Origin of the sequence: Rhodonellum sp. (assembly GCF_030656585.1) — a bacterium.
Lineage (GTDB): Bacteria > Bacteroidota > Bacteroidia > Cytophagales > Cyclobacteriaceae > Rhodonellum > Rhodonellum psychrophilum.
The window spans coordinates 56,588-99,224 of record NZ_JAUSPP010000074.1 but is presented as its reverse complement, the minus strand read 5'-3'; the positions used below and the strand labels follow the sequence as shown (position 1 = coordinate 99,224).

Genomic DNA, 42,637 nt, shown 5'->3' with positions numbered 1-42,637 from the left:
TTGTTGTTTGAGATTACTGGGGGAACAAGCAAAAATCCCCAGAGAAAGACAGACAATACCGATATATTTTTTCATAGTGTTTGATTTTAAAGGAACCAATTTTTATACCTGACCAAAGCCTCGATAAAATAATAATCCGCATAGGTCAGGGGAGTATCGACTTCTGTCCCTGCTGGAAAATGGCCAACGGAATGCTTTAGGATAAAACCTCCATTTTCATCCTTTTTTGCCAAATAGGTCTCCGATGAAAGATTTTGCAGGATGGTTTTGGCTGCGTTCAAATACTTTTCAGATTGATTTTCCTCTACATATTTGCTCAGCTCCAACAAAGCGGAAGCGTTGATGGCAGCTGCGGAGGCATCTCTTAAGGTATTTTCATCCGCTTCAACATCATAATCCCAAATGGGAATCAAATCAGCTGGAAGTTTGGGGTGGTTCAAGGTAAACTCAGCGATTTTCACCGCCTGATCCAAATATTTCGGGTCCATAGTTTCTCGAAACATGACCGTATAGCCATATAAACCCCAAGCCTGACCCCTTGCCCATGCGGATTCATCGGCAAAACCCTGCGCTGTATTTCTGGCAATCACTTCTCCAGTCTCGGGATCATAATCGATCACATGGACAGAACTGTTGTCTTCCCTAAAATGATTTTTGAGGGTATTGTCAGCATGGGTGATGGCGATTTCCTTGAATTTTTCATTCCCGGATTCCTTTGCTGCCCAAAAAAGAAATTCCAGATTCATCATGTTGTCAATGATCACCGGGTATTTCCATTTTCCACTTCCCCATGACTGGATCAATCCGACCTCTGGTTTGAATCTGGTGGAAAGGGATTCCGCCCCTTGAAGCATGATCTTTTTATACGCCTCGTTTTCGTTTAGCCTGTTGGCATTTCCAAAACTACAAAACAACATAAATCCCAAATCATGGGTACCTGTGTTGAATTGCTCTTTTTCAAGAATGGCCAATTTTTGACTTGCCAAATCCAAGAGCTCTTGATCAGCAGTTTGCTCATACAGATAAAGTAATGTACCTGGATAAAAACCAGAAGTCCACCATCCTGTGTTGGAGGTTTCCATGGAGTCCTTTTCGGAATAGTAGGTTTTAGGCATTCGGTCTGCGGGCAACCGAGTGGCCATGTATTTGTATTGTTCTGTCGCCAAGGCAAGATTTTTCTCGATCATCTCGGCCATAGGATCCGCTTGGACTTCCTGCTCTTTTTGTTGGCACTGCGATAAAACCAATAAAAAACAACAAAAAATGAAAATGTGTAAGTTTCTTGATTTCATAGGGGCTGCTTGGTTTTGGGTAGAGAATAGTTTAAAGATAAGGGTTTAGGAAATTGAAGAGAGACCGTTGAGAAAAAAAATGCAGGATTGGGCAATTCTATATCGGTGAAAATGGTTTTGGAGAAATTTAATGCAACTGAATTACGAATTTATCCAATTGAACCAAAAATTCAGACGCCAATGTAAAATATTACAATTGATGAAAATTAAATTGTATTAAATCCATTTTATGCATTACCAATTCAATTCTAGCCTCAAAATGCTTCATAATCAGTTGGTTGATTATTGTTTTTGACTTCACCATATTGGTAATTGACCTTATTCTCTCAATAGTCTGATTTTCTTTCAGTTATAGCCCCAATAGGAAATCTAATGCCTATTTCAGGTAAGTATTTATTTAGCACAAATAGAGAGTTTTGAGATTTCATTATACCCTTTCAAGGAGTAGAATTACAGAATAAGTTTTACAACCACCACAATTGGAAAATGGTCGGAATAGTCCACTGGGATTACCCTTACCTCCACAATTTCCCATCTGCTGTTTTTCGAAAGCCAGACATAGTCAATCCTATCCTTTGGATCTTGAGAGGAATAGGTTGCGGATGGATTTCCAAATTTCTCTGCAGCATCGAGAAATTGATCTGAAAGAATAGAATAAGGTTTTTCGGAAGGATTGAAATTCAAATCTCCAGCCAAAATACTGGGATGAGGAAGATTTCCGAGCAATTCCCCGATCGCCAAAGTTTGTGCCGCGCGGTTTTCCTCAAACTCATGACAAAGATGGGTTCCGGCAAAACTGATTTTTTGTCCACCCGGCAATTCCACATGTGCCAAGGCTAAGCTTCTCCCCTCTCCTCCTTTGGGTGAAGGCAGCGCATGGGATTCAAAGACAGCCGGGAACATACTGAGCAGACCTTCGCCATATCCTCCATCGCTGAAATCAATCGCTTTGGCAAAATAAGCAGACATTCCTGTCAATTCGCCCAACTCCTTCATAAGGTCCTTTTTGATCCCGGCATTGAATCCCATGGTCCTGTTGGTCATGCTATCCACTTCCTGAAGCGCTACGAAATCCGGATTTACGGCATTGATCAATGCCGCAATCTTTTGGATATTGCTATTTCCGGGAGAATAGGCAGATTCTCCGTGATAGATATTGTAACTCATGACCGTAAGCAGGATTTCCTTTGAGGAATCCTGGGCGGAAGCTGCGAAGACAAGCGATAAGCTCATAAAAAAGACAAGAGATCGTTTCATCGGTTTGATTTATTCATCCTAAATATGGAGTCCAGAAGCTCCTCTTTTTTTCGACTCCAGCATCAAAGCTCCTCAGTCAGAATTGCCAAGATGGTTTTGATTCCCTCTTTGAAATTCCCCAATCGGATATTTTCATTGGGGCTGTGTTGGTTGTTGTCTGAATTTACGGTAACCACGGTTACGGCCGGGATTCCCAAAGCATCCACAAAAGGGGAGATTGGAATGGAACCGCCACCCATTCTGATTTTGATGGGTTCTTTTCCAAAAGCACGAAAATAGGCTTTCTCCAACCAAATCCCCGGCTCGGAATCAAAGGGGGTTCGAAAAGCTTGGTAAGAAATAGCACCCTTCCATTTCACGATTTTTGGATATTTCATCCTCTCCTCGGTGGTAGGATCTCTGTCCAAAATAAGATATCCCTGCTCTTCAATATGCTTTTTAATCAAGGAAAACAAACGGTCAGGATTGCACTCGGGAACCAAGCGCACATCAATTTCAGCAGTTGCTTCCGCTGGAACAATGGTCCTTGCCTCACTGCCGACATATCCGGATGACATCCCCCTGATATTCAACGAAGGATATTGAATGGATTCCTGGTAGGAATTCCCAACTTTATCGCTTTCACTGATCCCCAGCTTTTTTTTGATTTCATGCTCATCATCCGGAACCAAATCCAAAATCGATTTTTCTTCTGCGGTCAGATTGATGCCTTCATAAAACCCGGGGATGGTCACTCTTCCTGCATCATCCTTCATGGAAGCCAACAATTGAGACAATCTCAAGGCAGGATTTGGTGCATAGTTGCCATAATGCCCGCTGTGCTGGGCCGCTTTGGGACCAAAAACCGTCAAGGTGATTTCAGAAATCCCCCTTGCGCCAAAGCTCAAGGTCGGTTCATTGCTCAGGTGCCTTGGCCCATCCAAGATCAGCATCATGTCTGCTTGCAATTCCTCTTGGTAATCCAAAACAGCTTTGGGCAACTGAGGTGATCCGATTTCTTCCTCGAAATCCAAAATAATCTTGACATTGAAATCCGGAGTCTTTCCATTTTCCAACATCGCATCCCAGGCGGTCAGGAACATGACCAATGGCCCTTTGTCATCCGAACTCGAGCGTGCAAAAATCCTCCAATCGGCATCATATCCCTTCTCAAGGGTTTCCATCGGAATGATTTCCCAATCGCCTGCATCATTCATTTTCTTCAGTACCGGCATGTAAGGGTCTGGCTGATCCCATTTTTCTCGATCTACGGGTTGCCCATCCACATGGAAATAGAACAAGACTGTTTTGGAGGCATTCACGAATTTCTTTTCGACCAACAACAGTGGAAAACCGTCCGTCGTCAGGCGTTTGGATGACCAACCTCTTTCCAAAAAGTTCTCCTCACACCATTGGATATTGGGCTCCAATTGTGCTGGAAAGTTGGAATCATTGGGAATGGAAACCAGCTCATTGAGCATCGTAATCCCTTTCAGGAAATGCTTTTCAGTGATACTTTCCAAATCCAGGTTCTGTTGGCTTTGGGCGCTCAATGAGAGGATCCCTCCAAAAAACAATACAACACTAAGAATAGAATATGTTTTTCTCATGGGAAGAAATAAATGGGTGCTGACAAATCAAGTTTACCAAAAGTTAACGGTTTATATGGAATTAAAAAACAGACTTTGATGAAAGGATCCAAGAAGCAATGGAATTGCTTCAGCCCGAAATTTGCACTCGGTTTACAAGTAAGAGTTTAAACTACAAGGAAATCAGATTATTTGGAATAGGACACATCACCGAAATGGTAAGGTCAAAAAAAGTGATCAAAAACTGCCGATCAATAAATTTCAGGCTGGAATAGAATGGTGAATGCTTAACATGGGTTAAAACAAAAAAAGCCACTGTTCTTCGGGAAAAACCCAAGAACAGTGGCAAGCTTGAAAATTCAATACCGAATTCCTATGGCTTGATGACAAACGAAAATGCTACCAAGATCCTGTCTGTTAACTTCTGGGATTCCGGACTGAAAACCGGCTCTTCATACGCATCGGCTGATTTCATCATCATGGATTCGGATCGCATCATGATGGGCTGGAAAATATTTTGACCTGAGGTATAATTCACTTTCTGGACATTGATTTTGTCTATTCCAAGAGAAGCTGCAATAGTCTCTGCTTTGCTTTTTGCATCGGCAATGGCCAATTCCAAAAGCTGTTTTTCGTAAGTCTTTTTTTGTACCTCTGAAATAGTAAAAGAAACATTGAATCCCATATTGGCTGTTTGGTGAAGGGTTTCCACCACTTTCACCATATCCTTGTCAATACTTTTGACTACGATTTTCACATTTTGTGTGGCCACATAGCCGCTGTCCCTGCTTGTACCTTTGGTGTAGATCCGATTGACATTTACATAGTAATTGTCCACTGTAAATTCGTAATCCTTAATCCCTGTCTTCTCCATCGCATCTTTGATGGATTTGGTCTTTTTGTTGAGCGCATTCGTCACATCCTTGACATTCATCGCTTTCTCCATCAAATTGACATGGATAATGGCTTGGTCTGGCATTACGCTGATTTCGCTTTTGCCTTCCACTTCGATAAGTGGGGTTTCCTGCGCCATTGCTGTGAGAGCAAACAGGAAAACAGGAAGAATAAAGAGTATTTTTTTCATGATCTCGTTTTTAAGGTCAAAAACTAAATTGTCAAAACCCAGGCCAAACTGCTGTGGACACAATCTTTGGAGGCGTATTTTTATTTCTCCAAATTCAAAATATCACCGATCTTGTTGATCTTGAGCATTTCCTGATACAATCCCTCATAATCGTCTGCGATGATTTTGTCCCTGAATTTTGAAAGATTGGAAATATACAGGCTCATGGCTTCCAAGATGTTCTTTTTGTTTTCCTCCATAATCGGAGCCCACATCGCCGGAGAACTTTTGGCCAGTCTTACCGTGGAAGCAAAACCACTTCCTGCCATGTCAAATATGTTTTTCTCATCTTCCATTTTATCCAAAACTGTTTTGCCCAGCATAAAGGAAGAAATGTGAGACAAGTGCGAGACAAATGCCAAATGTTTGTCATGCTCATCCGGATTCATGAAGCGCAACTTCATGTTGAGGGCCTCCAATATTTCATAGGCCATGCCTTTGAGATGGATATTGGTTTTGTCCATTTCACAGATGATGAAAACTTTTTTGTCCAAAAGATCTTCTTTGGCTGCTTTTGGTCCTGAATATTCAGTTCCTGCGATCGGATGACCGGCGAGGTATTGTTCTCTTTTGGGATGGTCTGCGACGGCATTGCAAAGTGCTTCTTTGGTAGAACCGAAATCAATCACCAACGTATCTGGACCAATGGAATCAAGTGTTTTGATCAGGATTTCAGAAATGGCATTGGCCGGAACGGCCAAAATGATCACATCCGTATCGGCGTCTGGATTTTCTTTGATTTCCTCAACAATCCCCAATACCTTGGCATCATTTTGATTGTCAATATTGGAATCATATCCGGTGAACGTAATTTCCGGCTTCACTTTTTTGAGTGCCAAGGCGAAAGATCCGCCCAATAAACCCAATCCGATAATGTGTATCTTTTTCATTTTCTTTTATGCTGATCCCTCAGACTTTACTAAATGTTAAAAACAGATTTCGATAATACGATGTAATGCTATTTATCAATGGTTTAAACTCTTGACAAGGCTTCCTTGATTTTTTCTATCGGCACACAAAGGGAAAAACGGACATAGTCTTCCCCATTGCTGCCAAAGATTTTTCCGGGGGTGACAAATATGTTCTTGTCATAAAGCAAGGTATCCACCAAATTGCCCACTTCTATTCCAGCGGGAGCTTTTGCCCATACAAACAATCCGACGGTATCTCGGTCCACTTGCAAGTCCAAGCGTTCTGCCAATTCCCAAATCAATGCTCTTCTTTCTGCATAGATATTATTCAATCCCACAAACCACGATTTGTCCAATTCCAAAGCGGCAATGGCACCTTGTTGAATTCCCAGAAACATCCCGGAATCCATATTGCTTTTCACCCTCAATATGGCTTGAATCCACTCTTTTTTTCCTAAAACCATTCCAACTCGCCATCCTGGCATATTGGCGGTTTTACTGAGTGAATTCAGTTCCACTGCGATTTCCATGGCTCCCCCAACATTGAAAATACTCAAGGGATTTTCCTCTAGGATAAAACTGTAGGGATTGTCATGCGCGATGATAATATCATTTTCCTTCCCAAAGGCAATCAGCTTTTCGAAAAGTGACAGGCTTGCTTTTGCACCTGTCGGCATATGGGGGTAGTTTACCCACATGATCTTCACTTTCTTCAGATCCAATTCACCCAAAGCCTTAAAATCCGGTTGCCATTGATTTCCCGGAAGCAGATCGTAATAAATGGGGTTTACTTTCAGCATTTTGGTCACCGAAGTATAGGTGGGATAACCAGGATTTGGGATCAATACCTCATCTCCTTCATCCAAAAACGCCATGGATAGATGCATAATACCCTCCTTGGAGCCCATTAAGGGGAGAATTTCGCTTTCCGGAGACAAGTTTACCTGATAATGTCGCAAGTAAAAATCGGCAATGGCTTTTCTAAGCTCGGGATTGCCCTGGTAACTTTGGTAGCCATGGGCCTGCGGTTTTGAAGCGGCGGCTGTCAAAGCGGCAATCACATTGGGATGTGGGGGCAAGTCCGGGCTCCCGATACCCATGTTGATGACGGGCCTGCCTTCTGCGATCAGTTGGTTGACCTCTTTGAGTTTTTGGGAAAAATAATATTCCTGAACTTGTTCCAGCCTTGTTGAAAACCCCTTCATTATTTTCTGTTTAGATATTCCCCAAAGACCGTCACCTCGCCAAATCTCTTGTTGATTTCCGAAATGGCTTGTTGGTATTGCCCATAATCTTCAAATTGGGTATCGATAAAAAAAGAATATTCCCAAGGCTTTTCCATCACGGGGATAGACTGGATTTTACTCAAGTCCAGACCACGTTCACTCATCAGGGTGAGTAATTTGGCCAAAACCCCTTTTTCATTGTTAACCGTGATTTTCAGGGAAGCCTTGTTGGGTGTAAAATCGGACTTGCTCCGGGTATCTTGGAGAATGATGAACCGGGTAAAATTATTTTGTACCGTTTGGATATCGGATGCCAGGATTTCGAGGCCGTAGATTTCGGCGGCGGCTTTGCTTGCGATCGCCCCGACACCTGCCAACTGCTCCTCAGCGATTCTTTTTGCAACCGAAGCAGTGTCCACATCATCCATCATTTTGATGTTTGGAAACTGGCTGAAAAATTTTTTGCACTGCAGCAATGCCATTGGATGGGACCTGACTTCACTGAGTGCCTCGATTTTCTGCCCTTTCAAGGCCATCAGATTATGGGAGATCGGCAAATAGTATTCGTCTTTGACAAACAGTTCGTACCTGTCGATCAACTCATAATTGGGCAGAATTGCTCCGGCGATGGAGTTTTCGATGGCCATCACCCCAAAATCGGCATTACCGAGCCGAACACTTTTGGCCACTTCTTCGAAAATCCGATAACTGACGATTTCAGCATCAGGACCAAAGTAGTCCAATGCGACTTGATGGTGAAATGAGCCTGGGATTCCCTGTATTGCGATTTTCATTTCTTGAAAATAAAGTAAACTGCCAAAATCAAAAAGCCAAACCCGATAATATGGTTCAGCTTGATGGTTTCATTTTTGAAAAACAACAAAGTGAAAACCATAAATACAATCAAAGTGATCACTTCCTGCAAAACCTTCAACTCTACCAAAGAGAAAGGGCCTCCATTCTCATTGAAAACCATCCTGTTGGCAGGAACCTGAAAGAAATACTCAAACAGTGCAATCCCCCAACTGATCATCACGATCGAGATCAATCCCAAGTTTTCAAACCATTTCAATTCCTTGAATTTCAAATGACCATACCAAGCAAAGGTCATAAATGTATTGGACAAAATCAGCAGGATGATGGTGTAAAAGCTTTTCATGTTAAAACAGCTTGGTGGCCGAAGATGAGGTTGAATGCATTTTTATCCCAGAGGAATTAGACCAGACTCCTTCGTTGGAGATTTTGGATACCTCATTTGTAGAGCAAGGCAACATGTTTCCAAAAGCTTGGATAGGATTTATTCACCACCTCAGGGTCTTCGACGATGAGATTTGTCTTGGTGACCAAGGGCAAAAAGGCCATCGCCATCCGGTGGTCATCATAGGTTTTGATGGTCACTTCGTCAGGTATTTCGATGGATGGAATCAGGGTGAATACCCCATTTTCACCTTCCAGCAACTGGGCATTGAATTTTGCCAACTCCTGCTGAAGCGCCAATATCCGATCGGTTTCTTTGATCCTCAAGCTTTCCAATCCCGTGAAATCGACTTTTTGACCAATGATGGCACAAGTCACGGCAACTGTCTGTGCGAGATCGGGGCAGTTCGTGAAATCCCAGGATTTTAATCCTTTGACCTTTTGTTTGGTTAATTTGATGCCTCCGGTTTGAAATTCGCTTTTCACGCCCAATTGATCCATGATCTCGACGATTTTGGAATCTCCTTGGAGACTGTCTTCTTTTAAACCCTGGAGAAATAATTCTCCTTCATCTGCACAAGCCAAAAGGCTAAACCAGTAACTCGCTCCGGACCAATCGCTTTCCACGGAAAACTGAGTAGGGCTATAAGTTTGATGTGGAACTTTGATCACATTTTCTTCCCAGACATGCTTCACGCCAAATTGGGCCATCAGCTGAAGTGTCATTTGAATGTAAGAAATGGATCCAATTTTTCCCAACAATTCAATTTCAAGCCCTTTGGGCAACATCGGGGCGATCATCAGCATCGCCGATATATACTGACTGCTGACATCTCCCCGGATGCTTATTTTTTCAGTTTTTTGTTCCGCCAATCCGTGGACCGCCAAGGGTGGAAATCCCTCTGCGGCCATGTAATGAATCTCAGCACCAGTGTCCCGCAAGGCATCCACCAAGATTCCAATGGGCCTTTCGCACATTCTTGGGGTTCCGGTGATGATTTTGTACTGATTGGTGATCACCGCATAGGCTGTCAAAAAACGCATGGTCGTCCCAGCATCCAACACATCAAATACCGGCGGGTTTTTGGTCAAAAGCCGAATCATGGTTTGCGTATCCCTGGCTTCAGCCAAGTTGCTGATGGTGTTCTCCCCCTCTGTCAAAGCATCGATCACCAATACTCGGTTGCTTTCGCTTTTGGAAGAAGGCAAAGGAATTCTTGTCGGTGAAAAAGTGGATTTTTTTTCGTGACGTATATTTTTCATTTTATGGATGCTTTTCAATTGGATGATTTCCCAGTAAGGGGGAAAATAAATATGATTTTATGGAGGAGAATATTAATCAAAATTCAAGCGAAAAATCTTCTTCCTGAATTGACTATTCATGTTTCACCTCTTTGTAGAATAAAATGGCGTCTTGTATTTCGGATTCAGACACGGCAATGTTATAATCACATTCCCCGATTTTTTTCAACAAAGAAAAATTAATCGTTTCTCCCTCATTTTTTTTGTCTTGGCTACACAATGCAATGATATTGGGAACATCAGCATCTGGAAATTCTATTTTTCCGAAAACACGCAGCAAAGATTCGCTGATCAGATCCAGGTCGGCTGCTTCCATTCCCATTCGGGTTTGAGACAAATAAGCCTCACAAATCATTCCCACAGCGATGGCCTCTCCATGGAGCAAATGCTTGTCTGAATCCAAATAAAAGGACTCGAATGCATGTCCAATGGTATGACCAAAATTCAGGATTTTTCTGAGTCCAGACTCCTTGGGGTCTTTTTCGACCACTTCTTTCTTGATCGAAATGGATTTTTCAATGATGGTTTTCCAATCCTGTTGTCCCCAATCTTCGAACTTAAGATCATGGAAATAATTGGGGTCGGCAATAAGCCCATGTTTGATCACTTCAGCATAACCGGACCGAAGCTCCTCTGCAGGAAGGGTTTTGAGGAATTGATCGGAAATAATGACTGCTTCGGGATTGTTGAATACTCCGATATGGTTTTTGAAACCATTGAAATCTATTCCCAATTTTCCCCCTACACTGGCATCCACTTGAGAAAGCAAGGTGGTGGGTATATTGATGAATCTGATGCCACGCTTGTAGGTACTCGCACAAAATCCCCCCATATCACCCGTAACTCCGCCTCCAAGGTTGAGGATTAGTGCTTTCCTATCAAAACCCGAATCCGTCATCCACTTCCAGATTTCAATGCAAGTATTTAGGTTTTTGTTTGCTTCGCCAGCCTGAAATGAAAACAATCGGTGTTGTTCCGGAAGTATCTCTTTGATCAAGGGATAGCAGGCGATTGCGGTATTGGAATCCGTAATGACTCCCAACTGCGAAAATTGTTGTTGACCCAAATAGACCCGTAGGTCCTCGGCGATGGCACTGGAAAATAGGATGGATTCCAAGGTGGTATTTTGGTTTATGCGCAAAGATAAGAATGGATTTAATTTATAGCCAAAAATCAAATGACCGATGTTTTGTACATCGGTCATTTGACACTGAACCTGAATTATTTTTTGATTGCAGCGGCTTCTCTCAATTGTTTCTCCTGTCTTTTGACGGACTCTTCATGGATGCAATAGAGCAATTCCTTCATGAATTTCTCACTGAGATTTTTTGACACCCCTTTTTCAGTCCTTGACTCCATCACAAATTTCCATCTGTCGGCTTGGAATACGGTCAGGTGATGCTCTCTTTTGTACGCACCGATCTGATCGATCATGGAGAATCTTTCCTGCAAAAGATCCAACAGCTGATCGTCCATGTGATCTACCGCGGCCCTAAGATCATTTAATCTTTCACTTGGATTTTCACTTCCCAAAGTATCTTTGAAATCTATTTGTGAAAGCAATTGCTTCAGCTGGGCTGGTGTAACTTGTTGTTTGGCATCAGACCAGGCATTGTCTGGATCGTGGTGGGTTTCGATCATCAAACCATCCAATCCAAAATTGATGGCACGCTGGGCGGTTTCCAAAAGACCTTCTCTGTTCCCTACAATATGGCTTGGGTCGTTGATCACTTCCATTCCTTTCCATTCTCTTTTCAAGTGGATCGGCATGGACCAGTTTGGCTTGTTTCTGAACCTCTTGTCGTAAGAGTCAGAAAAACCTCTGTGGATCGCGGCCAACTTATGGATCCCCACATCGTGAAGTCTTTCCAAAGCACCAATCCAAAGCTGCAAATCCGGATTCATTGGGTTTTTCACCATTACCGGGATATCCACACCTCTCAAGGCATCGGCAATTTCCTGAACAGCAAACGGATTAACGGTAGTTCTTGCGCCAATCCAAAGCACATCTACTTTATGTTTCAAAGCCAATTCCACATGGGCAGCATTTCCAACTTCTGTGGTGATTGGGATATTCAAATGATTTCGGACGATTTCCATCCAGGTCAATCCTTCTTCTCCAATACCTTCAAAGCTTCCTGGACGGGTTCTTGGTTTCCAAATTCCGGCCCTGAATATGTCTGGAATCATGTTTTCTTTTTTCATGTCCAGGCAGACTTTCTCAATCTGCTCAGGAGTTTCTGCGCTGCAAGGACCGGCGATGATGACATGGCCTTTTAATCCTAATCCCCAGTCTTTGGTTTGTAAGTGATCTTTCATAGGTGTATTTGGTTTGAAATAAAAAAACCCGACTCTTTCGAATCGGGCTCTTTCTGTTTTATGATTGTTTATATTAGATACATTCAATAACCAGCTCCGATTCGTCCCGCGGGGCGAAAGTAAAAGTAATAAAATGTAAAATATGAAGGGGCTGCGAATAACATGTGTCAAATTTAAAGGCTGTTATTTTAAAATCAAATAAAATTCAGCTATTTTATTTGATTTTTCTTCAATAAAAATCAAAAGAATTGCTTAATCAGAAATTAAGCTAAGTTTGATAACCATTTTCAAAATAATATTTTGACAAGAAACCAATACTCCTCCTCAAGAAAGATGTCTTTCCATAACTTCTGTCTGTTTTTTGATGGATTCGGTATGAATCATTTTATATAATTCTTTTACAAACTCAGGATTTAGATTGAGTGCGGTCGCCCATTCGGGTCTGGTCTGGAAAACCTTTTTCCAACGTTCGATCTGGAAGACGGCTACATTGTTTATTTTCTTGTACTCCCCCACTTTTTCGACCAGCCCCATCCTTCTGCTCAAGAGTTCTAAAATTTCCCTGTCCGTATCATCGATTTGTTCACGAATGGATTGCAATTGGGAGGCAAATGCAAGATCATCCACAAAGACCTGCCTGGTTTTAAGGCTTGCCAGAAGCAAGCCCAAATCCTCAGGCCTGAGCTGCTGCTCGGCATCCGACCAGGCTGAGTCAGGATGGAAATGGGATTCAATCATCAATCCATCAAAATTCAGATCCAAGGCCATTTGTGCCACTTGAGGAATCAAGGCTCTTTTTCCACAGATGTGACTGGGATCATTGATCAAAGGAATATCGGGAAATCTCGTTTTGAATTCAATGGGGATTTGCCACATGGGGCTGTTGCGGAAATGCGTATCGTTGAAATTGGAAAAGCCACGGTGAATGGCCCCTATTTTTGTGATTCCCGCTTGATGGATTCTTTCCAATGCCCCGATCCAAAGGGCAAGGTCAGGATTGATGGGGTTCTTGATCAGCACAGGTATATCCACACCCTTCAAACTGTCGGCAATGTCTTGGACCGTAAATGGATTTGCCGTGGATCTCGCCCCGATCCACAAAAGGTCAATGTTGTTTTTCAAGGCCTCCTCTACATGCGCCGGGGAAGCGACCTCAACGGCAAATTTAACCTTGTATTTTTCCTTTGCTTCTTGGATCCAAGGAAATGCAATGCTACCCACACCCTCAAAGGTATTGGGGCGCGTTCTTGGTTTCCACACACCCGCCCGTATGATTTTGACACCTTGCTTGGCCAATCCCTCGACGGTTTTGTCAAGCTGTTCGGCAGTTTCAACACTACAGGGACCTGCAATGATCAAGGGGTTTTGAATATCATGCCCCCAGTCTTTCAATGGATAGGTTTTCAATTGGTTTGTCATTTAGATCATTCAACAATTTAGACAAAGGTTCTGTTTATTGGCCACGGTTTTTTTGAATTCAAACAAAGTCTTGGTTCATCCTTCGGTTTTATTTTCAAAAAGCATATTTTCCTTCCAAAAGCTTCTACAAATCAACGAACAAAATCCTGCCCATGCGGTTTTTTTGATATATTTGTCTCTTGATATGCGCTATATGCCCGTAAAACCCAATATTTCTTTTGAGAACTTAGAAGTCGCTTTCGCTTCTAAATCAGATGCTGAGCTGAGAAAAATGCACCTCATCTTTGGCACGATGAACAACAATACTCTAGTGAGCCTTGGCGTAAAACTGGCCAATCTTGCTTTTAAACTCCGATTGCCCATCAAAGGCATCATGAAGAAGACCATGTTCGGTCACTTCTGCGGAGGGGAAACCATCGCCGATTGTCAGCCCACATTGGACACCTTGGCAAAGTACCATATCCGAACCATATTGGATTATTCGGTGGAAGGCGAAGGAAACGAGGAAAGTTTCGATGCCACCAAAAGAGAAATTCTCAGAACCATTGAGCGATCTGCTGGTGATGGAAACATGCCTTTTGGTGTATTCAAGGTTACCGGTTTGGGAGATTTTGAGCTGATGACCAAAATTCAGGAAGGAAAAAAGCTTGACAAAAAAGAACAGGAAGCGTTTGAAAATATAAAATCGCGGGTGGATGAATTGTGCAAAAAAGGGTTCACCTCCAAGACAAAGGTTCTGGTCGATGCTGAGGAATCCTGGTTCCAGGATGTCATCGATCAAATGGCCTATTTCGCAATGGAAAAGTACAACCGTGAAAATTGCATCGTATACAACACCTACCAAATGTATCGACATGACATGTTGGACAGGCTGAAGGATGCCCACAAAACAGCCTTGGAAAAAGGATATCTCCTAGGAGCAAAACTGGTGCGGGGTGCCTACATGGAAAAAGAAAGGAAAAGAGCGCTGGAAATGTCTTATCCAAGCCCAATCCAGCCCAATAAAGCTGCATCTGACCGAGACTATGATGCCGCTTTGCGGTATTGCCTGGAAAACAAAGACAGTATCCATTTGGTCTGTGGCTCCCATAATGAACAAAGCAATAAACTGCTGACAGAATTGATTTCCCTTCACGGACTTCAACCTGCCGATGAGCGGATTTATTTTGCTCAGCTTTATGGAATGAGCGACAACATCTCCTTCAATTTGGCAAAAGCCGGATACAATGTCGCCAAATATGTCCCCTACGGGCCAGTCGAAAAAGTAATGCCCTATCTCGGAAGAAGGGCAGAAGAGAACACCTCAGTTTCCGGCCAAAGCAGCAGGGAATTTGATTTGATCAAAAGAGAAATTGCCAGAAGGAAGACGGCAAAAAGCTGATTTAATTTCATGCTATTTGCTTCAACTTCCCCTACCAGACTGAAATAATTTAAGAGAATATTTATTAGAATCGAAAAACATAAAGATGCAGTTATTAAGCGAACAGGAAATCGAACGCAGAAAAGACAGGGAAGACTTGATGAAACTGGGAATCAACCCCTACCCGGCAGAATCTTTCCCCATCAATGCCACTGCGGAAGAAATCCACAAGAATTACCCAAACAATACCGACCAATACCAAAATGTCTCCATCGCCGGAAGGCTGATGAGCAGAAGGATCATGGGCTCGGCATCCTTTGCCGAAATCCAAGATGCCACCGGAAGGCTTCAAGTATATGTCAAGAGGGACGATATCTGTCCTGATGAGGACAAGACTTTTTACAATACGGTTTTCAAAAAACTGTTGGGAATCGGTGATTTCATTGGGATCAATGGCTTTGTTTTCACCACCCAGACCGGTGAGATTTCACTTCATATCCGGGAAATCAAAATCCTATCCAAATCACTGAAACCATTGCCTGTGGTAAAACGCGATGAGGAAGGCAACGTATACGATGGTTTTACGGATCCGGAATTGCGTTACAGGCAACGTTATGTAGACCTTACGGTCAATCCGGAAGTAAAGGAGGTTTTTAAAATGCGTTCCAAAATCATTTCTGGAATGAGAAGGTATTTTGATGATCACGGCTGGTTGGAAGTGGAAACCCCCATCCTTCAGGCGGTACATGGCGGTGCCGCGGCAAAGCCCTTCAATACCCATCACAATACTTTGGACATGCCTTTGTTTTTGAGAATTGCCAATGAACTCTACCTGAAAAGGTTGATCGTCGGTGGATTTGACGGAGTATATGAGTTCGGGAAGATGTTTCGCAACGAGGGAATGGACCGTACCCACAACCCGGAATTTACTTCCGTGGAAATCTATGTCGCTTATAAGGACTATATCTGGATGATGGAAATGGTGGAAGATGTGATCCAAAAAATCACCGAGTCCATCCATGGAAAAACGGAGGTGCCGGTGGGAGACAAGATGATTGACTTCAAAGGCCCGTACAGGAGATTGACCATGTATGAATCCATCAAAGAATATTCCGGAGTGGACGTCAGCAAAATGGACGAGAATGGTCTAAGAGCAGTTTGTGGCGAAATGGGGATAGAAATCGAGGACAGCATGGGTCGAGGAAAATTGATCGATGAGATCTTCGGGGCCAAGGTGGAAGAACACCTCATCCAGCCTACTTATATCACGGATTACCCGATAGAGATGACGCCTTTGGCGAAGAAACACAGGACTGAACCAGGACTGGTAGAACGCTTTGAATTGTTTGTCAACGGAAAGGAAATCGCAAATGCCTATAGTGAGTTGAATGATCCGATCGATCAGCGGGAGCGTTTTGAAGACCAACTCAAATTGGCTGCAAGAGGAGATGACGAAGCGATGGCAATGGATGAAGATTTCTTAAGGGCATTGGAATACGGAATGCCACCAACTTCGGGACTTGGCATCGGCATCGACAGATTGACCATGATGCTGACCAACAAATCCACCATTCAAGAAGTCCTTTTCTTCCCTCAAATGAGGCCGGAGAAAAAAATCAACATTGCTTCCGATGAGGATTATGTAGCCTTGGGGATTCCATTGGGATTGATTCCAGCCTTGAGAGACCTAAATGTCCACACGATCGATCAATTGAAGGAACAGGATATCAACAAGCTTTTTAATGATATCTGCGGCAAAAGAAAAAAACTTAAACTGGATGTCCCCAACCCTACCAAAGAGGATGTGGAAAAATGGTTATCCTAAGTACAAAATCAAACTGGAAAAATAATTAGGAAATCAGGGCTAAATTTTGCCCTGACTTGACCTTCACCAAAAATGGAGAAGGCCCTTCAAAATCAGAAAAACTGGAGGATAACAGTGGCGTTTTGACTGAAATTTAGAATCACAGAATCCCTGAAAGAATCTTCAAATCCTCACCTTATTTTCATAAAAAGAAAAACCGGATAAAATCCGGTTTTTCTTTTTAAATTCAACTTGTTCTTCTTCGTACTCTTTATCGAATATTTCGGGTATTTCCCCAGCATGTTCCGAGAAACCAATTTTCTGTATTTTTTAAATAAACCTGATTATTATTGCTGAATTAATAAAAAAACAATATTATTGTTAAATATTATTTAATCAATCGGCCATAAATTATTAAAATGAATCTTCGCCTCAACTCTGAGTTTGGAACCTTAAAGGCCGTGCTGATGCACCGTCCAGGAAAAGAAATAGACAGATTGACACCCTATAACAAAAGCATGCTTCTTTTTGAGGATGTCCCCTATTTGGAGGCGATGCAAAGAGAACATGATGTTTTCACCGATCTTATCAAACACAGCACGGGAGCAACGGTATATCGTTTAAGAGAACTCTTGATGCAGGTAATTTCAGACAAGGTCATATTGGAAAATCTAATGAAGGATGCCCTTTCCAAATCAGGAATGTCTCATCTTTCAGATGAAATATTGGGGAGATTGTCGACCGCAGAATGTGCCACAGCGCTGACTGCTGGAGTCAAAGTGCATGAACTCAAAAAGAAAATCCCAAACTTGCAGCGAACGGAATTATTGGATTATGCCTTCATTATCCCTCCAAGTCCCAATCTTTATTTCCAAAGGGATCCGATTGCATTGACGCCGGGAGGAGTGGTCTTTTCGAGTATGAAAATGGAGGGCAGAAAACGCGAAGCAGATTTGCTCAGGACCATTTTTGAAAACCATCCGGAATTCAAGGACCATGTCAATCGGATTTTCCCTATCAACGGACATGAAAACCCCGCAAGTATCGAAGGTGGTGACATAATTGTCCTTTCCAAAAAAGCGGTTGCCATCGGGAATTCTGAGCGTACCGACGAGAAAGCGATTTACCATGTCGCAAAATCTCTTTTGGCGGAAGGAACAGTAGAAAGGGTTTACGAGGTTCATTTGCCAAAAAAACGGCAATACATGCACTTGGATACCGTTTTCACAATTCTAGATGAAAACTTGGTCCTCACTTATCCCGATGCTTTGAATGCGGTGTTGCAAACTTCGCTTTACACTTTGAAAGAGATTCAAGATGACAAAGTCCATATCAAAAGACAAGTCTTGAATGAATCCCTTCTGACGGTTTTGGAAAGGGAAATCCCGCATCTGGAAATCCTCCATACCGCTGACGGGAACCCGGATTATGCCATGCGGGAACAGTGGTTTGATGGGGCGAACGTATTTGCCATCGGACCAAGGCGTGTTATTTCCTACAACAGGAACATTTACACCAATCGAGCTCTTAGGGACATGGGGGTAGAGGTTTTGGAAATCCCCTCCTCCGAACTTTCACGGGGACTGGGTGGTCCAAGGTGCATGACCATGCCGCTAAGCCGATCTAAAATCTAATGAAATGGCATTGTTTTTCTTAAAGCAAAAAGACAAATAAAAAGAAAGCCAAATCCGCATTAACGATCAAAGAATGATCTTCTTCTGGACACCTTCAGATCCTGTAGAATAGCGGATTTTACACGAATGTCAACATTATACGAAGTGAACCTACCGAATGGAATCCAGTTCACGTTCATCTGCCAGCAATGGAGGTCACGCGCGATCCCGATCATGGTCTGCGTGATCTGAGCAGTCGAAAAATCAAATCCCGCATTGAAATTTATCTTCCATTTTTCAGAAAGACTCAAATCTCCGCTCATGTTGATGGCTTGGGTGATATTGGAAACACCTGTGGATTGCCTATTGTAACTGATATTGTACCCAAAACTCAGATTCCACGGGATATCCCAATCGATGTATTGGCTAGGATCTGCCACGATCCTGGAAATTTCATTTTCCACGAACTCATTCATCTGACCTCCTTGTTGGAGAAAATCATTGGTGATATCATCCCTAACCTCGCCTGGCCCTCTTGTGGAATTGCTAGGATTGATACTCCCGTTTAGGTTAAGGTTGGCATTCCGCAACCTCCCGATGCCCTGTCCATTTTTCCAAGCCAATTGATTTAACCTTCGCGTGGTAACCCTGCCTGTTTCTGGATTGGTGGTGGAAATCTCGGAATAAGGATCCAAGGTGGTGGAAAGGTTGACTGACAGTTTATTGTCGAAAAAGGAAGTTCTCGTGTTGAAGTTGATCGGAGCGAGTTGGAATGAATCCGCGGCGAAATTATAGTTTGTGGAAAAATTCAAGGTCTGCAACAAGGGGATTTTCTTGGTGCTCAGAGCAGCGGTATCGCTTTCTGTTTTTATTTTTGCCTCCAATACGTTTCTTACATTGATGCTCAGGGACCTTGATTCACCCAATGGCGCCCCACCGAAAATAAATCCTTGGTGTCTGGAAAAAACCTGAGACCTTCCTGAACTATCCACTTGAACCTGCTGATAATACCCAAAAGCTGGATTGGAAAAATCAGGTGTATAAGTAAATCCGAATGAAGGATTCATGTGGTGCCTGATCGCTTCTATTTTTTTATTCTTCTTGAAATTATAAAAACCATAAACGTTGGTATTCAGAGCAAAGGAAGAACTGTAAAAACCTACCCTATTGAAACCACTTTCAAGAATCCGATCAACCCTGTTTTCAGCTGGGTTAAAATAAAAATTGATCTTTTCTGTGTACCAAAGCTCGGTATAGTTCACCGAGGCCGTTCCGGTAAAATATTTGAAAAGGGTGAAATTAGAGGAAAGAGGAATCGTGTTTTTAGCGCCATTGTTGGCGTCCTTGAGCAGTTGAGGCAGATTGGCAAGCGTAAAAGGCAAAATATCCTGCTGGGTATTGATGTTCTGGCCGATCTGAAGCACCTCATTTTGGACACCAAAGGGTGCAGTAATCCTGTTGTTGATCGAATTTTGTAGGTTGAAATTCCAGGCAATGTTCAGGGTTTTCAGCGGCTCAAATTTGACATTTTGAAAAGGATTTTGCCTATTCATGTTGATCGCAATATCCGGCAATATCAAATTGACTTCATTGGTTTGCACATTTTGGGAATGCCTGAGATTGGCTGACATGCTAAAAGGCGTACCGGTAAAAGTTTTGCTGTAAGCGATGTTTGACGCGAATTCAGAACGAACGTTGTTCACAAAGCTGGTTGGGTTGATGACCACGTTGTTGTAATTGGTCGTTCCTGCATTGACAGATGCCGAGAATCTGGAATTCCCCCTACTTTCGGGAGTATGCTGCCAATTGACCCAGAAAGTATTGTAATCCAGGGGATTCAATTCAGTTTCGGGACTTTTGAATTTCTGGAAATCAACATTGAAGCCACCGTTGTACCGGTATCTCTTTTTATAGATCGTAGCGGCCTTGACACCGTAACCCCCTTTTGAATAAACATCTCCGGTCAATCGGGTGTGGACGAAATCATTGAAGGCAAAATAATATCCGAAATCCCTAAGCACCAATCCCCTTACCTGTTCCTGTCCATAAGATGGGAATACTATCCCAGAAGCTTTCTCATCCGGTGTATCCGGTATCATGCCAAAAGGAAGTCCAATCGGGGTTGGAATGTCGTTGAAATAAAGGTTGAATGGGCCGGTAACCACTTTTTTTCCTCTGATGGATTTTATTTTCGCTGCACTGATATGCCAATGGGGTTCTTCTAGATTACAGGTCGTATAATACCCATGATCCATATAAATACTCCCATCTTGCCCTTTTTTGATGGTTTCGCCTCTTAAAAGTCCATCTTGCTGTTCGGTAACCACATCCTTGATGATGGCTTTTTGGGTTTTAAAATTGTACCGCATCTCTTTGCGGATTTCATAAGTGGTATTTCCTTCCTTGAAAATCGGATTGCCCGTGATACTACCAAGAGAATCCGTCACTCCGGAGGCAAACAATTCACTTTTTTCCCAATCGATGATGATCAAATCCGCTTCCAAACGAATGTTTCCGTACTCAAACCAGGCCTCTTTGTGGAGATATACTTTGTTGACTGTGAAGTCCGTTATGATACTGTCTTCTCCATAATAATTAATTTCGGTTTGAATTTCCCCGCGCGGCACTACATTTGTAGTGTCGGAAAGAGGAATCGAATCTTGTCGAGACAAAAGGAGAGAATCCATCTCCGCAGAAAGCAAGGGCTTGGTGTTCAAAACAGTATCTGGAGCGACAATCTGTTTTTCCACCACTCTTTTGCTCCTTTGTTGGGAGAAAACTAAACTGGGCAGGGCCCAAAAGATGATAATGGAAAGAAAATGGAGCCCTTTATTCCGCACTGATTGATTTATATTTGTTTAAAAATTTATAATTTAGCTCGAGCAAAGTTAATCTTATTAACCTGTATGGAACGCACCAAAGTTAAAAATATTCTCCTTATTTCATTATTGACTACTTCACTATTATTTACTGGATTTGTCCCCACTGGATCAAGGGCGCCTGAGTTTCGGCTCAAACGGGTTGTCATCGATGCAGGACACGGCGGCAAGGATCCTGGCACCGTAGGGTACATTTCCAAGGAAAAAGACGTAGCGCTCAAAGTAGCCCTCCAAGTGGGAAAATATGTCGAAGAAATGCTGCCTGGAGTGGAAGTGATTTACACCAGAAAAACAGATGTCTTTTTGGAATTGAAAGAGCGGTCCAATATCGCCAACCGCAACAAAGCCGACCTATTTATTTCCATCCATTGCAACGCTGCAACAAACCGAACTGTTTTTGGGACAGAGACTTTTGTGATGGGAAACAAAAACATGGAAGCCAACTTTGATATCGTAAAACGAGAGAATGCTGTGATTCTATTGGAAGATGATTACAAAGAAAACTACGAGGGTTTTGACCCTTCCTCTCCTGAGTCTTATATGATGTTCAACTTGATGCAGAAGGCATATTTTGCAGGGAGCATTTCCTTGGCCTCAAAATTGGAAGATGATTTCACCAACCGTGTCAACAGACACAGCAGAGGTGTGAAACAAGCTCCTTTTTACGTTCTTTGGACCACCAGCATGCCGAGCGTACTTGTGGAAATCGGTTTTCTTTCCAATGCAGGAGAAGAGAAATACCTCAACAGCAGTGATGGACAAACCTATCTTTCTTCGGCGATCTTTCGCTCCATCAAAGCCTACAAGGAAGAAATTGAATCCATGTAAGTATGGAAACGTGAATCAACGGAGTAAAAAGCAGCCTCCATTTGACAAGTATTCAACTTGACAAATGGAGGCTGCTTTTTTTATGGATCACATGGTAAAACCAAGGCTTCTTCCAAGTGATCCGCTTTTCCCCGTGTGATGCCTTCTTAATTCCATTCCAGCCGCAAATTGCTTCACAATCAGTCTTTGTTATCTGTTTTTGACTTCACCTTATCGGCATCGGGTCTTGTCCCATCAATAGTCTGATTTCCTTCCGGTTGCAACAGCCAGCAGGAAACCAAATGTATGTTTCGGATTTAATTTTTGGGTCAAGGCGATGTTAAAAGGCCTCTTTTTTTTCTTACGGTTTAAATTAGTTTATTTTAGCGGACTGAAGAGAACTAAACCCAAATAAATCCAATGGATATTGAATTCAATAAAAACGAGGACCAAAACAAACAATTGCTTTTTCAACTCAACAAAAAATTCCAACAGGTCAAATTAGGCGGGGGCGAGAAACGAATCGCGAAAGAGCACGAAAAAGGCAAACTTACCGCTCGCGAAAGAATCGATTATCTCATCGATCCGAATTCTGATTTTATTGAAATCGGCGCATTTGCGGCAGATAAAATGTACCTGGAAGAAGGGGGATGCCCTTCTGCGGGCGTGATCACGGGCATAGGTCGGGTGAGTGGCAAGATGTGCATGATCGTGGCCAACGATGCGACCGTCAAGGCCGGAGCATGGTTTCCCATGACAGCCAAAAAAAACCTAAGGGCCCAGGAAATCGCCATGGAAAACCGCTTGCCTGTCATCTACCTGGTCGATAGTGCCGGTGTTTTTCTACCCATGCAAAACGAGATTTTCCCGGACAAAGAACACTTCGGGAGACAATTCCGAAACAATGCAAAAATGTCTGCGATGGGAATCGTCCAGGTATCCGCCATTATGGGAAGCTGTGTGGCAGGTGGGGCTTATCTTCCGATTATGTCTGATGAAGCCATGATCGTGGACAAGACTGGTTCCATATTTTTGGCGGGCTCCTATTTGGTAAAAGCAGCCATCGGGGAATCTGTAGACAACGAAACCTTGGGAGGAGCCACTACCCACTGTGAAATATCCGGCGTCACAGACAATAAATTCGATACGGATGAAGAATGTCTGGATGCCATCAAAAGGATTTTTGATAAAATCGGGGCAACGGAGGTTGCTGGATTTGACAGAAAAGAAAGCAAAGTACCAGAAAAAAACGAAAAGGAATTGTACGGTATTTTCCCCGTTGATCGGGTAAAACCATATGACATGCTTGAGGTTATTTCACGATTGGTGGATGGCTCCGAGCATGATGAATACAAAAAGGACTACGGCAAAACCATCATCTGTACCACTGCCAGGATCGATGGCTGGGCGGTAGGCATCATCGCCAACCAGCGCAAAATGGTGAAGACCAAGAAAGGCGAAATGCAGATGGGCGGTGTGATTTATTCGGACTCGGCCGATAAGGCTGCCCGATTTATCATGAATTGTAACCAACGCAAAATCCCTTTGGTTTTTCTCCAAGATGTCAGTGGATTCATGGTCGGAAGCAAGGCCGAACATGGTGGAATCATCAAGGATGGTGCGAAAATGGTAAATGCCATGGCCAACTCCGTTGTACCCAAATTCACTTTTATTTTAGGCAATTCTTATGGAGCAGGCAACTATGCGATGTGTGGAAAAGCCTATGACCCAAGGTTGATTTTCAGTTGGCCAACGGCCCAAATGGCCGTCATGAGTGGGGCAGCAGCAGCCAAGACCTTGCTACAGATCAAAGTAGCTTCCCTGAAAAAAACCGATCAAATCATTTCTCCCGAAGACGAGGAGCTTTTGCTGAAAGAAATCACTGACAAATACAATGAAGAATTGAGCCCTTACTATGCGGCTGCGCGACTTTGGGTGGATGGCGTTATTGACCCCTTGGAAACAAGGAAAATCATCAGTACTGGAATAGAGGCTGCCAACCATTCCCCTATCAATGAGCGATTTAATGTGGGGATTATTCAGACTTAATAAAAAAATAAATCGTAAATTGAGCTTGACTGGTAAATCCTTTTTTGGATAAATAGACATGGAAAAAATGTCAGAAAAAGAACTACATGCTCTTGTTTCCCTTTTGGAGGATACAGACCGAGAGGTAAAAAACCATGTGAGGGATAAGCTCATTTCATTGGGACATGAGATTATCCCTTACCTGGAGAAAAAATGGGAGACCAGTTTCAATCCAGAAATCCAGAAAGAAATAGAAGAACTGGTCCATCAACTGCAATTCTCATTGCTTCAGGAAAGATTAAGGGATTGGAAAAACTCACCGGATCAGGATCTCCTTACCGGACTGTGGATCATCAATACGTATCAATATCCGGATTTGGAATTCGATAAAATCAATGCGGAAATGCACCAGTTTTATTTCGAAGTCTGGACGGCTTTCAAAAATGACCTTTTGCCTTATGAACAAGTGAAAATCATCAACAGTGTCTTGTTCAATACACTGAGATTTTCTGCCAATACCAAAAACTTCCATTCACCCGGCAACAGCATGCTCAGCAATGTGATGGAGACGAAAAAGGGGAATCCTATCAGTCTCTGCGCAATCTATCTGTTGGTTGCCCAGAAATTGGGTTTGCCTATATACGGCATCAATCTCCCAAACCTATTTGTCCTGAGCTATAAAACTACTGACACGACCTTTTACATCAATGCTTTCAACAAGGGTTTGGTTTTTAGCCGGCAAGATATCAACAACTATCTGGATCATTTGAAGATCGAGCCACGGGAAGAATATTTTCAGCCCTGCACCAATCTGGATATTATCCAGAGAACGATACGAAACCTGATTGTGGCTTTCAAAAAACTCAATGAGGAGGAAAAGGTGAAGGAAATAGAAGAACTACTGGCCATAATCGAAGCATGATTTCCAGCCTTTAATTCAATCTTCTCACATTACATCCAACTGCCCTGGTAGAGACGGGGCTTGGATTTCTTTTGTTCTGAATGCTGATCAATGCATTTTCAAGGTATTTCACATTTGCATTTGCTGCCATTTGGGGATTGTTGTCAATGGCTCCCCGATAAGCAATGGAAAAACCAGTGGGCCCTGAAGCGATGACGACCGCTTCGGGTAGCTTGGTGATGTTCAGTTGTTTGGTAAGTGACTGATTGTTATCGCTTAGAAAAGGGATGTTGATTTGCTGTGTCTGTGCCCTGGATTTCATGGCCGCTGGATTCTCTTCGGAATCCTGACCGGAATGTGGGTTGACCAAAGCAAAAACAAAACCATCGCCGGAAAATCTCCGATTCAAGTCTAGAATTCTTTCCTCATACAATTTGGAGAAAGGACAGCTTACGGTGGTAAAAATCAGGATTACCGCTTTGGCTTCGGCATGGTTTTGCAAGGCAAAGGTATTTCCGGAAAGCGCATCTGTCAGTGAAAAATCATCTACCTTTTGCCCTTGGCTAAAAGAAAAAGAGAGGAGAAATATAGAAATGAGAAGGGTTAAATTTTTCATAGCTAGGGGATCTAATCCACCGAATTTACGAAATAATCCGCCAAAATCACCAAATGGTATAGGTCAATACCATATCCTTCTCATGTTCCACTTTGACTTGATAAAAATGATCTGAAAAATCGCTTTGATAAACCTTCGCCTTGATGATTTTATCTTCCAATTTGAACGGGAAAAGAAGGATGTTTTCCTTAAGACTGATTCCTTTCTTGCCCTGACATTTATAGATGGACTCCTTCGCAGACCAAGCGATCGTATGAAGTAAAGGATCCGTGCCCAAAAACTTAATTTCCGAATCATCCAAAAATTTAGGGCCAAGTCTGACGATTTTTTCCCGGACAAAATCCATGTCGATCCCCACAGGCATATCTTTATGGAAAATAGCGGCGGCCACTCCCCTGGTATGCGTAAGGGAAACATGTCCAAATCCATCCATGGGTTGGGATTTACCATGTTCATCCTTAAAAAACCCAGGATAAGGCAATGAAATACAATCCAATGCAGCTTTGATCGCAATCCTTGCGCCTTTCCACTCCACTATTTTTTCTGGATGCGAAATATTGGCCAAGGAAAGTTTTTCCCTGAAACTCAAAAATTCGGTTCCGTTTCCTGCGACTTCCTGAATATTATTAATCGCCAAGGCAGATAAAGGCCCAATTTTTTCTATTTTTGCTTGCATAGACCAAATTGCGTTTATTTTGCTTATCACTGCAATATATGTCAAAAATCAAAGTTAATAAACTTCACACACTTACAGGTCATAATGATTGTATTTATGCACTGGTAGAAGGACCTGATCCAAGGTATTTTTACACGGGTTCGGGTGACGGGATGGTGGTGGAATGGGATTTGGAGAATCCAAAAAACGGCAAATTGGTCGCAAAGCTTCCCCACTCCGTTTATGCTTTGGAAGTCGACAAGGAAAAAAACCAATTGTTGGTTGGCCATAATTTCGAAGGAATTCATGTCATTGATTTAAATGAAAACAATGAATTGTGGTCCCTAAAAATCACGGACCATTCCATTTTCGATATTCAGATACATGAAAATGAGATCTTTGTGGGCACAGCAGATGGCATGATCACCGTTTTGGATCGCGAAAAAAGAGCAGTCAAAAAGCACATCAAGGTCAGTCACAAAAGCATTCGGGTATTTTCGGTTGACCCCTTGAGAAATCAACTCGCAGTGGGCTTGAGCGACCATTCCGTGAAAATTTTTGACTTGACCAATCATGCCCTTTTGCATCACTTGGAAAAACATACCAATTCTGTTTTTGCTTTGGGATATGCCCCCGACAAACGTATATTGATCAGCGGAGGAAGAGACGCCCATATTCACATTTGGAATACAGAAACATACACGTTGGACCAATCTGTGGTTGCCCATATGTATGCGATCAATTCCCTTTCCTTTCGCCAAGACGGAAAATATTTCATCACATGCAGCATGGATAAATCCATAAAAATATGGGATTCAGAAAGCTACAAACTCTTGAAAGTAATCGACAAAGCCCGGCACGCTGGACACGGAACCTCCATTAACAAAGTACATTGGAGCACATATAATCAAACCATCATTTCTGTCAGTGATGACAGAAGCATTTCCATTTGGGAACTAGAAGAACTATAAAACCATGAGAATAACGCCATCAGAAATACGCCAAAAAACTTTCGAAAAAAACTTTCGAGGTTATGACAAGGACGAAGTAACCGCCTTTTTGGAAGCCCTTTCCAAAGACTGGGAAAAAATGGAAGAGGAAAAAAAAGAGCTTCAAAGACGTTTGGAAATTAGCGAAACCGAAGGTTCTAACCTCAAGCAAGTGGAAGCATCCCTTTTCAGAACTCTCAAAACCGCAGAGGACACCGGCGCCAGTATCATCGAAGAAGCAAACCATGCTGCCGACCTGATCCTTCAAGAAGCAAACCAAAATGCGGACGCCATGCTCAATGAGGCCCAATCCCAATCCCATAACCTCATAGAAGCCGCTGAAGCAAAAGGACGCGAAATCATGGGTAATCTCAAAGCAGATGTCACTGCAATGGTCAATGGTTATGAATCCTTGATCAACCAAAGAGAATTGACCATCAAAAACCTCAAAAAAATAGCCGAGGATCTCAGCTACAGCATCAGCCAATCTCAGGAGTCGATCAAAAAAATCAAAATTCAGGACCATGCGCGATTGGTGGATGAATTGAGCAAAACAAATGCCTTTTCCATGGCCAAAACAAATGAAATCAAGGAAGAGGAAATGACAAGACATATGCTTTACCCACCCATCGTGGAGACAAATGAAACTGTCTTGATTACTCAGGTAGAGGAGGAAGAATCAATTTCTGTCTCTGAGGATTTTGAGGAGATTTCAGAACCAATTGAAGCCAAGTCGACATTGGAGCCGGAAAAATTCAAGGTGGAAGTGGAAGAAGAAATCATGGAAGAGCAAGAAAAGCCAAGTGCTAAACCAGTTGATGAGGAAAATATCAAGAACCAAAAAGGAGGTTCCTTTTTTGATCAATTTGACTAATGGGAAAAGTATCGCTGGAAGGGATTGAATTCCATGCCTATCACGGAGTATTTGCAGAGGAACAAAAACTTGGAAATAGGTTTACGGTGGACATTCACGTGGAAACTGATTTCAGAAAGGCCATGCTGGAGGATAGTCTTAGGGATACCGTTGACTATGGGAAACTTTACAAAATCGCAAAGTCCCATATGCAGGAGCCGGTGAGACTCTTGGAACATCTTGGCCATCTGATGATCAAAGATATTTTAATCGCCTATCCCAATATTCAAAAAGTAAACATCATTATTAAAAAGCACAATCCCGCTTTGGGAGGTGTTGTGAATTATTCGGTAATAAACGTTTCCTTTCCAGAAGATTATGATTAAAAAGTCGATTTTATTCCTTTTTCTAAACACACTTATTTTGAATGTTTTTGCCCAAATCGTTCCCTACCGGATTTTTGACAAGGAGGGCAAGGAAGTTGGTTTTGAACAAATGGCAGATGCAACGGCTTCGGCAGAAGTGGTCTTTTTTGGGGAACTTCACAACAACAGCTTGGCGCATTGGCTTCAACTGCAGTTGATGAAACATATGCAAAAGGGGGGAAAGGAAATGGTTTTGGCAGGTGAATTTTTTGAAAGAGACGATCAGCTCAATATTGATGAATGGTTTGCCGGCAAAATGACAGACAAAACCTTTGAGGCGGAAGCCAAATTGTGGAACAATTACCTCAGGGATTACAAACCGCTTTTGGTATTGGCGAAGGAAAACAACATCCCCTTTGTGGCAAGTAATGTTCCAAGAAAATATGCCTCCTTGGTCAGCAAGGAAGGATTGGAGGCATTGCACGCTTTATCTGATGAAGGAAAACGTTACATAGCACCATTGCCAATAGAAGTGGACAAAACATTGAAAGGATATGCAGGCATGAAAGACATGATGCATGGCTCGGGAATGAATTTGGATTTTATGATCGAAGCACAAGCAGTCAAAGATGCAACGATGGCCTTTTCCCTGTTTGACTTTTTGGGAAAAGGAAAAAGCATCCTCCACATCAATGGATCCTATCATTCCAACAATTACGAAGGGATCCTTTGGTACCTGAACAAAGCCTATCCCAACACGAAAACAATGACGATCAACACCGTGGAGCAGGAAAATACCGACTCTTTGGATGAAGAAAATAAAATGGCAGCCGATTACACCATCGTCCTGACCACCGATAGCCCAAAAAGTTACTGATCCACATGTATTCACGTACCGAAACCGCAAAAACCAGAGAAGATTTTTGGACTGTATTTGGGCAATACATGAAGCCTGTACCGTCAAGCGAAGGGCTTAGGGTCAATTGGCAGAACTACAAAACCGGTATCAAAAAAATCAATTTCCGAATGAAAGCGGAAAAGGATTTTGTTTCCATTGGCATTGAAATCACACATCCCGATGAGGACTTACAGCAACTTTATTTTGAGCAATTTCAAGAATTCAGAAAACTCTTGACAGCTGAACTTGGGGAAGAATGGGATTGGGAACTCCATGCACAGGATGCGTTTGGGAAAGTCATTTCCCAAATACAAAAAGTCAAAAAAGGGGTGAACATTATGGATCAAAAGGATTGGCCTGAGATCATCTCGTTTTTGAAACCACGAATCATTGCCCTGGACGCTTTTTGGGGAAATATCAAACCTGCTTTTGAGGATTTTTAATACCTCTTAGCGTGTTTCCTGTCTTCGACGCAGGAACTTAGACATTTAGGTTAAGAGCAATTTGCAGTTGTAAACGAAATGACAAATATATTTGGACACTGTTTTTTTTAAAACATTTTTTAATCTAACGTAACCTGTTGAGATTTCAATTTTTCAGAAAATCATCGCAATTTCTTCCATGATAGCATCAATACTCTTCACAGAATGGATGATAATACTGACCTTTAATGCCTTCAAAGTTCCCGCAAATCTTAAAGGTCTGAAACTCATATTGGCATTTAGCACGGTAATAATTTATTATATTAATGGTAATATTAAGCTACTTATCTAAACACCTATTTTTTGACTAATAAACTAAAAATATGATAGCACTATATATTGGATTGTTATTAATTGGGATAGGATTTTTGGTGAAAGCATTTCCAAATCTGATATCAGGGTACAACACGATGTCGCAGAAACAGAAAGAAAAAGTGGATATAGTACGCTTATCTACTTTTATGCGGAATGGATTTGTTGTGATGGGCTTGCTTGTGATTTTTGGATATCATGCTTTGAAGTTGATAGGTAAGCATGCGCTTTTAGGGTATTTTATTCCAGGAGTGATTTTGACAGCGGTGATTTTTTTGGTTTTTAAAGCAAAGAAATTCGATCAAAACGAAGGAAATATGGTAAAATCTAAGTTGAAAAATTTAATCGGGATAATAGTAATCACTTTGGTTGCTGTGATGATAGTATATGGGATCATTCCATCCAAGTTTGAGCTTAGCGATGACAGGGTGATATTTTCAGGAATGTATGGTACAGAGATAGAAAAATTTAATGTAGAAACAGTTTCTTTGATCAACAAAATGCCTCCAATCAAAGCCCGAACAAATGGCTTGGGTTTAGGACCTATCCGAAAGGGTTTTTTTAGTATAGAAGATCAAGGGAAGTGCCGCCTGCTTCTGCATAGTTTCCAAGGGCCTTTTGTTAAGATCAGTACCAAAGATCAAGGGACGATTTTTGTGAATTTTAAAGATCAAGCAAAGACAGAATTGGTCTATACTGAAATAATGGCGTTAAATGAATTATAGGGGATAAAATAAATCTAACTGGAAAAACTAAATGCACTAACTGTCTATGTGGTAAATTCAGACCTTTGAGGTTAAAAGAAAACCTCAAAGGTCAAAATACCTATACGATCACCTTAGTCGTGCCCCCACCCTTCAGCGTAATCTCCACTGGTTTGTTGTTTTTCCAGCTGCCTCCGGTAAAATCCGGAACATCGATCGAATTGGAGCGATGGGAAACGGACCATTCACTCAAAGGGGAAACCGCCGACCAAAGTGCAGCGTCGTACACATCCTGATCCAATGGAAGCCCGTTTCTTAGGCAATCGATCAATCTCCAATCCATCATAAAGTCCATGCCTCCATGTCCTCCGATTTGTTTGGCCAACTCCCCCACTTTTTTGACGATTTCAGGGGTGTATTTTTCTTCCAGAATTTTCATTTCCCCTTCTGTTATCCAGCCATGGCCTTGGGCAATATTTTGTGATGGATATTTTTGGGCAAAAGCTTTGGTCCCACTGATGGAATGTAATCTGGAATAAGGTCTTGGAGAAGTGACATCATGTTGGATCATGATGGACTTTCCCTTCTTGGTTTTCACGATTGTGGTATTCATGTTGCCGCCATATTTCTTCTCAGCAAAAGACCCGAAGAAGGGGTCTGTCTCGGCCAATTCCCTGGCTTTTGCAGCCATGTGAAAATCATTGCTCGACAAGGACGTCAGATAATCCATTTGGTCCCCCCTATTGATGTCCATGATTTGGCAAATCGGACCCAAGCCATGCGTGGCATAGAGATTCCCATCCCGGTAGTTTTCTTTGAGTCGCCACATGTCCTGGTATCCACCCTCGCTATCTTTCTTGAAATTCAACCACAGCAAATCATGAATATAGGCTCCTTCTGTATGGATGATCTCTCCAAAAAACCCATCACGTGCCATCCCCAAAGTCATCAGTTCAAAAAAATCATAACAGCAGTTTTCCAATTGCATGCAGTGCTTTTTGGTTCGCTCAGAAGTCTCCACAAGCTGCCAGCATTCCTCTAATGTCTTGGCGGCTGGCACTTCTATGGCCGTATGCTTTCCCGCTTCCATGGCATAAACGGCCATCGGAGTATGCCAATCCCAAGGTGTTGCGATATAAATCAGGTCAAGATCTTGTCTATCGATCATCTTCTTCCAAGCATACACGGATCCAGAATATCCTTCAGGCTGGTGCTTGGAGCCTTCAAGCTTCTTTTTCATCTTGTCCACCCGATCAGGAATCAAGTCACAAAGCGCTTTGATTTCCACCCCTTCAATTTTACTCAAGCGGTCTACGGCACCCGGACCACGCTGCCCCAATCCAATGATTCCAATTCTTACTGTAGGAATTTTCGGCGCAGCATACCCCGACATATTAAAAAGCTGGGAATGGGTTCTTTGACTTTGAAAGAGAATTTGCTCGGGCGTTTCCGCTTGGGCGAAATTTGGCAAAGCCGATCCTACCAATCCTAGACCTGCAAGCTTGATAAAATCTCTACGGTTATTGCTCATGTTCATTTGGGGCTTAATCATTGATTGAGATAATAAAATTTCAATTTAGGATTTATTCTTTTTTGTCAAATGACCATTGGTGAAATTTGGTAAAAAATGCCACAAAAAAAGCAATCCAATAGGGATTGCTTCATGTTTTTGACAAAATTCAATTTGGGAAGACCAAACCATAGCGGAAAATCTGCGAAATGTACCAATTGCATCATCCAATGAAGTGAATCCAACCATCCGGAAAGATGTGGTCTGCATGGCACATGTATGGGGCACAAATCAAAACGATACTAAACGGTAAAACGGTTTTTTTCATAGAATAGGCCTCTAAGGGTATAAAACGGCATTTTTTAACGGTTTAAACATAAACGGCAAATAAATCAAAACGTCCTTACCTACCATCCTTTACCATTCTACTGGTATTGGATGGATCGAATATAGGGATAATACCTAACCCTCTACCATTACAGGCCTAGAAACGGCCTTTAATTGATTATTAAACGGGTTTTCATTTCAAATTAACGGTTTAAAATGGCATTCCGGGGATTGGTTTCCCCTGGGAAAAGTGTGTGGTTTTTTGAGGGGAGATTTTGGCGATAGTGGCTTTAGGGGGTCTTATAGGGGGCCAAATAGGGGGCCAAAAAAGGGTAAAAAACAGGGTTTGAAATTGCCCTTAGTAACGTTTTTAGATATAAAAAGGCACAAATATAATACATTCAATACCCCTTATGCCCATAATTAAAAAAAAGTGATTTTTCATAAGGCGTTAAAAATCAGATGTTTAAATATAAAAAAGCGGGAAAAAGTCTTTTTTATGTGTGTGTGTGGGGTTTTACACCATTTAATTATCACTAAAAGGCACTAGGGTCATCCTTATGAACCCTGTGCCTACTTTTTACGGCTATGATCTCTTTTAGGGCTTCAATCGTCTCCTTTTGAGATTTTATTGTTTGTTCCTGGGCTTCTATGGCTCGGTGAAGTGCCTGGATAGTCCTTTCCTGATTTGTAAATAATATTGAGTGTTTTTCTGATAAAAACGGGGTCTCCTCTTTTTTCTGGTATTTCTCCTCGGACTCCTGGACCATAAAAGTATTGACTTCAGCAGATCTGTATGTAGAAAGGTCTTTTTCCATCAGATCATTAAAGGCAATGTGAAAATGATTCACAATTTTGTGCATCGTGTGCACGCTGGGAACAGTTCCCCTTTCGTAACTCATTATCTGATCCCTTGAAACACCGCAAATGGCTCCCATCTCCGCCTGTGTCAGATTATTTATGATACGTAAGTGTTTGATATTGAATCTTAACTTATCCATATGTGTAAAAAATTCACAATTAAATTTGTAGATGTGAATTTAATTCACATCATTTGTAAGAGTAATCACAAATGTAATATAAAGTATATGAAATACAAGAAAGCCGAAGGCACCCGATACCCGGAAAATCTCAAATGGAGGATCAGACTCTTTGCGGCTGGGATTTCAGTCAAGGATATGGCTATGGAACTGGGAATTGCAAGAGAAACCCTAAGCCGAACCTTAAAAGGGCACTACAAAGGGGACAACATCATCCCGAAAGTGGAAGAAGCATTGAAAGCGAAAGAAAACAGCATTTAGGATCAAACATTCCAAAAATCATGCAGACACCTTACACAATTCACAATAACAAAATCGGAATCCGAATGAGCTATCTCCTTTCCGATGTGGAAAAGAGAAATCACAACAGCCTGGACTTGATCTCTTATGAAGCGCTTAAGAGTCGATTAAAAAGGCATGAAGCGCTTAAGCTTAAATCTGGAAAAGGTCCAGGCAACGAGACCTTGCTATGCTGGGCAAGCATGCCCTTGGAATGGAAGGCGGTCTGTCGTGAAAAACTTGGAAACCCTGAATCTGATTACAATCCTCTTCAAAAGTACTTCCAGATCAGCGCTGAGGCGAAAGTGTTCTATGACAATTTTCAATTTGAGAATGACGAATACCTTACCCAGGAGCAAAAAGCAAAATACACGGTAAATGCATCGGTATTAGAGGCTGTATCGAAATTGAAAGCTGATCGATCTGCACAGCGCAAAAGCAGAGGAGGCAATGTCTATGGCCTTTGGGATTGTGTCACAGCGGATGTGGTGACTTTTCAGGATCATTTGAAAAAGCTGGGATGTGTGGCACATACGCTTCCATCTTCTGTAAAACGTCTCAAGTTGAGATTTGACAATTTCGCAAAGTTCAAATATGACTCTCTCATCGATGGGAGGAACAACAACAACAATGCGCAGGTGGTCACTCCTCAGATGCTTTCGCTTTGGCAGAGCATTTTTGCCGGGCAAAAGAACAGGAAGCCGACCTATATAGAGGTATCCCTTCGCTATAATTCATTTCTGGCAGGTGACCTTGAAATCATCAACAATGAAAGCGGTGAGCTTTTCTCCCCTGAAAATGAGGAGTACAGAACTGCATCCGAATCCACAGTCTATGCCTACCAATCTTCCTGGGCACAAAAATCGGTTTCTCACTCCTTGAGAAGCGGTGACAGACAAAAGTTCAAAGCCGCTTATGAGCCTTGGCACCGATTGGAGCAACCGAAATTTGCAGGATCCATCATTTCAATTGATGATAGGCAACCGCCATTTGAGTATGCAACCGGAAAAAGGATGTGGTTTTACAACGGCATCGACCTTGGCTCCGAAGCTTTCACCACTTGGGTTTGGGGTGACACAAAGGAAGGGATCATCTTGGAGTTTTACCGCCAGATGGCCCGGAACTACAGCGCTTGGGGTTTGAACCTGCCTTATGAGCTTGAATGTGAAATGTCCCTCAACAGTACTTTTCGGGACAACCTCCTGCAAAACGGAGCCATGTTCCAAAGGGTCAGAATCGAGGCCAACAACGCAAGGGGAAAGAGAATCGAGGCTTATTATCGTCAACTGAGGTACAATTTCGAAAAAGACGAGGATGGATGGTTGGCAAGGCCTTTCTCACTCAGCGAAAGCAATCAGAAGGGGACAGGGAAAGTACTTCAGCTTCCAAAAGACCAGATCATTCAAAAAGCCTTAAGAGCAATCGAAAGGTGGAATAATACTCCTCACTCTAATCAGGAGCTTTTCCCCGGCATGACTCGCTGGGATGTGTTCATGGACCGCCAGCATCCGGAGCTCACTCCAACCAACTGGGCGGGGATCCTTCCATACATCGGATATGAGCAAAAGACCTCCATGAATCTGGGTAGGATCATTTTACAAGGCAAACATCGGGTTGTGGGATTTGATGGGGAGGTCGCACTTGGAGAAAGACTGATCGGAATTATGAAGCGGATCGAAGGCAAGGAAGTACTGGTAAACTGGCTGGATGATGACAATGGTCAGGTGCTCAAATCCCTGGTGTATGACATGCAGGGAAACATGGTCTGTGAACTACTCGGTGACCTTGGCTACAACAGATCCTTCCTTGAGAGATCAGAGGATGACGAAAAGAACCGAGAGATAATGAGCGCTTATGCTGCCACGGTCCAAGGCTACATCAACAAAAATTCCAAAACGATTGAATCGGTGACCTTGGTCGAAAAGCAAAAAGAAACCAACAAGCGCTTTGTCATGCCGGGACTCGAAAAATACGAATCCAGCGAATCACCTGCCGAGGTACTTCCTTCAGAGGAGCAAACACCAGATCAGATTTACACAAGAAAATTCAACTCATCCACAGCATCAAGATTTTAATTATGAACCTAACAACAGAATTCAAACAATTGGTCATCGAAGAGATGAAAGCGGTCAGGAGCCGATACAGCGGCACCGATGCGGCATTTGCAAAGCAATGGGACATGAACTCCTCAGTATGGAGTAGAATCAAGAACGGAGAGCTGGATGGTCTACTGAAGGATTCGCAATGGCTCAATATCGGTCGAGAACTGAATGTCAATATCAACAACCGCAAATGGAACATGGCGAAGACAGAAGTTTTCGAAGCGATCAAAGCGGATGTGATTTTTTGCCAAGAAAATGGGAAGGGAATTATCCTAGTGGATGACTGCGCCATCGGGAAGACTTTTGCCGGGAAATATCTTTCCAAGACCCTGAACAACTGCTTTTATATCGACGGGAGCCAGTGCAAAACGAAATCCCTATTCATCAGGGCATTTGCTAAAGCAATCGGGATTGATTCACTGGGCAAAATCGCTGAGGTGAAGGCAAACATTAAATACTACCTCAAAATGCTTCCACAACCGATGATCATTTTGGATGAAGCCGGAGATCTTGAATACACTGCTTTTTTGGAACTGAAGGAATTTTGGAATGCTACCGAGGGAGTATGTGGATGGTATCTGATGGGAGCCGACGGCTTGCGCTCTAAGATAGAAAGAGGAATCAACAGCCGGAAGGTAGGATATCGGGAACTGCTCAGTCGATACAGTGACAAGTTCATGAAGATCATTCCAACCGACCGGACAGAGCGACTGGCATTCTACAGGAAGATGGTATCAGATGTATTATCGGTCAATATCACCAACAAAACAAAGCTTCCAGGGCTGGTAAACAAATGCCTTGCTTCTGATGCCTCGGGCGATATCGGAGGGCTTAGAAGGGCTGAAACCTTACTCATCCTCGAAAAAGCCTAAGGATGTCTGGAGAGCGAATTTTAAAAAGAGCCCTCAGCGTAGATGACATCCTTTCAAAGAGTTTTGAGCTCCTGGAATTTGAGGAGCAATGGCACCAGGCTTTTGGTCATCCCGAAAACAAAGGGATCTGGTTCATCTGGGGGAATTCGGGAAACGGCAAAACCTCATTTATGCTTCAGCTCTGCAAGGAGCTTAGCAGATTCGGGAGAATAGTCATCAACAGCCTTGAGGAAGGCAGCGGACACACGGTCCAGAAAGCATTTGAAAGAGAAGGAATGTCAGCACTGAAAAGGAGGCTAATCCTCACATCGGAATCGATGGAAGATTTTGACTCTCGGCTGAGCAAAAGGAAAAGCCCTGAAATAGCAGTAATAGACAGCTTCCAATATACGGGATTGTCTTTTCGTGACTTTCTGGCATTCAAAAAGAAGCATCCGGACAAGCTGCTGATTTTCATCAGCCAGGCGGATGGGAAAAAGCCCATGGGAAGGGCTGCGGTATCGGTGATGTATGATGCATCGCTGAAAATATGGGTCGAAGGGTACAAAGCTTTTTCGAAGGGTCGGTACATAGGACCAAACGGGGGCACATACACAATCTATGAAGAAGGGGCCGCCCTCTATCACGGGACAGGAACATGAGACAGGCAACAAAACAAAATTCTCACATAGGCACTATCCGAAGGATACACACGCATGACATGGCAAGGGTCATGCACTGCCTGAAATGGACGCAACAGGAGTACTGTGATTTCCAATTTTTCCAGTACTGCGCTTTTGTCGATACGCTTACTGAAGGATGGGCAAAGGTACGGGAAGAGATTCTTTACAGCCCAGTATTCCGGGGATTTTGGAATTCGGAATGGGCAAAAAGGGATGCAGAGGAGTTCTTGGAATTTGCGATGGATATCCAGGACAGAGACTACGTGACTTCTGAGTACTTATTCATTCACGATCACAAGAGGCTTTTGGATGAAGATGAATTTATGAATCGATACAGTCACTTACTCAAATTAATCTGATATGCTCGCACCTAATGAAGTAATACAAATAGTCGCTGATCACTATGAAGTGACCGCTGATGAAATCAAAGGAGAATCCAGAAAAAGCAAAGTAAACCTCGCAAGGAAAATGGTTTGCTTAGCCCTTAAGGATATTCCTAGAACAGATATAATCAATCTTCTGAATAAGTCTTACTGCCTGATCAATTATCACATACATAACATGCAATATCAGGTCGATCAATATGAGCACATCAAACAATCTTATGAATACATCAAATCCAAAATCCACAATCAAATGGCGGTAAAACTTACCCTTTCCCAGCTCAAAAGCCTTCATGATATATTGAACCATTCCCTTTCGAAGGACACGAAAAACAATGGGGAAACCCTCATTTCCCTGCACATCGATGATATCAACGAGACGGTCAGAAAGCGGATCCGAAACGGTAAAGCCAATATCAATTTTGAGGCAAAACAACAGTATGCATTTATCATCTGGTACGAACAAAACGCCCTTAAATATAGAAACACCAATCCCCATGGGTATATGACACTTGTGGACATTATCAATCAATTAAAACCAGAATATGCAAAAATCACCTCAGGAAATTCAGCAAGAAATCAATTGCCTCTATCAAGAGGTGGACAGTACGAATGACCCCGACTTGATCCGGTCATACGGAAAGAAGATCGTGGATCTGGAAGTACAGCTCCAAAAAGAAAATGCAAAAATCAAATCAAACAATTCAAAAACAAATCAAAATGCAAGCAGAGATTGAAAACAAGACTATCGCAGAACTAAGCGACGACGAATTAAAAGCCTTCTTGAAAGAGCGTGAAAAGAAAGCCCGCAACGAAAAGGCGAAAAAGGAAAAGGACTATCAGCTTAAGAAAAACCAGCTGGTAAGGGAACTGGTGCACAAAGCCCAGGGACTACAGGATATCCTGAAGGAATTCAAAGACCAGGGATACAAAGACCTCAAAAACTTCTACGAAATCATGCAGGAGCATGGCAACGTGAAGTCTGGGCACAAAGGAAACTTTATGCTGAAGAGTGACAACGGGGATTTCAAGGTAGAATTCTGCAACCATGTCAACAAAGAATTTGACGAAAGGGCAGAAATGGCAGCGGATAACCTGAACACCTTCTTGGAGACATTCATGAAGAAAAAGGACTTGGTTTCCTACGAATACATCAAGGGTCTTTCAGAAAAAAAGAATGACAAGTTTGATGTGAATCTAGTCGGTCGGCTTTTCAAAATGGAAGACAAATTTGATGATCCTCATTGGAAGAAGGCTATCGAGCTTTTTAAGGCTTCCTACACTGAGGTCGACACGACCCAGTACATCAGGTTCTTTGTCCGGAATGAACAGAATGGCCAGTATGAAAACATCAACCTAAACTTTGCATCAGTATGAGAACATGGTTCCAGTGCAGCGTCAAGTACGCAAAAGAAAATGAGCAAGGGATGCTCAAAACGGTCAGTGAAAAGTACCTGGTGGATGCGGTATCCTTTACCGAAGCGGAAGCAAGACTCTATGAAGTCCTTGGCTCAGTGATCAGGGGAGATTTCCAAGTCACTACAGTGGCTAAGTCCAATATCGTGGATGTCTTCTACTATGAGGATACCGATGTCTGGTACCAGTGCAAGATTGTCTATTTCGTGGTTGACAGCAATAGTGGCAAGGAAATAAAAGTCACGCAGTTCATGCTGGTTACTGCTGACAATGTCAGGGATGCATACGACAGGATATTTGAAAGCCTGAGCAACATGCTGGTGACCTTCAGGGTGCCAGAGATCAAGGAAACGGCAATTATGGAGATTTTCCCATACGAAAAGGAGGATGAGGAATTATTGCCCGCTCCGGGTGACAATCTTATACCGGTGGGTAAGCATAAAGTTTGGCAGGATGATGAAAACGGAGAGGAGGATGAAGATGCCTAAGAAAGAGAAAAGAGTGGATTTCATGCCTATTGAGGAAGCTATTAGAATCACAAAAGATCTTTTGTCGGATCATCTTTATGCTTCTCAAAGAGTCAGAAGCCCTAAGGCAAAAAGATTACATGAAACGAATATTAGTTTTTGGGGATCAGTTTCATACCACCTTTCCTTAATCAATAACCTTACTGAAGATGAATTTTCAGAAATCGAAGAAAAGTATAAATCAAAAAAGGAGGAAAACCATGAAAATTAAAGTAATCATGATCGTATTGCTGCTGTCATTTCTGGCACCGCAGCTTCAGGCCGAAGAGTGGCCTTGGAAAAGGAAAAGAAGCGGGACATCCTGGGTAAAGAAGTCCAATAAGGATGCCCAAAAAGGATCAAATAAAACGCTCAAAATGGCCAGAAAGATTCAAAAAAAGTACGGCAACAAATAATCAAAATCAATCTCAACCCGCCCGGCTAACCACCGGGCATTATCCCCACTAAAATGATTTCACTAACATCAATTGTCCTGCTCACTATTACTTATTTGCTTTTCATGTCACTGCTGGTATGTCTCGGTATTATGGTCGGTAAGCTTATCGGAAAGGGAATGATAGAACAACAGCTCCTGGACTATGCTAAAAAGCATCCAAGCCCTGAAATTTTCCATTTTTCACAGTCTGTTTTTCCCGAAAAGCAAGCCCTTTACCTTGATCCATTTGGAGAAAAAGAGAGCCTGAATAAACCTAAATTCTCCGATTCCTTAAGGGACTGGAATGGATTTTTATGAAAAACGACTTCACTAATTTCCTTCGCTTTGTGAAGATCGTGGACCTCCTTAATGAGCCCAGTTCTGTACACAAGATCAGCAATGAAATGGGGGTAGACAATAGGAGTGTCTACCGATACCTTGTAGAACTGAAACAACAAGGATTCAAGATCGAACGGGACGGATACAAATACAAAATCATCGAAGCCTCACAGGACTTCAAAAACGCAATCAACAATCTAAATGGAAAACTTAAAACGCTATAACAACTTGATGCTGGACATTGAGACACTTTCAACAGGGGCAAATGCCGTCATCCTCAGCATCGCCGCAGTTCCTTTCAATCTCGGATCAACAGAATTGGGTCCTGCATTTCATCAAAACATCAATGTGCAAAGCTCTCTCGATGCAGGAGCGAAAATAGATGGGGACACTCTTGTCTGGTGGATCACAAAAAACCACCAAACCTTTAAAAACAACCTGAAGGATCCAAAGCACATCACCACAGTTTTGATGGAGTTTTGGGCATTTATAAAGAATGAATGCGATCTAGAATGTAAGGTGTATGGCAAAGGTCCCTCCTTTGACAATAAGCTGGTATCGGATGCTTATAGGCTATGTGTAATGAATCTGCCTTGGAAATACTACAATGAAAGATGTGTGAGAACCTACCTCGACGGATGGGAGCACCTGGTATCAGAAAACGTCCCATTTGAGGGAGAGGAACACGATCCCCTGGCGGATGTGCTGCATCAGATCCAATCCATGCAGTATGTGTACGACCATAACCACATGATCCCATAATTTTTTTTCAAAATCAGAAACATAAAACAGATGCTACTAGGATTCAAACCCCAATTTATCGAGCCAATCAAATCCGGCTCAAAGGTATTCACGGTACGGAAGAAGAGACGTATCCGGCCAAAAATCGGAGAAACCCTCTACATGTACACAAGGCTAAGGACAAAGGACTGTCAGAAGATTTCAGAGAAGCACACGCTTAAAAGTATCCAGATGGTGGATATCACTATCAAGTCTCATGGAGAGCTACATGTGCTCTGGATAAGGGTAGATGGTAATTTGATAGACAAAGACAGTCATTTGGATTTTATTGAGAAGGATGGATTCCAAAGCAAATCGGAGTTTATGGACTATTGGATAATGGGTGTAAAGGCGGCTGAGGATGGTTGGAAGGAATTGGAATTAAAAGGATTGGAATTGTTTCACTGGACAGATTTAAAGTTTTGAACAAAATGAGCAGAGACTATAAACAATTTTATGCGATACTGAAGACTACGGGCATGGAAAAGGAAGAGGCAGTGATGATCGCTACGGAAGGCAGGACGGAGAGTTTGAGAGCGATGACAGATGTCGAATACAGCGATATGATCAGTAAGCTTCAGGTTCAGAAATCCTCCGGTAAATCTTGGGCTCCTAAGCCAGGGGACATGCAGCGCAAGAAGATGATCAGCATCGCCCGTCAGATGAACTGGCACCTCAGCACCAATCGGCCTATTCAAGACAAGGGGATCCAGATGATCATGTACAGGCTGGATGGCTGGTGTCTCGCACAGAAGTTCAAGAAATCACTGATGCAGCACACAGAACAGGAACTCAATGTCCTGGTAAGTATTTTCGAAGAGAAGGTTTTTAAGAGTTATTTAAAGGATTTGAACAAATGAGCAAAGCAGTACGAAGTACCAAGTCCGAAGAGAAAACAACCTATAAACTCACATCCTCCAAGCTTGAGGGATATTTGGAGGTCAGCTTTGAGGGAGGGCTTTTAAAGAGCTTTGAAATCTGTTTTAAACAGCCATTAACCCGGTTTCAGTTTTCGGCATTTCAGGCCGCATTGCCCTTTGAGATTTCGGATATGGGCAGGTTGGAAAATCTTGGTCTGGAAGCACAAAGGACGGCAGCCCCAAAT

Annotated in this window: 45 protein-coding genes (1 of these 45 only partly in view); 28 read left to right on the top strand and 17 right to left on the bottom strand. The window is 42.5% G+C overall.

The features are described from left to right. Window positions 1-86 precede the first annotated feature (86 nt). From Q7J63_RS19020 to Q7J63_RS18965, 12 genes are all read right to left on the bottom strand, one after another. Complete coding sequence (locus Q7J63_RS19020) at window positions 87-1,292, bottom strand: glycoside hydrolase family 88 protein (protein WP_304888498.1); 1,206 nt, start codon at window positions 1,290-1,292, stop codon at window positions 87-89. A gap of 450 nt (window positions 1,293-1,742) precedes the next feature. After that, entirely contained in the window at window positions 1,743-2,549 is an 807-nt protein-coding gene (locus tag Q7J63_RS19015; protein ID WP_304888497.1) for an endonuclease/exonuclease/phosphatase family protein, read from the bottom strand. A gap of 62 nt (window positions 2,550-2,611) precedes the next feature. Continuing rightward, entirely contained in the window at window positions 2,612-4,138 is a 1,527-nt protein-coding gene (locus tag Q7J63_RS19010) for a M20/M25/M40 family metallo-hydrolase (protein WP_304888495.1), read from the bottom strand. A 352-nt stretch (window positions 4,139-4,490) separates the two neighbouring features. Then, window positions 4,491-5,201, bottom strand: a complete 711-nt coding sequence (locus tag Q7J63_RS19005) for an SIMPL domain-containing protein (RefSeq protein WP_304888493.1) — start codon at window positions 5,199-5,201, stop codon at window positions 4,491-4,493. Window positions 5,202-5,281: 80 nt separating this feature from the next. Next, the gene (locus Q7J63_RS19000) at window positions 5,282-6,130 is read right to left on the bottom strand and encodes a prephenate dehydrogenase (RefSeq protein WP_304888491.1); all 849 of its coding nucleotides are present in this window, start codon (window positions 6,128-6,130) and stop codon (window positions 5,282-5,284) included. Between the two features lie 83 nt (window positions 6,131-6,213). After that, window positions 6,214-7,356, bottom strand: coding sequence for a pyridoxal phosphate-dependent aminotransferase (locus tag Q7J63_RS18995; protein WP_304888489.1), 1,143 nt, complete (start codon window positions 7,354-7,356; stop codon window positions 6,214-6,216). Beyond that, the gene (locus Q7J63_RS18990; protein WP_304888487.1) at window positions 7,356-8,171 is read right to left on the bottom strand and encodes a prephenate dehydratase; all 816 of its coding nucleotides are present in this window, start codon (window positions 8,169-8,171) and stop codon (window positions 7,356-7,358) included. The genes Q7J63_RS18995 and Q7J63_RS18990 overlap by 1 nt, the downstream gene beginning before the upstream one ends. Continuing rightward, complete coding sequence (locus Q7J63_RS18985) at window positions 8,168-8,536, bottom strand: DMT family protein (protein WP_304888485.1); 369 nt, start codon at window positions 8,534-8,536, stop codon at window positions 8,168-8,170. The genes Q7J63_RS18990 and Q7J63_RS18985 overlap by 4 nt, the downstream gene beginning before the upstream one ends. Window positions 8,537-8,628: 92 nt before the next feature. Continuing rightward, window positions 8,629-9,837: a 3-phosphoshikimate 1-carboxyvinyltransferase gene (locus tag Q7J63_RS18980; protein ID WP_304888483.1), complete on the bottom strand. Its 1,209-nt coding sequence runs from the start codon at window positions 9,835-9,837 to the stop codon at window positions 8,629-8,631. 112 nt (window positions 9,838-9,949) lie between these two features. Further along, on the bottom strand, window positions 9,950-10,993 hold the full coding sequence (gene aroB, locus Q7J63_RS18975) for a 3-dehydroquinate synthase (protein WP_304888502.1): 1,044 nt from the start codon (window positions 10,991-10,993) through the stop codon (window positions 9,950-9,952). 104 nt (window positions 10,994-11,097) lie between these two features. Next, entirely contained in the window at window positions 11,098-12,195 is a 1,098-nt protein-coding gene (locus tag Q7J63_RS18970; protein ID WP_019599282.1) for a chorismate mutase, read from the bottom strand. Between the two features lie 324 nt (window positions 12,196-12,519). Further along, entirely contained in the window at window positions 12,520-13,614 is a 1,095-nt protein-coding gene (locus tag Q7J63_RS18965; protein WP_304888480.1) for a bifunctional 3-deoxy-7-phosphoheptulonate synthase/chorismate mutase type II, read from the bottom strand. A 193-nt stretch (window positions 13,615-13,807) separates the two neighbouring features. Between Q7J63_RS18965 and Q7J63_RS18960 the strand changes: the two genes are divergently transcribed. The 3 genes from Q7J63_RS18960 (at window position 13,808) to Q7J63_RS18950 (ending at window position 18,412) form a co-directional block, all read left to right on the top strand. Next, the gene (locus tag Q7J63_RS18960) at window positions 13,808-14,995 is read left to right on the top strand and encodes a proline dehydrogenase family protein (protein WP_304888479.1); all 1,188 of its coding nucleotides are present in this window, start codon (window positions 13,808-13,810) and stop codon (window positions 14,993-14,995) included. An 85-nt stretch (window positions 14,996-15,080) separates the two neighbouring features. Then, a complete protein-coding gene (gene lysS, locus Q7J63_RS18955; RefSeq protein WP_304888477.1) occupies window positions 15,081-16,799 on the top strand; it encodes a lysine--tRNA ligase in 1,719 nt (572 codons plus the stop codon). A gap of 398 nt (window positions 16,800-17,197) precedes the next feature. After that, window positions 17,198-18,412: an arginine deiminase family protein gene (locus Q7J63_RS18950; protein ID WP_304888475.1), complete on the top strand. Its 1,215-nt coding sequence runs from the start codon at window positions 17,198-17,200 to the stop codon at window positions 18,410-18,412. Window positions 18,413-18,471: 59 nt separating this feature from the next. Here the strand turns inward: Q7J63_RS18950 and Q7J63_RS18945 are convergent, their stop codons facing one another. After that, the gene (locus Q7J63_RS18945) at window positions 18,472-21,231 is read right to left on the bottom strand and encodes a putative LPS assembly protein LptD (protein ID WP_304888473.1); all 2,760 of its coding nucleotides are present in this window, start codon (window positions 21,229-21,231) and stop codon (window positions 18,472-18,474) included. A 66-nt stretch (window positions 21,232-21,297) separates the two neighbouring features. Here Q7J63_RS18945 and Q7J63_RS18940 point away from each other — a divergent pair, with 66 nt between their 5' ends. The 3 genes from Q7J63_RS18940 (at window position 21,298) to Q7J63_RS18930 (ending at window position 25,027) form a co-directional block, all read left to right on the top strand. Further along, window positions 21,298-22,098, top strand: a complete 801-nt coding sequence (locus Q7J63_RS18940; protein ID WP_019599276.1) for an N-acetylmuramoyl-L-alanine amidase — start codon at window positions 21,298-21,300, stop codon at window positions 22,096-22,098. Window positions 22,099-22,497: 399 nt separating this feature from the next. Next, window positions 22,498-24,126: an acyl-CoA carboxylase subunit beta gene (locus Q7J63_RS18935; protein WP_019599274.1), complete on the top strand. Its 1,629-nt coding sequence runs from the start codon at window positions 22,498-22,500 to the stop codon at window positions 24,124-24,126. 58 nt (window positions 24,127-24,184) lie between these two features. Then, a complete protein-coding gene (locus tag Q7J63_RS18930; RefSeq protein ID WP_304888470.1) occupies window positions 24,185-25,027 on the top strand; it encodes a transglutaminase-like domain-containing protein in 843 nt (280 codons plus the stop codon). Window positions 25,028-25,037: 10 nt separating this feature from the next. Here Q7J63_RS18930 and Q7J63_RS18925 read toward each other — a convergent pair whose 3' ends face one another. Continuing rightward, a complete protein-coding gene (locus Q7J63_RS18925; RefSeq protein WP_019599272.1) occupies window positions 25,038-25,622 on the bottom strand; it encodes a redoxin family protein in 585 nt (194 codons plus the stop codon). A 46-nt stretch (window positions 25,623-25,668) separates the two neighbouring features. Beyond that, a complete protein-coding gene (locus tag Q7J63_RS18920; RefSeq protein WP_304888468.1) occupies window positions 25,669-26,298 on the bottom strand; it encodes a 4'-phosphopantetheinyl transferase superfamily protein in 630 nt (209 codons plus the stop codon). Between the two features lie 38 nt (window positions 26,299-26,336). Here Q7J63_RS18920 and Q7J63_RS18915 point away from each other — a divergent pair, with 38 nt between their 5' ends. The 6 genes from Q7J63_RS18915 (at window position 26,337) to Q7J63_RS18890 (ending at window position 30,901) form a co-directional block, all read left to right on the top strand. After that, window positions 26,337-27,248 carry a WD40 repeat domain-containing protein gene (locus Q7J63_RS18915; protein WP_019599270.1) on the top strand — a complete coding sequence of 304 codons (912 nt, stop codon included), beginning with the start codon at window positions 26,337-26,339 and terminating at the stop codon, window positions 27,246-27,248. Between the two features lie 4 nt (window positions 27,249-27,252). Beyond that, complete coding sequence (locus tag Q7J63_RS18910) at window positions 27,253-28,140, top strand: DivIVA domain-containing protein (protein WP_304888465.1); 888 nt, start codon at window positions 27,253-27,255, stop codon at window positions 28,138-28,140. After that, entirely contained in the window at window positions 28,140-28,505 is a 366-nt protein-coding gene (gene folB, locus Q7J63_RS18905; RefSeq protein WP_019599268.1) for a dihydroneopterin aldolase, read from the top strand. Before Q7J63_RS18910 ends, folB begins: the two co-directional genes overlap by 1 nt. Next, window positions 28,498-29,361 carry a ChaN family lipoprotein gene (locus Q7J63_RS18900; protein WP_304888463.1) on the top strand — a complete coding sequence of 288 codons (864 nt, stop codon included), beginning with the start codon at window positions 28,498-28,500 and terminating at the stop codon, window positions 29,359-29,361. The genes folB and Q7J63_RS18900 overlap by 8 nt, the downstream gene beginning before the upstream one ends. 5 nt (window positions 29,362-29,366) lie before the next feature. Then, window positions 29,367-29,825, top strand: coding sequence for a DUF4268 domain-containing protein (locus tag Q7J63_RS18895; protein ID WP_026333783.1), 459 nt, complete (start codon window positions 29,367-29,369; stop codon window positions 29,823-29,825). A 362-nt stretch (window positions 29,826-30,187) separates the two neighbouring features. Next, window positions 30,188-30,901, top strand: coding sequence for a DUF3784 domain-containing protein (locus Q7J63_RS18890; protein ID WP_304888460.1), 714 nt, complete (start codon window positions 30,188-30,190; stop codon window positions 30,899-30,901). 100 nt (window positions 30,902-31,001) lie between these two features. Here Q7J63_RS18890 and Q7J63_RS18885 read toward each other — a convergent pair whose 3' ends face one another. Next, window positions 31,002-32,411, bottom strand: coding sequence for a Gfo/Idh/MocA family protein (locus tag Q7J63_RS18885; protein WP_304888458.1), 1,410 nt, complete (start codon window positions 32,409-32,411; stop codon window positions 31,002-31,004). A gap of 842 nt (window positions 32,412-33,253) precedes the next feature. Continuing rightward, window positions 33,254-33,718, bottom strand: coding sequence for a helix-turn-helix transcriptional regulator (locus Q7J63_RS18880; protein WP_304888456.1), 465 nt, complete (start codon window positions 33,716-33,718; stop codon window positions 33,254-33,256). A gap of 87 nt (window positions 33,719-33,805) precedes the next feature. Between Q7J63_RS18880 and Q7J63_RS18875 the strand changes: the two genes are divergently transcribed. From Q7J63_RS18875 to Q7J63_RS18800, 16 genes are all read left to right on the top strand, one after another. Further along, window positions 33,806-34,018 carry a hypothetical protein gene (locus Q7J63_RS18875; RefSeq protein WP_304888454.1) on the top strand — a complete coding sequence of 71 codons (213 nt, stop codon included), beginning with the start codon at window positions 33,806-33,808 and terminating at the stop codon, window positions 34,016-34,018. 65 nt (window positions 34,019-34,083) lie between these two features. Then, window positions 34,084-36,111 carry a hypothetical protein gene (locus tag Q7J63_RS18870; RefSeq protein WP_304888453.1) on the top strand — a complete coding sequence of 676 codons (2,028 nt, stop codon included), beginning with the start codon at window positions 34,084-34,086 and terminating at the stop codon, window positions 36,109-36,111. A 2-nt stretch (window positions 36,112-36,113) separates the two neighbouring features. Beyond that, window positions 36,114-37,010 (top strand): ATP-binding protein, encoded by an 897-nt coding sequence (locus Q7J63_RS18865; RefSeq protein ID WP_304888451.1) that lies wholly within the window; start codon window positions 36,114-36,116, stop codon window positions 37,008-37,010. 2 nt (window positions 37,011-37,012) lie between these two features. After that, the gene (locus Q7J63_RS18860) at window positions 37,013-37,651 is read left to right on the top strand and encodes a hypothetical protein (RefSeq protein ID WP_304888449.1); all 639 of its coding nucleotides are present in this window, start codon (window positions 37,013-37,015) and stop codon (window positions 37,649-37,651) included. Further along, window positions 37,648-38,031, top strand: a complete 384-nt coding sequence (locus Q7J63_RS18855) for a hypothetical protein (protein WP_304888447.1) — start codon at window positions 37,648-37,650, stop codon at window positions 38,029-38,031. Before Q7J63_RS18860 ends, Q7J63_RS18855 begins: the two co-directional genes overlap by 4 nt. 1 nt (window position 38,032) lies before the next feature. Next, a complete protein-coding gene (locus tag Q7J63_RS18850) occupies window positions 38,033-38,671 on the top strand; it encodes a hypothetical protein (RefSeq protein WP_304888445.1) in 639 nt (212 codons plus the stop codon). Between the two features lie 104 nt (window positions 38,672-38,775). Then, on the top strand, window positions 38,776-39,432 hold the full coding sequence (locus Q7J63_RS18845) for a DUF3164 family protein (protein WP_304888443.1): 657 nt from the start codon (window positions 38,776-38,778) through the stop codon (window positions 39,430-39,432). Next, a complete protein-coding gene (locus tag Q7J63_RS18840) occupies window positions 39,429-39,959 on the top strand; it encodes a DUF4494 domain-containing protein (RefSeq protein WP_304888441.1) in 531 nt (176 codons plus the stop codon). Before Q7J63_RS18845 ends, Q7J63_RS18840 begins: the two co-directional genes overlap by 4 nt. Beyond that, on the top strand, window positions 39,925-40,209 hold the full coding sequence (locus Q7J63_RS18835; protein WP_304888439.1) for a hypothetical protein: 285 nt from the start codon (window positions 39,925-39,927) through the stop codon (window positions 40,207-40,209). Before Q7J63_RS18840 ends, Q7J63_RS18835 begins: the two co-directional genes overlap by 35 nt. After that, entirely contained in the window at window positions 40,199-40,393 is a 195-nt protein-coding gene (locus Q7J63_RS18830; protein ID WP_304888437.1) for a hypothetical protein, read from the top strand. The genes Q7J63_RS18835 and Q7J63_RS18830 overlap by 11 nt, the downstream gene beginning before the upstream one ends. Before the next feature lie 53 nt (window positions 40,394-40,446). After that, entirely contained in the window at window positions 40,447-40,731 is a 285-nt protein-coding gene (locus Q7J63_RS18825) for a hypothetical protein (protein WP_304888435.1), read from the top strand. Continuing rightward, window positions 40,728-40,976 (top strand): HTH domain-containing protein, encoded by a 249-nt coding sequence (locus tag Q7J63_RS18820; RefSeq protein ID WP_304888433.1) that lies wholly within the window; start codon window positions 40,728-40,730, stop codon window positions 40,974-40,976. Before Q7J63_RS18825 ends, Q7J63_RS18820 begins: the two co-directional genes overlap by 4 nt. Further along, on the top strand, window positions 40,954-41,514 hold the full coding sequence (locus Q7J63_RS18815; protein ID WP_304888431.1) for a 3'-5' exonuclease: 561 nt from the start codon (window positions 40,954-40,956) through the stop codon (window positions 41,512-41,514). The genes Q7J63_RS18820 and Q7J63_RS18815 overlap by 23 nt, the downstream gene beginning before the upstream one ends. Window positions 41,515-41,544: 30 nt before the next feature. Continuing rightward, complete coding sequence (locus Q7J63_RS18810; RefSeq protein ID WP_304888429.1) at window positions 41,545-41,958, top strand: ASCH domain-containing protein; 414 nt, start codon at window positions 41,545-41,547, stop codon at window positions 41,956-41,958. A 5-nt stretch (window positions 41,959-41,963) separates the two neighbouring features. Then, complete coding sequence (locus Q7J63_RS18805) at window positions 41,964-42,392, top strand: hypothetical protein (RefSeq protein WP_304888427.1); 429 nt, start codon at window positions 41,964-41,966, stop codon at window positions 42,390-42,392. Beyond that, window positions 42,389-42,637 carry the 5' end (the start) of a hypothetical protein gene (locus Q7J63_RS18800; RefSeq protein ID WP_304888425.1) on the top strand. Its footprint extends 363 nt past the window's final position, so 249 of the gene's 612 nt are visible here — the first part of the coding sequence; its start codon is at window positions 42,389-42,391; its stop codon lies off the right edge, out of view. Before Q7J63_RS18805 ends, Q7J63_RS18800 begins: the two co-directional genes overlap by 4 nt.

Excerpts from the sequence above, each read along its gene's own strand:
- Q7J63_RS19020 (WP_304888498.1), bottom strand. The coding sequence starts at position 1,292 with ATGAAATCAAGAAACTTACACATTTTCATTTTTTGTTGTTTTTTATTG.
- Q7J63_RS19015 (WP_304888497.1), bottom strand. The coding sequence starts at position 2,549 with ATGAAACGATCTCTTGTCTTTTTTATGAGCTTATCGCTTGTCTTCGCA.
- Q7J63_RS19010 (WP_304888495.1), bottom strand. The coding sequence starts at position 4,138 with ATGAGAAAAACATATTCTATTCTTAGTGTTGTATTGTTTTTTGGAGGG.
- Q7J63_RS19005 (WP_304888493.1), bottom strand. The coding sequence starts at position 5,201 with ATGAAAAAAATACTCTTTATTCTTCCTGTTTTCCTGTTTGCTCTCACA.
- Q7J63_RS19000 (WP_304888491.1), bottom strand. The coding sequence starts at position 6,130 with ATGAAAAAGATACACATTATCGGATTGGGTTTATTGGGCGGATCTTTC.
- Q7J63_RS18995 (WP_304888489.1), bottom strand. The coding sequence starts at position 7,356 with ATGAAGGGGTTTTCAACAAGGCTGGAACAAGTTCAGGAATATTATTTT.
- Q7J63_RS18990 (WP_304888487.1), bottom strand. The coding sequence starts at position 8,171 with ATGAAAATCGCAATACAGGGAATCCCAGGCTCATTTCACCATCAAGTC.
- Q7J63_RS18985 (WP_304888485.1), bottom strand. The coding sequence starts at position 8,536 with ATGAAAAGCTTTTACACCATCATCCTGCTGATTTTGTCCAATACATTT.
- Q7J63_RS18980 (WP_304888483.1), bottom strand. The coding sequence starts at position 9,837 with ATGAAAAATATACGTCACGAAAAAAAATCCACTTTTTCACCGACAAGA.
- Q7J63_RS18970 (WP_019599282.1), bottom strand. The coding sequence starts at position 12,195 with ATGAAAGATCACTTACAAACCAAAGACTGGGGATTAGGATTAAAAGGC.
- Q7J63_RS18965 (WP_304888480.1), bottom strand. The coding sequence starts at position 13,614 with ATGACAAACCAATTGAAAACCTATCCATTGAAAGACTGGGGGCATGAT.
- Q7J63_RS18960 (WP_304888479.1), top strand. The coding sequence starts at position 13,808 with ATGCCCGTAAAACCCAATATTTCTTTTGAGAACTTAGAAGTCGCTTTC.
- lysS (WP_304888477.1), top strand. The coding sequence starts at position 15,081 with ATGCAGTTATTAAGCGAACAGGAAATCGAACGCAGAAAAGACAGGGAA.
- Q7J63_RS18950 (WP_304888475.1), top strand. The coding sequence starts at position 17,198 with ATGAATCTTCGCCTCAACTCTGAGTTTGGAACCTTAAAGGCCGTGCTG.
- Q7J63_RS18940 (WP_019599276.1), top strand. The coding sequence starts at position 21,298 with ATGGAACGCACCAAAGTTAAAAATATTCTCCTTATTTCATTATTGACT.
- Q7J63_RS18935 (WP_019599274.1), top strand. The coding sequence starts at position 22,498 with ATGGATATTGAATTCAATAAAAACGAGGACCAAAACAAACAATTGCTT.
- Q7J63_RS18930 (WP_304888470.1), top strand. The coding sequence starts at position 24,185 with ATGGAAAAAATGTCAGAAAAAGAACTACATGCTCTTGTTTCCCTTTTG.
- Q7J63_RS18925 (WP_019599272.1), bottom strand. The coding sequence starts at position 25,622 with ATGAAAAATTTAACCCTTCTCATTTCTATATTTCTCCTCTCTTTTTCT.
- Q7J63_RS18920 (WP_304888468.1), bottom strand. The coding sequence starts at position 26,298 with ATGCAAGCAAAAATAGAAAAAATTGGGCCTTTATCTGCCTTGGCGATT.
- Q7J63_RS18915 (WP_019599270.1), top strand. The coding sequence starts at position 26,337 with ATGTCAAAAATCAAAGTTAATAAACTTCACACACTTACAGGTCATAAT.
- Q7J63_RS18910 (WP_304888465.1), top strand. The coding sequence starts at position 27,253 with ATGAGAATAACGCCATCAGAAATACGCCAAAAAACTTTCGAAAAAAAC.
- folB (WP_019599268.1), top strand. The coding sequence starts at position 28,140 with ATGGGAAAAGTATCGCTGGAAGGGATTGAATTCCATGCCTATCACGGA.
- Q7J63_RS18900 (WP_304888463.1), top strand. The coding sequence starts at position 28,498 with ATGATTAAAAAGTCGATTTTATTCCTTTTTCTAAACACACTTATTTTG.
- Q7J63_RS18895 (WP_026333783.1), top strand. The coding sequence starts at position 29,367 with ATGTATTCACGTACCGAAACCGCAAAAACCAGAGAAGATTTTTGGACT.
- Q7J63_RS18890 (WP_304888460.1), top strand. The coding sequence starts at position 30,188 with ATGATAGCACTATATATTGGATTGTTATTAATTGGGATAGGATTTTTG.
- Q7J63_RS18885 (WP_304888458.1), bottom strand. The coding sequence starts at position 32,411 with ATGAGCAATAACCGTAGAGATTTTATCAAGCTTGCAGGTCTAGGATTG.
- Q7J63_RS18880 (WP_304888456.1), bottom strand. The coding sequence starts at position 33,718 with ATGGATAAGTTAAGATTCAATATCAAACACTTACGTATCATAAATAAT.
- Q7J63_RS18875 (WP_304888454.1), top strand. The coding sequence starts at position 33,806 with ATGAAATACAAGAAAGCCGAAGGCACCCGATACCCGGAAAATCTCAAA.
- Q7J63_RS18870 (WP_304888453.1), top strand. The coding sequence starts at position 34,084 with ATGAGCTATCTCCTTTCCGATGTGGAAAAGAGAAATCACAACAGCCTG.
- Q7J63_RS18865 (WP_304888451.1), top strand. The coding sequence starts at position 36,114 with ATGAACCTAACAACAGAATTCAAACAATTGGTCATCGAAGAGATGAAA.
- Q7J63_RS18860 (WP_304888449.1), top strand. The coding sequence starts at position 37,013 with ATGTCTGGAGAGCGAATTTTAAAAAGAGCCCTCAGCGTAGATGACATC.
- Q7J63_RS18855 (WP_304888447.1), top strand. The coding sequence starts at position 37,648 with ATGAGACAGGCAACAAAACAAAATTCTCACATAGGCACTATCCGAAGG.
- Q7J63_RS18850 (WP_304888445.1), top strand. The coding sequence starts at position 38,033 with ATGCTCGCACCTAATGAAGTAATACAAATAGTCGCTGATCACTATGAA.
- Q7J63_RS18845 (WP_304888443.1), top strand. The coding sequence starts at position 38,776 with ATGCAAGCAGAGATTGAAAACAAGACTATCGCAGAACTAAGCGACGAC.
- Q7J63_RS18840 (WP_304888441.1), top strand. The coding sequence starts at position 39,429 with ATGAGAACATGGTTCCAGTGCAGCGTCAAGTACGCAAAAGAAAATGAG.
- Q7J63_RS18835 (WP_304888439.1), top strand. The coding sequence starts at position 39,925 with ATGATGAAAACGGAGAGGAGGATGAAGATGCCTAAGAAAGAGAAAAGA.
- Q7J63_RS18830 (WP_304888437.1), top strand. The coding sequence starts at position 40,199 with ATGAAAATTAAAGTAATCATGATCGTATTGCTGCTGTCATTTCTGGCA.
- Q7J63_RS18825 (WP_304888435.1), top strand. The coding sequence starts at position 40,447 with ATGATTTCACTAACATCAATTGTCCTGCTCACTATTACTTATTTGCTT.
- Q7J63_RS18820 (WP_304888433.1), top strand. The coding sequence starts at position 40,728 with ATGAAAAACGACTTCACTAATTTCCTTCGCTTTGTGAAGATCGTGGAC.
- Q7J63_RS18815 (WP_304888431.1), top strand. The coding sequence starts at position 40,954 with ATGGAAAACTTAAAACGCTATAACAACTTGATGCTGGACATTGAGACA.
- Q7J63_RS18810 (WP_304888429.1), top strand. The coding sequence starts at position 41,545 with ATGCTACTAGGATTCAAACCCCAATTTATCGAGCCAATCAAATCCGGC.
- Q7J63_RS18805 (WP_304888427.1), top strand. The coding sequence starts at position 41,964 with ATGAGCAGAGACTATAAACAATTTTATGCGATACTGAAGACTACGGGC.